Raw genomic sequence first — 57,671 nt, forward strand, 5'->3', positions numbered from 1 at the left:
TGCCACCCTGAACCGTCTCCATGTGACACTTCTCCTTGGAATAATGCTATTTAGGCAGACTGCCCAAACAAAGGTCTTCAACCACAGTAATTCCTACTGTTAAGACACTAATTTCTTATATTTAGGTGTGACCAGCACTTACTGGTCACATCGACGCAATCTCTAAAGCACAACAAATGCACTTCATTTTTTATAAATATTAACTACATTTAAAGTGCTCTCAACTGACTAGCCACTTGAGCTAAACGAGTAATTTCAGCCCAGTCTTGTGTAGCTACAACAGATTTAGGTGTTAACCATGACCCACCCACACAAACTACGTTTGGTTGTTTTAAGAAATCTGGCGCTGACTCCGCCGTAATTCCACCTGTAGGGCAAAAACGTAAGTTTGGAAATGGACCATAAAAGGCTTTTAGCATCTCAACTCCACCCGCTTGCTGAGCTGGAAAAAACTTTACAATCTCATAGCCTAATTCAATTGCCTGAATCAGATCACTTGGTGTCATCACACCCGGTAATAAAGGCAAGCCAGCATCTTGTGCAGCCAAATGCAGATCCTTAGTCAAACCCGGCGACACACCAAATTGAGCACCTGCTTTTTTAGCTTGAGCACAATGTTCTGGTTTGGTAATTGTTCCTACACCAACCACAATGTCATCAGCCAACTGGCTCGCACGCTCAATAGCAGCAAGACCTGCCGCAGTACGTAACGTAATTTCTAATACTTTCACACCACCTGCATGTAAAGCACGTGATACATGTTCACCTTGCTCGGCAGAATCAAATGCCAATACGGGAACAACTGGACCTAATTTGACGATATCTTCAATTTTAATCATTATTTTTTCAGTTCCTTTGATTCAAATCTGCTCTGGTGAAGTTTCACCAACTAATGCACCAAACACAGATGCTCCATGTTCAGCTGGCGCAGCAGCAGCACGGAAAACACCAAATAATTCACGGCCAAAGCCAACTTCGTTTTCTGCCTGATGTTCTGGCTGTGCAACAGGGCGTGACTGCCAAACAGCTTCATCTAGCTCGACATCAAGCACGCCAGCTTCAGCATCAATAACCAACATATCTCCTGTTTGAACTTTGCCAATCGGACCGCTCAATAATGCTTCTGGAGATAGATGAATCACCGCAGGAACTTTGCCTGAAGCACCAGACATACGGCCATCGGTCACTAAAGCAACATGAAAACCTTGGTCTTGTAAAACACCTAACACAGGAGTTAAACGATGTAGTTCTGGCATACCATTAGCGCGTGCGCCTTGGAAACGAACGACTGCAATAAAGTCTCGATGCAACTCACCACGATCAAACGCTGCTTGCACCGCTTCTTGAGAATCAAACACAATTGCTGGCGCTTTAACTTTACGATGTTCTGGCGCAACAGCAGAAATCTTGATTACACCACGGCCTAAACGTCCTTGCATTAAACGCAAGCCACCATCTGGTTGAAACGGCGCATCAATGCTACGCAATACTTTGTCATCAAGGCTTTGAACCACGCCATCGACCCAAGTAAGCTTGCCATCAATCAGTTTTGGTTCTTTGGTGTAATGTTGCAAACCTTTACCAGCCACTGTAGTTACATCGTTATGCAACAAGCCAGCTTCAAGCAAATTACGAATTAAGAAAGCAACCCCACCCGCAGCCTGAAAATGGTTTACATCGGCTTTACCATTTGGATAGATTTTTGCGAGCAATGGAACAACAGCCGACAATTCATCAAAGTCGTCCCAGTCAATTAATATTCCAGCAGCACGAGCAATCGCAATAAGATGCAAAGTATGGTTCGTTGAACCACCTGTTGCGAGCAATGCCACAATGCCGTTTATAATTGCTTTTTCATCAACAACATGACCAATTGGCGTGTAGTTTCCGCGCTCAACTGTTAAATCAAGTACACGAATCGCAGCTTCTGCGGTGAGTGCATCGCGTAATGGTGTGTGAGGATGAACAAATGCAGCACTTGGAAGGTGTAAACCCATCACTTCCATCAGCATCTGGTTACTGTTAGCCGTACCATAAAATGTACATGTACCTTGTCCATGATAGGCAGCTGACTCAGCCTCTAGCAGAGCATCTCGACCAACTTGACCAGTTGCAAATTGCTGACGAATTTTAGCTTTATCATCATTAGACAAACCACTAGTCATTGGGCCAGCCGGCACAAAAATAGTAGGTAAATAGCCGAACTGCAAAGCACCAATCAATAATCCCGGCACGATCTTATCGCAAACACCCAAACATAAAGCTGCGTCGAACATGTTATGAGATAATGCAATAGCCGTGCTCATTGCAATCGTTTCACGAGAGAACAATGATAGTTCCATGCCAGCATTACCTTGAGTAATACCATCACACATTGCAGGTACACCACCAGCAAACTGTGCTACCCCTCCATTTTCGCGAGCAGCTGTTTTAATTAGATCTGGAAATGTTTTATAGGGTGCATGAGCCGAAAGCATCTCGTTATATGAAGATACAATCCCAATATTTGGCTCACGACCTACTTTAATAATTAATTTTTCATTATCTTCCATGCTGGCAAAACCATGAGCCAGATTGGCACATGAAAGTGCGCCACGAGCAGGAAATTTGCCTTGTGCATGTTCAATACGTTGTAAATATGCAGAACGAGTTTTTTGACTACGTGCGATGACACGCTCGGTAACTTTTGCCAGTATAGAATTCGGCAAGTCCATGCAGGACGCTCCTGTACAACCGGATAAGCCGGGAAATAAAAATAAACCAAATGATATATTTTTATGATCATTTGAAAAAGGATGAACAATATTATTCAGGCAAAAAGCGACATGCAACCCCAGCCAATGCTGCTGTAATGACCTCAGCACAAAGCTTAACGGTAGAGCAAGCTTAGGTTTGAGACAGAAAGCCCATTTAAAATTTGGATATATTTATGCTGAAACCAAACTTCGGTAAATACGGGAAAATTATTGTAATATCAATACAATAAAATATATTTAACAATATATAAATGATGAGCTTTTCACTCTAGTTTTTAGTTTTAATAAGTCCACTTTTTATTCTTTTTAATTTCCATTAATACCCCTAAATCTGAATTTCAATTACGTATATTATTTGTAATATATTCTTAAAATTTAATTTAAGGAGTTTGCTCGTCCTTTTATTAAAGGATCGACCTCTGGCTCTTAAAATACATATTTGGTTCAGGTTTTATTTTTCATAAAAATATACAAAAAACTGATCAATTCCTGCATAAAAAATAAGCCACACAGAGATTAACATCTATACTGACTAAATATTAGTTATAAACAGCTTAAAAATCATAGTGCTTAAGTCTAATGGGCTAAAGTCTATCTTGGACAGAAAAACAACACATGTTAAAACATGACAACCCGTTCAAAATGTATTTAAAAATAATACATGTCGAACAGGAAGTTAGGAAAACTATTTTAAATCAGGACGTGAGTATTTCAACGTGGCTACATCAGTATTAGTTATCAATTGCGGCTCTTCATCTATTAAATACGCGCTGGTTTCAGAACGTCGTGAAGATCGTATTTACGGTTTAGCAGAAAACCTAGGGGCAGCCGATGCTCGGATTAAGGGAGTGACAGTTGGTGGTGAACCACTTGAACTTGCTATCCCTTATGCTGATCATGCCAAAGCTTTAGAAACTTTACTTGCGCGTCTAGCCAACTACAAACCGCAAGCAATCGGACATCGTGTTGTACACGGCGGTAGTTTAACCAAAGCAGAATTACTCACTCCTGAAATTATTGAACGTATTCGCGCTGCGACGCCTTTGGCTCCGCTTCACAACCCAGCACATTTAATTGGTATTGACGCAACCGTACGCCTATTCCCTGAATTACCTCAAGTTGCCGTATTTGACACAGCATTCCATCAAACCATGCCAGCGCATGCATACCGTTATGCAATTCCTAAGTTTTTATATACTGATCACAACGTCCGCCGTTATGGCTTCCATGGCACAAGTCATGCCTATGTGTCTGATAAAGCAAGTGAGCTTGCGGGCAACCTGAAAAAAGGTGGATGGTTAACAGCACATTTAGGAAATGGCAGTTCAACTTGTGCGGTATGGAACGGACAAAGTGTTGATACGTCTATGGGCCTTACTCCACTTGAAGGTGTGGTGATGGGAACTCGTAGTGGTGACGTTGATCCAAGCCTACATAGCTTCCTTGCGAAAAACCTCGGTTGGGATTTAGCAAAAATTGATAAAGTTTTAAATAACGAAAGTGGCTTACTTGGCTTATCACAACTGTCTAATGATATGCGTACGGTCATTGAAGCGGCAGAAAATGGCAATGAAGATGCCAGTCTTGCAATTGAAGTCTTTAGTTATCGCCTTGCAAAATCACTTGCAGCATTAAGCTGTGGTTTACCAACTTTAGACGGCCTCATTTTCACAGGCGGTATTGGCGAAAACTCAGCATATATTCGAGAAAAAACCTTAGCGTATTTACCTCATTTTGGTTTGCAGCTTGATAAAGATCAAAACAACAACTTAAAACGTGGTACTGAAGGCCGAATCGACAATGGAACAGGGCCTCAAATTTGGGTCATTCCTACAGACGAAGAAGGCCGTATTGCCAAAGAAACCCGTCAAGTTGTTGAAGCGGCAGGAACTACAGTATCTGTAGCGAGCCTTGCTTAATCAAATTTTAGCGAAAACCCGATATTCGTTTATTTATAGGTTTATATGAATACAATTTTATTGATTCCTACAGGCGAAGGGGTTGGTTTAACCTCTGCCTGCTTAGGCATGATTTACGCACTTGATTGTAACGGGATTAAAGCAGGCTTTTTAAAACCATTTTCTCAAGAAGACCAAGAACATCTTGACCGAACAACTTCATTATTTGGTCATTTATTTCAAAGTAAAACCGTTCAATCTATTTCGCATGAAAAATTAACTCAGCTTATTGCTGCTGGGGAAGTAGATGAATTACTTGAAGAAGCTGTTAGTCTTCACCGCAGTGTTGCAGCAGACCATGATGTCATTATTGTGGAAGGCTTATTGCCAAATGGACAAGACCACTTCGCCAGTGAACTCAACGCAAGTCTTGCACAAGCACTTGATGCGGAAGTCGTATTGGTCAGTACAGCAGATATTCAAAATCCGAAAAAAGCCGCAGAAAAAGTAGATGCTCATTTACGCCAGTTTGGTGGTGCGGCTTCAAATCGTACTGCGGGTGTGCTTTTCATGCGTACACGTGGATTAACTGAAGAAACAGCACAAATTCCTGTCGCATTTGATCCATCATTACGCCCAACTGAAGACATCGCAAAATTTACGACCGAACTGCAAAAATATAATCGTTATTTTGGCTCTAGCGATTTACCGATTATTGGTTTAGTTCCATTTAGTAACACGCTGAGCGTACCTAGAATATTAGATATTGCGAACGTCATTGATGGGCAATGGGTACATCAAGGTGAAGCTAAAACACGTCGTATTTTGCATTCGAGTTTAATTGCCTCAAGCATTGAATATGAACTGAATAAGTTTATTGCGGGTGAACTGATTATTAGTGCATCTGAACGTACAGATGTATTACTTGCAAGTAGTTTGGCAACCAGCAATGGTATTCCACTCGCAGGTTTGGTTCTTACTGAACGTGAAGCCCCAGCTCCTGAGCTTTTAGAGTTTTGCCAAAGTGCGATCAAGCAAGGCTTGCCAATTTTACATACACGTCTCAATACATTAGAAACTGCTCAGCGTTTATCTGACTTTGGTAATGAAATTCCTGTCGATGATACTGAGCGTGCGGAACAAGTGACTCGTTTTGTTTCAAGTCATATTGATGTCGAATGGCTTAAGCAGCACAGTAACAATGTAGCTACCCCTCGCCTATCTCCATCGGCTTTTCGTCATGAACTAGTGCAAAAATCGATTGCAGCGAAAAAACGAATTGTATTGCCTGAAGGCGATGAGCCACGCACCATTCAAGCAGCAGCAATTTGTCAGGCACGTGGCATTGCTGACTGTATTTTACTGGCAAAACCAGAGGCGGTTCAGGATGTTGCAAAAGCCCGTGGTATTGAATTACCAGCCGGATTAGCAATTGTTGATCCAGATAGCATTCGCGATCAATATGTAGCACCAATGGTCGAGCTGCGTAAAGGTAAACTCAACGAGCTTCAGGCCAAAGAACAACTTCAAGACACCGTAGTACTCGGTACAATGATGTTAGCCTTGAACGAAGTAGATGGCTTAGTTTCCGGTGCAGTACACACCACAGCAAATACGGTCCGCCCAGCTTTCCAGCTCATCAAAACAGCCCCAGAATATTCACTGGTTTCATCCATCTTCTTTATGCTGTTACCAGATGAAGTTTATGTGTACGGCGACTGTGCGATTAATCCAGATCCTACAGCAGAACAACTGGCTGAAATTGCAATTCAGTCTGCTGACTCAGCAAAAGCTTTTGGGATTGATCCACGTATTGCCATGATCAGTTATTCAACTGGAACATCTGGCACAGGTGCAGATGTTGAGAAGGTACAACAAGCCACTCAAATTGCTCAGCAACGTCGCCCTGATTTACTTATTGATGGACCACTTCAATACGATGCAGCTTCAGTTGAAAGCGTTGGTCGCCAAAAAGCACCAGAATCGCGAGTTGCAGGCCGTGCCAATGTATTTATTTTCCCTGATTTAAATACGGGCAACACGACTTATAAAGCAGTACAACGTGCTGCAAATGTTGTAAGCGTTGGACCAATGCTGCAAGGTCTAAACAAACCTGTAAATGATTTGTCTCGCGGAGCTTTGGTAGATGACATCGTGTTTACCATTGCATTAACAGCAATTCAGGCTGAACAGCAAGCTGCTGCTAAATAATTAATATAATTTTATCTGTTTCTACCTCTCGCCATTTGATGTCCGCTCAAATGGCTTTTTTTATTTTAATCGTTTCAAAATAAATAATTTTCCTATCTCTGACGTTTAAATGTCCCCTATATAGTCCTATGCGACTTTCGGTCAAAAGATCAACCAATCTCCCACAAAACGATCTTTTTGTCATATAATTTAGCCCGCTAGCTAACAGCCCGCTCAAGAGATTTTCTGGTATGACAACGATTATCAAACAAGATGACTTGATTACATCGATCAAGGACGCCCTACAGTTTATTTCGTACTATCACCCGCAAGACTTTATCCAAGCGATGAGCCGTGCTTATGATCGCGAAGAAAACCAAGCTGCAAAGGATGCAATTGCACAAATTTTAATTAACTCTCGCATGTGTGCGGAAGGTCATCGTCCAATTTGCCAAGATACTGGTATTGTTAACGTTTTCCTTGAAGTGGGCTTAGATGTTAAATTTGATTTAACAATGAGCTTAGATGATGCAGTAAATGAAGGTGTTCGCCAAGGTTACCTTGAAAATAGTAACGTTCTTCGTGCATCTGTACTTGCAGACCCAGCATTTGGTCGTAAAAATACAAAAGATAATACCCCTGCTGTAATTCACTACAAACTCGTTCCGGGTAACAAAGTAGATATTACTGTTGCTGCTAAAGGTGGCGGTTCAGAAAACAAATCTAAACTTGCGATGCTTAACCCATCTGACTCGATTGTTGATTGGGTACTTAAAACTGTACCAACAATGGGTGCAGGCTGGTGTCCTCCTGGCATGCTCGGTATTGGTATTGGTGGTACTGCTGAAAAAGCCATGATGCTTGCTAAAGAAGCACTCATGGAAGAAATCAACATGGACGAATTACTTCGTCGTGGCCCAGAAAGCAAAATCGAAGAACTTCGTATCGAAATCTTTGAAAAAGTAAACGCACTTGGTATTGGTGCTCAAGGTCTTGGCGGTTTAACAACTGTTCTTGATATTAAAATTAAAGATTACCCATGTCACGCTGCGGGCAAACCAGTAGGTATGATTCCTAACTGTGCTGCTACTCGTCACGCTCACTTCCAGCTTGATGGTTCAGGTGTAGCTCATATTCAGGCACCTAAACTTGAAGACTACCCATCTGTAACTTGGGATTCTTCAAAATCTAAACGTGTAAACCTTGATACCATTACTCAAGCAGAAATGGATTCTTGGAAACCAGGTGACACATTACTCCTTAGCGGAACAATGTACACAGGTCGTGATGCTGCGCACAAACGTATGGTTGAAATGATCGACAACGGTGAAGAATTACCAGTTGATCTTAAAGGTAAGTTTATTTACTACGTTGGTCCAGTTGATCCAGTGGGTGACGAAGTTGTTGGTCCTGCTGGCCCTACAACTGCAACACGTATGGATAAATTCACACGTAAAGTACTTGAGCATACTGGCTTGTTTGGCATGATTGGTAAGGCTGATCGTGGTCCTACAGCAATTGAAGCAATCAAAGACAACAAAGCAACTTACTTAATGGCAGTTGGTGGTGCAGCTTATCTTGTATCTAAAGCTGTTCGCGAAGCTGAAGTTGTTGCGTTTGCAGACTTAGGTATGGAAGCAATCTACAAATTCGTAGTTGAAGATATGCCTGTTTCTGTTGCAGTTGATGTAAACGGTACATCAATTCATGCAATTGCTCCAAAAATCTGGCAAGCAAAAATTGGAAAAATTCCAGTAGTCGACGCTGCGGCAGGCTAATCAAGAAAAGCACCGAATTCGGTGCTTTTTTTTTACCTTCTTTTTTATTTTAAACATTGAAAAGAATTGTAACAATTGCTTCGTTAATCTGTGCTATTAATAAATGCACTCTCTCACCATATATTGAATATAGGTCATTTCATGACTATTCGCCCTATTCTTAAAAATCTTTCAATCAGCCTCTGCTTAAGCTGCATTACTACAAGCTTATTTGCCTCTCCTGCCAAGTTAAGTTCAGTGAAAGAACTCATGCAAATTAGCCAAATTGATTACCTACTTAAAGAATCAATTAATGAATTAACGCCTTATTATGATCAACAGGCAGAACAGATCGTTAGTAATATTACAGGCATCAAAACCCTAGGCCCGAAAGAAAAAGAAGCTGCGAAAAAGCTCAGCTTACTATTGAAAGATTCAAGTAACCAACTCATCAGCAATCCTAAAACTGTGCAAGCTTTACAAGATATTTACTTAAAGACATATTCTGAAGAAGAGATCCAAGCGAATCTTAAATTTTTAAAAACCCCAGAAGGCCAATCGATTACGCGTAAAAACGTACAGATTATGGGGCAAATTTCAGAATATATGATGGAGTTAGGACAACAGACCTTTAATGACCCTAAAGCACGGGATCATATGCAAGAAGAGATGCTTAAAATTATTGCGCCACTCATGAAAGATAAAGAAAAGTCTTAACTTTTCTTTATCTTTTGCAGGTCGTTACCAAGTTAAAGGATTCCATAATTTAAAAGGCTTAATCAGATGCACATCTGATTTTTCATCATATTTGGCAGGTTTTAATTCTTGTGGCTTATGTCTAATCTTGCCTGATGCATCTTCTGCCACGAAATTGTAGCTTGAAGATTTCAATTCGGTAAAGGCAATTTCTCTACGGCCAATATTATCTTGCATTAACATAAATGGCCCAGTGTGTTCACCTCGATCCATTTTATTTTCTTCATCATATTTCAAATAATAAGACGTTCCAGCCTCCACTGTTATATCCATATATTTTGGTTCTTGAAAATGAATCCCCAATAAAGGGCGACTCGCAGAAAGACGATAAGTTCCTGCTGGCAATTCAATCCAGTAATAATGATTATGTAATAGGCTCGGAATCCGCTTACCATTTACAAACAGGTTAATCGCTGCGATTTCCTGACGATTCCATTTCGTATCTGGACGATAAAGATAAACGACAGCAGCTTGTTCATTTTGTGGTTTGACTGGAGCAAAGGTCTGACCCAATTTTTGATTAACCCAACCACCCATCGCAAAACCACCTACGTGATATTGGTCTAATAATCCGGGTTCTTTTTCAACATCGACTTTAGGTAAGGTTGCAGTCAATTCACCCGTATTTTTTTCTAAATGAGATGAACTTTGACAGCCCACAAACAGTCCGGCACAGCACAAAGATACGATTAAATAACGCATGGCATCCCTCAAAGCGTTTTGTTTTTGATTTATTTTTTACACCGCAAAACTATGCGCATTTTGTATTTTTAAGATTAACACCACCCACATAAATTGAAAACAAAAAAAGCACGAATCACCGGAGCGATTCATGCTTTTTAGATGAATGAAATCTATGCAGACTTCGAATCAATCACCTTTAAATCAGCCTTTGCAACACTTTCATGTGTTACAGCTTCTTTAGGCTGACGCTCAGACTGATAAACAGGCTCTGCTTCGCCATTAATTACCGCCTCATTAATAATGACTGTTCCAACATCATTACGGCTTGGTAAATCGTACATGGTTTCAAGCAGTACGTTTTCCATAATAGAACGTAGACCACGCGCGCCCGTATTACGTTCAAGTGCTTTCTTCGCAATCGCACGCAATGCAGAATCTTCAAAAATCAGATCAACATTTTCCATGGTGAAAAGATATTGATATTGACGAGTTAATGCATTTTTTGGCTCAGTCAAAATTTGCATTAATGCTTCTTCGTCCAACTCTTCAAGAGTCGCAATCACCGGTAAACGACCAATGAATTCTGGAATTAAACCAAATTTCACTAAGTCGGTTGGCTCAACCTGACGGAACAATTCAGCAAGTTTTTTGGTTTCATCTTTGTTTTTAACATCAGCTGTAAAACCAATACCGCCTTTCTCTTGACGCTGCTGTACAATTTTTTCCAAACCAGAAAAAGCACCACCACAAATAAACAAGATATTCGAAGTGTCAATTTGGATAAACTCTTGCTGCGGATGCTTACGTCCACCTTGCGGAGGAATAGAAGCCACTGTACCTTCAATCATTTTTAACAATGCTTGTTGTACACCTTCACCAGAAACATCACGTGTAATTGACGGGTTTTCAGATTTACGAGTAATCTTGTCAATTTCGTCAATATAGATAATGCCCTTCTGAGCTTTCTCTACATCGTAGTCTGCTTTTTGCAAAAGCTTTTGTACAATATTTTCAACATCTTCACCTACATAACCAGCTTCGGTTAATGTCGTTGCATCTGCCATTGCAAATGGAACATCTAAAAGGCGAGCCAATGTTTGCGCAAGTAAAGTTTTACCCGAACCTGTAGGTCCAATCAGTAGAATGTTACTTTTAGCAATTTCTACTTCTTTAGACACATGGCCATTATGACCAACTTTCAGGCGTTTATAATGGTTATAAACCGCAACAGATAATGTCTTTTTGGCAAGATCTTGACCAATCACATATTGATCAAGCGCAGCACGTATTTCATGTGGTTTTGGTAATGCCTTACTCGCCCAGTCCCCTGCTTCAACCTGTTGGCTGGTTTGTACAAGGTCTAAGCAGACATCCACACACTCATTACAAATATATGCGTCCTCACCTGCAATCAGTTTCCCGACTTCAGACTGCGTTTTACCGCAAAATGAACAATGTTTTTGTCCTTGAGGATGTTCGGACATATTCACTCCACAAATAGAATCTTAAATATTAGGGCAAGATGCACTGCATAAATAACTAAATGGAGATCTTTTTCAACATCTCAAGTTATTTATATTAAGAAGGTCCTTATGGACGCTTACTTAGCACCTGATCAACCAAACCATATTCTTTAGCAGACTGTGCTGTCATAAAGTTATCACGGTCAGTATCACGAGCAACTGTTTCGTAGTCTTGACCACTGTGCTCTGCCATTAAGCGGTTTAAACGTTCTTTAATAAATAGAATTTCACGCGCATGAATTTCAATATCCGATGCTTGACCACGGAAACCACCCAATGGTTGGTGAATCATTACACGGGCATTTTCTAAACAATAGCGTTTGCCTTTAGCACCAGCATTTAACAAGAATGCACCCATTGAAGCAGCTTGACCCATACAATATGTCACGACATCAGGTTTAATAAACTGCATCGTGTCATAAATAGCCATGCCCGCTGTCACAGAACCACCTGGAGAATTGATATAAAGGTGGATATCTTTATCAGGGTTTTCAGCTTCTAAAAACAACATTTGGGCAACAATTAGATTTGCCATGTTGTCTTCAACTTCACCTGTTAAAAAAATGACGCGCTCACGTAAAAGTCGTGAATAAATATCAAAAGAACGTTCGCCGCGAGAAGATTGTTCAACCACAACAGGAACTAAAGCATTTTCAATTGTTGGAACATACATACGTTATTTATTCCTAAATTTTTTGTGACTTAACCTATGGCAACAATATGCGGGATAATTTCTCAAATTGCAAAAGGTTCGCACTGAAATATTATATTATTTATACCTAAGTACTTAATGTCGCACTCAAATTAACCACATATTGAAAAACGAAAAAGGCGCTTAAAGCGCCTTTTTCTGACTTCTTAAAAGATTAGCCCATACGGCGAGCTTGTTGTTCTTTTAACAAATCATCATAAGATACTGGTTTGTCAGTCACTTTAGCAGCAGCTAAGATGTGGTCAACAACTTGATCTTCTAATACAACTGCTTCGATTTGAGCACGTTGTTGAGCATCATTTTTGAAGTATTCAATCACTTCAGTTGGATCTTCGTAAGAAGAAGCCATGTCGTCAATGTAAGCATCAACGCGTGATTGATCAACTTCAAGTTTAGCATCAGCTAAAACTTTGCTTACTAACACGCCAAGCTTAACAGAACGTTCTGCTTGTTCTTTGAACAATTCGTCAGGAAGCATGCTCTTGTCAAAAGATTGCGCGCCTGCACCACCGAACTGTTGAGTGAACTGTTGAACCATTTGTTGACGTTGACGGTCAATTTCTTGAGCAACCATAGCAGTTGGAACTTCAACTTCATTCGCAGCAACAAGTGCATCAAAAGCAGCTTGTTTAACTTGGTTACGTAAACCATTGCGAACTTCACGTTCCATATTCTTGCGAACGTCAGCTTTTAATTTCTCAACGCCTTCTTCTTCTGTTACACCAAAGATTTTCAAGAATTCAGCATCAATCTCTGGAAGTTTTGATTTTTCAACTTGCTTCACAGTGATTTTGAACTGAGCTGCTTTACCAGCTAAGTTTTCAGCTTGGTAGTCTTCAGGGAAAGTAACATCAATTACTTTCTCTTCACCAGCTTTCATGCCAACGATGCCGTCTTCAAAGCCAGGAATCATACGACCTGAACCTAACACAAGTTTAAAGTCTTCAGCAGAACCGCCTTCAAACTTTTCACCGTCGATAGTGCCTTCAAAGTCAAAAGTCACTTGCATGTCTTTTTTCGCCATACCCTTGGTAACAGCCCAAGTTTGACGTTGTTTTTGCAAGTTTTCGATCATAGCATCAACGTCAGCATCTTTAATTTCAGCTGTTTTACGTTCAACTTCTAAACCGTCGAATGCTTGTACTGCAACTTCTGGATAAACTTCTACAGTCGCTTCAAAAACTAAAGCATCTTCTTTATGTTCAACTTTATCAATGTTAGGCATACCTACCGCATTGATTTTTTCTTGTTGAATTGCTTCAAAAACGCTATCACGAATGATGTCATTTACAACTTCTTGATAAATGCCCGCACCATATTCGCGGCGAACAACGTTTTCAGGTACTTTACCTGGACGGAAGCCGTTGATCTTCACAGTTTTGGCAGTGCGCTTCAAACGAGCTTCAAATTGCTCGTTAATACGGCTCGTCGGTACAGAAACATTTAAACGACGGGCAACGCCCGAAACCGCTTCAGTCGTTACTTGCATGGCTTCCTCGATAAAAATTAGTGAGTAGGAACAGTTTTTTTAAAAGTGCTGTATTATATGACAACTTTCAAGATATACAAAATTAACCGACCACTTCATTTAAGTTAAGGTCATTATTCTCGTAAATTTCACAGTAATTTTATGATTCTTTAAATATTTTTCATAAAGCCTTAAGTAAAACTAATTTTTTAGTTATTCTTCACAAATCTAAAATTACAATCAAAATCTAAAGTTAATCGCTTTTACAAACAATTACTAAAAATCAGTAGATTAACCACATAAAAGCACAATTACCTATTCAGCCATTCACTCTATCTTCATAATTCAATTGGCAAATTCAATTAACATAAACTGTACATATAAATAAGAATTATTATTATTCGCATAACCTTTTAGTTTTAGAGTCCTGAAGTCATGTCTTTGATTAGAACACGTAAAAAAATTGTTTCTTCTGCGATAGCTTCATCACTATCAATGATTGCGACAACAGCCATGGCACAAGAAGCAATTTCACAATTACCCACAATTCATACTCAAGCGACTCAAGAGGAATCTTTAAAGGTAGATCAGTCAGCCAACTCAAAATTTGTGGCTCCTCTCAAAGATACGCCGAAATCGGTCTCTATCCTTTCTCAAAAACTAATTAAAGATACAAACTCTAACACCTTGCTCGAAGCTTTACGTTACGAACCAGGCATTACTCTAGGTGCGGGTGAAGGTGGTACCCCATTTACAGATATGCCTTACATTCGTGGTTATAGCGGACAGTCTTCTATTTATGTGGATGGTGTTCGCAATACAACGTCACAAAGCCGCGATATGTTTGCGATTGAACAAGTTGAGGTTATTAAGGGTTCTTCCTCTGCCCTTGGTGGTGGTGGTAGCATTGGTGGAAGTATTAACCTAATTCCTAAAGTTGCTCACGAAGGTGATGTCTACCAAGGCAGTGTTCAAGGGGGTACTGACAACTATCGTCATATTCAACTTGATGCCAACAAAGACTTTGGTAATGGCATTGCTGGTCGTGTTGTTATCATGGGTCATGAAAATGAAAAAGCTGGTCAGAGTAACGGAGCTGAATATGCTCGTGCCGGTATTGCATCAAGCCTTGCATTTGGCCTAGATACAGCAACTCGTGGAACACTTAGCTACTACTATTTACGTAGTAATGATGAACCAGATGCAGGTATTCCATTTAACAATGCAAATCCAGCGACTCCTCCTGCTGGAGTTACTGTGACTCCTGGTAATGGTAAACCTGTTGATGTAAAAGCGGGAACTTACTATGGCTGGAAAGCTCGTGATTTTGATAAACGTGAAAACCATATCGGTACGTTTAAATTAGAACATGACTTTAGTGAAAATCTTACCTTGTCGAATGTAGCGACTTACAACAAATCTAAATCTGATTATGTTTATACCAATGCTGATGACTCTAAGGGTAATATTTACAGAGGGACTATCGCTCGCCGTGCTTTAAGCCGTATCTTAGATACTGATGCGTATAGTGATCAACTTTCTTTGAGAGGTAAATTTAATACTGGTTCATTAAAGCATTCTTTTAATGTCGGTACAGAATGGAGTCTCCAAGAAACTGACCAAGGTATGTATACATTTACCAATGCTGCTGGACAAACAACTTCGACAATTTTACAAGATAATATTAATAACTGTACTTCAACTGCTGCCGCATCAAATGGTTGGTGTACTGGTTTAAATAATCCAAGAAATGGTGCTTTCACCGACAAACTTGGAACAATTAAAGGCCAATCTACAACGCGTAGCCACACTGTTTCTGTTTATGCTTTAGATAGCATCGAATTTAACCCTCAATGGCTTTTAAATGTAGGTGTCCGCTGGGATAAGTTTGAAACAGAGAAAAAATATAACAAAGATGTATATGCTACTGAAAAAGGGGCATATAACTACTCAAAAGTTGCCACTCCAGAAGGAACAAAATATGAAAGTGATTCAGATTTCTTCACTTATCAAGCGGGCTTAGTATATAAACCAACTGAGAACGGCAGTATCTATGCAAGCTTTGCAACTTCTGCTAACCCAGTAGGCGTTCTTGCTGAAGGCGACAGTAGTGACAATGCACTTGGTACTACCGATATTATTAATGAACTTAAACCAGAAGAGGCTCGTACTTTTGAAGTAGGAACGAAATGGGATCTGTTTAATAATCGTGCAAATTTAACTGCCGCAGTTTTCCGTACTGAAAAGCAAAATACTCGTATTCAAATCGATCCTACTACTTCCGCGAATGCGGGTAAAAGTAAAGTTGATGGATTTGAAATCAGCTTGAATGGGAAAATTACCGACAAATGGGATGTATCTACAGGTTATAGTTATTTAGATAGCGAAATCACAGAAGCTGCATACAATTCGATTGCTCAAGAAGGTAAACCTTTACCATTTGTAGCGAAAAACAGCGCTACCTTATGGTCTACTTATAGAGTGATGCCTCAATTGACTTTAGGCGCTGGTGTTGAATATCGTGATCAAGTGTTTGTAAACACGACTGCACCTAAATATTTGCCAACCTATACCATTTACAATGCGATGGCTAAATATGATGTTAACAAGAATGTAAATTTACAGCTTAATATCAACAATATCTCTGACAAACGTTATTTCACAAGTGCACATGCAGCTCACTACGCGTTTGAAGGTAATGGCCGTAACGCAGTATTAGCGATTAATTTTAAGTACTAAGGTTAAATTCCATAGTTTATTTATGGAGTTAATTAAAGTTCATATAAGATAGCCTCGTCACGAGGCTATTTTTACAAATGAAGTATCTATTAAAAAGGTGTTGGCTGTGATTCATCATATCCCTAATGTGTTAAGCAAAGAACAAGTTGCCGAGTTTCGGAAGCTTATGAAAGAGGCGAATTGGGTGGGTGGAAAAGTAACTGCTGGCACCCTATCAGCTTCAGTTAAAAGAAATCAGCAACTCTCTGAACAAGACCCGCTGACTCATCATTTAAGTGATATTGTCATTAAAGCAATTTGGCAAAACCCTGTTTTTCAGGCCGCTGCCCTTCCTCACAAAATTATTCCCCCACTTTTTAACCGTTATGATGAACACGAAAGCTTCGGTTTTCATGTTGATAACTCGATTCGTCTTATTCGGGGTACTTCAGAACAAATTCGTACTGATTTATCTTGTACTTTGTTTTTAAGTGAACCTGATGAGTACGAAGGTGGTGATCTGGTTATTGAAGACACCTATGGTTATCATGAAGTCAAATTACCAGCAGGTGATGTCGTACTCTATCCATCGACGAGCTTACATGAAGTCAGCAGTATCACCTCAGGTACACGATTCGCCTCTTTTTTCTGGGTACAAAGTTTGGTACGCGATGATAGTAAACGACATCTTTTATTTAACTTAGATGAAAGTATTCGGGAACTGCGTAAAGCACATGGCGATAGCTATTCTGAAGTGATGAAACTCACCAACATTTATCACAATTTAATTCGCATGTGGTCTGAGCTGTAACTATATTTATTTTTACCTTATTGAGGATATATAATTATTTTTATCTCAATATGGTGAAAATATGAAAATTATTTTCTATAAAACATAAAACAGCGCAAAATAAGAAAATTATTTTCTTATTACCAAGATTAAAATTACTATAAGAATTTTGCACAAGGTGTAATCATTGTTTAGATGTGATATATCTAAATGATAAACATACCAGCAAACCACCAAACTTATTATTTCATGGTCTAGAGATGAAAACGAATTACTTGTTTGCCCCGCCTCTTCAAGCAAGACATCATTTGCAACTCCTGATGCTGCGCCCAGCGCGCGTATAAATATTGTCTGCTTTTTAAAGCAGCACTTCGAAATTAGCTTTAATTTTTCTGAATTAGATACCATATATAACTGTAGAGACGTTGCCTTTTAAATTTATCCAGAGCAACCGCGCTACGAGACAAGGAGTTTTCTCATGATGTTGGCTGACCCAAGCAAAAAATACCGCCGTATGTACCAACGAGTGGATTTACCAGATCGCCAATGGCCGAATAACGAAATTACAAAAGCGCCAATCTGGATGAGTACCGATTTACGTGACGGTAACCAAGCAATTTTTGAACCAATGGACATGGAACAAAAATTCAAAATGTTCAAAATGCTTGTGAAAATCGGTTTTAAACATATTGAAATCGGCTTCCCTTCTGCATCTCAAATTGACTTCGATTTCACACGCATGTTGATCGAAGAAAATCATATTCCTGATGACGTATATATTGAAGTTTTGGTTCAAGCGCGTGACCATTTAATTGAACGTACCTTTGAATCTTTGGCAGGCGCTAAACGTGCAATTGTGCATATTTATAACTCTAATTCTCCTACCTTCCGTCAAAAGGTATTGAATGTAGATGCTAATGGCGCAAAACAATTAGCAATTAATGCTGCTCAAAAAGTTAAAGAGTATGCTGCGCAATATCCTCAAACTGACTGGATTTTCCAGTACAGCCCAGAGTGTTTCTCTGCAACAGAATTAGAAGTCGCTAAAGATGTCTGTGATGCCGTCACAGAAATTTGGGAAGCATCTCCAACCAATAAAGTTATTTTAAACTTACCAGCGACTGTAGAAGTTTCTACGCCAAATGTTTATGCAGACCAAATTGAATGGATGCACCGTAATTTAGCACGTCGTGATGGCGTGATCATTTCTGTTCACTGCCACAATGACCGTGGCTGTGGTATTGCAGCATCAGAACTTGCCATTATGGCGGGTGCTGACCGCGTTGAGGGCTGTGTGTTTGGTAATGGTGAACGTACTGGTAATGTTGACGTTGCTGCAATTGCTTTGAACATGTACACCCAAGGTGTAGCACCTGAGTTAGATTTCTCTAACATTAATGAAGTGATTGCAACGGTTGAAGAATGTACTGGTTTACCTGTACACCCTCGCCATCCATATGCAGGTGACTTAGTATTTACCGCATTCTCGGGTTCACATCAGGATGCGATCAAAAAAGGTTTCGAATTCCAGAAAAACGAAGAAATTTGGGATATGCCTTACTTACCAATCGACCCGAAAGATTTGGGTCGTGACTACGATGCAGTTATTCGCGTAAATAGTCAGTCTGGTAAAGGCGGTATCGCTTATTTATTGGAAGCAAATTACAACGTGGTGTTGCCTCGCCGTTTACAAATCGAATTCAGTCAGGTTGTTCAACAATATGCTGATGACAACGGTACAGAAATTAATGCCAAAGAAATTTGGACTTTATTTAAAGACACCTATGTCGATGTGAAAAACCATCATTACACAGTCAAAAACTACAGATTATCTGACATTAACGGTACTCAAATCATCGAACTTGATGTTGAAGTCGAAGGTGAAATACAACAACTTCGTGGTGAAGGTAACGGCCCGATCTCTGCATTCTTGAATGCGCTTCAATTACCAATTGACGTGTTGAACTATGAAGAACGTAGTATTAGTTCAGGGGCAAATGCAAAAGCATTAACCTTGATTGAGCTTCAAGTGAAAGGTACGGGTAAAGGCTCATTTGGTGCGGGTGTTCATGACAATACAGTCACCTCATCAATTGAAGCAATTATTGCATGTACCAACCGTTTGATTGATCAAGGGGTTTTAAGCACAGACCAGGTTGTTGCCGCTGCTGTTTAATTAAAAAAACTCTTTTGAAAGGATACCTAGCTTGGTATCCTTTCTTTTTATTCCTGAAAGATTTAAAAGGCGAAATGTTCCCGTGTCTTTTCCAGCTGATTCAGTGGGGTTAGTCACTCCGCAAAAGTTCCAATTTGAAGAACCATTACATCTTGAGTGTGACCGTGTTTTGCCACGTTTTGAATTAATGGTCGAAACTTACGGCACTTTAAATGCAGATAAATCAAATGCCATTTTAATCTGTCATGCTCTTTCCGGACATCATCATGCAGCGGGTTATCACCATGAAGATGATAAAAAAGCTGGATGGTGGGATAGCTGTATTGGCCCGGGTAAGGCAATCGATACCAATAAGTTTTTTGTAGTTTCAATCAATAACATTGGTGGATGTAACGGCTCAACTGGTCCAACGTCGCCAAATCCTGAAAATGATAATCGCCCTTACGGACCAGATTTCCCATTAGTTACAGTACGTGACTGGGTAAAAACTCAGGCCATGCTTTCTGACCGTTTGGGTGTAAATATTTGGTACGCTGTTGTTGGTGGTTCTTTAGGGGGCATGCAGGCACTTCAATGGTCGGTAGATTACCCTGACCGCTTAAAAAAATGCGTCATTATTGCTAGCGCGCCAAAGCTTTCAGCACAGAATATTGCCTTTAACGAAGTTGCACGCCAATCTATTTTATCTGATCCTGAATTTCATCATGGACGTTATCTAGAAAATGATAGCTATCCACGTCGTGGTCTGATTTTGGCCCGCATGGTAGGCCATATTACCTATCTTTCTGAAGAAGCCATGAAGCAAAAATTTGGTCGCGATTTAAAGTCCGGCAAATTTATGTATGGCTTTGATGTCGAATTTCAGGTTGAAAGTTATCTGCGTTATCAAGGTGAACAATTTAGCCGTAACTTTGATGCCAATACTTATCTCATCATGACCAAAGCTTTAGATTATTTTGACCCATCACGTGAGTATGGTCATTCGTTAACTGAAGCAATGGGTAAAACTAAATGCCAATTCCTGATTGTCTCGTTCACAACAGACTGGCGTTTTGCACCAAGTCGCTCTCAAGAGATTGTTGATGCGCTTATTACCAATCATAAACCTGTAAGTTATCTCGATATTGATGCTGAACAGGGCCATGACTCGTTCTTATTCCCGATTCCACTGTATGTCAAAACCATGCGCGCTTTCTTAGGCGGTGAAGAACACTTAAAATCGACATCACTGGAGGCAAGCTAATGCGTATTGATCAACAACTAGCAGAAAAGTGGATTAAACCGGGCTCAAGCGTACTCGATTTGGGATGTGGTGACGGTGAATTACTTGCTCATATGAGCCAAAAACATCAAATTCGTGCTTATGGTTTAGAAATTGATCAAGAAAAGATTGCAATTGCCGTCAGTCGCGGGTTAAATATTATTCAACAAGATTTGAATCTCGGTTTAAGCCGCTTTGCTGACCAGTCTTTTGACTATGTGGTCATGGCACAAGCTTTGCAAGCCGTAGATGCACCGGATGTTTTATTAAGAGACATGGTGCGTGTGGGTAAACAGGCAATTATTACTTTTCCGAACTTTGCACATTGGAAGACTCGCTCTTTTCTTGCATTAAAAGGTATGATGCCTGTATCGGATGCTCTACCATATATGTGGTATAACACCCCCAATATTCATTTATGTACATTTAAAGATTTCGAAGCACTGTGTGTGGAAAATCAGATACAAATTATTAATCGACTCGCCGTCAATGGAAACCAGCAGGGAAGCCTGTTAAGCAAACATATTCCTAATTTGTTTGGTGAAGTCGCTATTTATCGAGTGAGTGCACTATGAAAAAGACATTATTTAGCACACTATTTGCAGGACTGCTAAGTATGCAGGCTCATGCAGATTATATCGCCCAGCCACAATCGGTTGCGAGTCAGGCTGCACGTTTTTCAACAATGGGGGTTAATGACCTTCAGAAAGCTGCAAAAGCAGGCCAAGCAGGCGCACAATTTTATCTTGGTACACACTACCAATATGGTAAAGATGTAGCAAAAGATGAAAAACAGGCTTTTGCATGGTTTAAAGCAGCAGCTGATCAAGGTTTATCGCCAGCACAATTAAACGTAGGCCGTATGTACGCCGACGGTATTGGTATTAAGAAAGATGAGTCAATGGCTCGTAAATACTTTGAAAAAGCAGCAAGCAATGGTGATAACCGTGCAAGCTATAACCTTGCGATGATGGAAGAGCAAAAGAAAAACTACGTAGGTGCTTACCAGTGGTATGAGCTTTCAACTCGTGACGGCATGCTCGACAATAAAGTAATTAGCTTATCTGAAGGTAAGAAAACTGCTCTTGCGGCGAACTTGACTCAAGAACAAATTCGTACAGCACGTGACCGTGCAGATAAATGGATTCAAGCACAATAATAACGGTTCATCCGTAAAAAACCTTACTCGACTAAAACCACCTTGTATGCTCTACAAGATGGTTTTAGTTTAGATCATCCCATTTATATTCTATCTATTTCCCTCTATATCCCCTCTTAAAAAACACGTAACATAACTCACGTTCGATATTCGCTATAAAGTTTGGTTTTATTATGTCTACCCCACATTGGTTTGATCAGGGCAGTTTAGTTCTTGCCAGCAATAACAAAGGTAAAGTCGCAGAGTTTGAAAAACTTTTTGAACAGCTTAAGTTACCTGTAGAAATTATTCCTCAAGGTCGCCTTAATATTCCTGATGCAATTGAAGATGGTTTAAGCTTTATTGAAAATGCCATTATTAAAGCTCGTCATGCCTCTAAAATTTCAGGCAAACCAGCTATGGCTGATGACTCAGGCATTTGCATTCCTGTCTTAGGCGGTGCGCCTGGTATTTACTCAGCACGCTATGCTGGAGAACACGGTGATGATGCAGCAAATAATGCAAAATTATTAAATGATCTTTTACCGTATCGTAAAAATGGTGAAGTGATTGAAGGTATGTTTGTGTGTGTTTTAGCCTTGGTTACACATGCTGAAGATCCTTTACCACAAATTTTCCAAGGCATTTGGCACGGCGAAATTTTAGAAGCTGCACGTGGTGAAAATGGCTTTGGTTATGACCCACTTTTCTGGTTGCCTGAGCTACAAGTTTCTAGCGCTGAACTGTCTAAAGAAGACAAAAATAAGATTAGCCATCGTGGACAAGCGATGCAGTTATTTAGAGAAAGTTTGCAGAAGTAAATTTTTCATACTGCAACAATATACAACGTTACAACCTATTCAACTTTGTATAGGCAAACCTTACTTTTCAAAGATGAAAAGTAAGCAAAAATCTTTTGTTAGACTGATGGTACTTCCTTGTACCACAGTCTAACGGGCGGCAACCATGCCACCTTCGCACAAGCAAGTGTAGGGTTAGAATTAAATAATTAATTAGACGAACATGTGTAAAAACACTGCATAAATCGCAATACACACACAACTCACAATCGTCCCTGAAGCAATATAAGCCGCAGATCTTCCTGTTCCTTGGTAATGGGTTTCTAGCGCTACAATATTGGCCGCTGGTGGCAAACAGAACATTAAAAACATCACACCAATTTGCTGGCTCATATTTGGAATAGGTAAAAACCTATAAGTAAGCCCGCAAAGAATAATCCCACATACCACCTTAAAAGCTTGAGCTTTCGTACTGTAGATTAAGTCTTTTACATAAACTCGAGTACGGCGCAGCCACATTCCCAATACACACATCCCAGCAAAAGTCATTGCGAACTTGGCAACTTCATAGACCCAGTGTATGGCAGGATGTTCAATATGTTGAGCACCTAAAAGCCTGAGCACAAGCGCAACGAATATTGAAATACATGGTGGAGATGACAGAACTTTTTTTAATATATTTAATTTACTTTGCGGTGCAGTTGTTACGGCAGTCACAGCCCAGGCATTACCAAACAATGACATCCCAATATATAACGCGACAATAGGTGCAGTCGCTTCAGGACCAAATAAAGCCATGGCAAAAGGAAAACCTAGCCAGCCCATGTTGGTATAGCTCACACAAAGCGCTAATAATCTGTCTTTAAATAAAGCTAAATAAGCAAAGAAAATAAGAAATGCTGAACCGAAGCTGAACAGCATTAAACTCAAACTACCCGCTTGATAAAATACCATGTTGTAAATAATAACAACTGGAATGAGTAGACGTGCAAGCCAAGCTGAAAGGATGGGTTTTATCGTTTCTGAAATAGACGTTTGGGCAAGTAGAAGACCTGTAATAAATGCCAGTATTGGGAGTAATAACGCCACGTTTTCTCCTTTCCCCCATCAAAACCAGCCTGTAATGCTACACCTTTTCAAAGCGAAATGTACTCTCCATTTCAAGTAATTTATGTTTCTTATTTCAATCTCTATATTTAATAAAAAATAAGGAAAAAAGCTTATAAAAATCTCTTTTTTATGTTTTTTCTCAAGCTCTTTGTCTTAAAAATGACATATAAATGTCACATTCCTGTCATGGCAACCTGTTGATATAAAGCGAACTGAAAAGAGGTATAAGATCATGGCTGGTTTATCTATTTGGCATGTTGTTATTTTTGCAATTGTCGTTATTTTATTATTCGGTACATCTAAATTAAAAAATATCGGTAAAGACGTTGGTGGTGCAGTAAAAGACTTTAAAAAATCAGTTCGTGAAGAAGACGAAGCTGCTGCTCTTAATACTCCACGTACAATTGATGCCCAAGTCAAAACGCCTGACAGCACATCAATAAAAAGCTAAAGGTTTTCAACCATGCTTGATGTAGGAATGACAGAGCTACTCTGTTTTGCAATTATTGCAATTTTAGTTTTAGGCCCAGATAAACTTCCGGAAGCTGCACGCTTTGCTGGTCGCTGGTATGTTCGCCTAAAACGTTATATTACAAATTTGCAAAATGATATTGATCAAGAGTTGCGTCTTTCTGAATTTCGAAAAGAAATGCAGGATGAACTCAACCGCATTGAAGCACTGGAACGGAAAGTACAACAACAACTTGAAGAAATACAAAAACAGAATATTTCCGAAACTGTAGATAAAACTGAGGCTTCTAAAATATTGCCAAAGCCTATTCGGATATGTCTGCCTATCTCGGGTCAATATAAAGTGCCGTACATTGGAAAGTTTATTCCTTTGGTATCAACACCTGAAATTTCAGAGAAATCTCCCGTTAACTTGAAGATCGCCGTATGAACCAACTGCCTTCAACCACTGTAAATTCTCAGGAAAATCTAGACCAAATGCCCATCATGAGCCATTTGGTTATTTTAAGGCGTCATTTATTTAGAATTGTTGGGGTAACATTATTTTTATTCTTTTGTTTATTACCCTTTCGAAATAATACATACCAACTATTATCTGAACCTTTAAGGCTGCAACTTCCGGCATCATCTTCAATGATCGCTACAGATGTGACTGCAACCTTTATGGCTCCATTTAAATTAAATTTATTTGTCGCGCTCGTGTTAGCAATGCCATTTATTCTTTATGAAATATGGTCTTTTGTTCGCCCTGCGTTATATCAAAAAGAACGACATTTAGCGATTCCGTTACTCATTGGCAGTATTGTTTTGTTCTATGCTGGAGTTGCTTTTGCATATTACATTACCCTTCCTGCTATTTTACATTTCTTTATTAGTGTATCGCCTGAAACCGTCGCACCTATGACAGATATTAATAGCTATTTAAGCTTTTGCTTAAAGCTATTTTTAGTTTTTGGTCTCACTTTTGAAATTCCAATTGCAACCCTACTACTCATTTTAATAGGTGTAGTAGACACAAAAAGTCTTGCTGAAAAAAGACGCTTTATTATTGTGGGATGTTTTTTTGTGGCAATGTTCATTACACCGCCAGATGCAATTTCAATGGTGATGTTAGCTATTCCAATGTGGCTGCTTTTTGAACTAGGCCTACTCTTCGGTAAAATTCTTGAGAAAAGAAAAACTCATTCTGCTGAATAAAATGAATATATAAAAGCCTGAATATTAAAGTTCAGGCTTTTTTCTTTTAGAGCACTTTTCAATCTACAAAGCCATAAACTGTCTTCAAAGTGACTTAAAAATGTAAGAAAAGTGTCATTTTCAGACCATAGAATCAACTCAACAAATATACCCACAAAATTTACGGATTTCTTATGACAACTGCTTCTACTCAACCAACACGTCGCGAAATTTTAAAATGGTTCTCGGGGATTCCTTTTCTGCCATTAGGGGCGATGGCTACGGCAGCAACGTTAGCAGGTTGTAATGATAGTGATGACAGTTCTGTAGTCACTCCAACACCGCAACCAAGCAAATTAAAAAATGCAAAATTTACGGCAATGTCAGCTCCAACAGCAGCAGCAGACCGTGCAACAACTTTAGTAAATTCTAAATTAAAAATTGATTGGGAAAACTCAACTAGTACTGAATACCAACTTGCTTATAAATCATTCTTTAAAACTGGTGATAGCGTACCAAAACTTGGTGGTGGAACAATTATCGCTGGTGGTTATTTTGATGTTAACGGCAATCCAATTATGGATAAGTCTGTTGCGGGTAAAGAGCGTCAGTTCTTTTCAGACTGTCCAGATGGTTCATCATTAATTCAGTTAGAAGGTGCGAAAGTTGATGGCGTAGCAAATCCTGTATTTCATGTTGTTCAATTTGAGTACAGCTCAAAAGACCAAGCTGGTGGAGATACTTATGGACAACTGCCATCACCAATTGCAATTTTGACTTTAGATCAAGACCAAAAAACTGGTCATTTAGAACTTAAAAAATACTTCAATATTGATACCGCTCCGGTCCACGGTCTATGGATTACTTGCGGTGCTAGCCTATCGCCTTGGAATACTCACTTATCAAGTGAAGAGTATGAACCTGATGCATTTAATCAAGGTATTGGTGGTACAGATCCAAAATATCTTGGTAAATACTTCTTTGGTGATGAAACTAAAGCAAACCCATATAACTACGGTCATTTGCCAGAAGTTACTGTCAATGCAGATGGTACAGGTAGCATCAAGAAGCATTACTGCTTAGGCCGTATTTCTCATGAACTTATTCATGTGATGCCAGACAACCGCACAGCACTTATGGGAGATGACTACACAAATGGTGGTTTCTTTATGTTCATTGCTGACAAAGAAAAAGACTTATCGGCAGGTACGCTGTACGTCGCTAAATACATTAATACTTTAACTGAAACTTCAACTGCAAGTATTCAATGGATCAAACTTGGTCATGCGACAAGTAAAGAAATTGAAGATTTAGTTGCGGGTGGAATTAAGTCAACTGACATTATGGAAAGTTTAACAACGAACCCAAATGATGCCAGCTATACTGAAATTACTTTGGCAAAGAAAACGCTTTGGGTCAAACTTAAGCCAGGTATGGAAAAAGCAGCAGCTTTCTTGGAAACACATCGTTATGCAGCACTAAAAGGTGCAAGTATGGCGTTCACCAAGATGGAAGGAACAAACGTGAATATTAAAGATAAAGTGGCCTACTCTGCTTTAGCTAATATTCAAGATTCAATGGTCGTGGGCGGTAAGGGTTATGTTGCAGAACATAATGTAGGGTTCTCTAAAAAAATTACTGCTGGTGGGGTTCTTGCACATAAGTTAGGCAATAGCTTTACAGATAATCAAGGTAGCGCAATTAATAGTGAATGGGTCCCTCTTTACTCATATATGTTATTAATAGGCGAAGATCTTGCTGCGAAAGATAGCTTAGGTAATACAGCTCATCCAGACAAAATTGCCAGCCCAGACAATCTGAAGTTCTCTGAAACTTTACGTACATTATTCATTGGTGAAGACTCAGGCAATCATGTTAATAACTTCTTGTGGGCCTACAATGTAGATACCAAAGAGTTAATCCGATTACTTTCTACACCAGCTGGTGCTGAGTCAACTGGTTTGCATGCAGTAGATTCAATCAATGGTTGGACTTATATCATGAGTAACTTCCAGCACCCAGGCGATAGCAGCAGTGTCCCTGAAGACGTTAAGGCATTAATTAACCAAAATTATAACAATGGTTATAGCGCTAACGTGGGTTATATTACAGCAGACCCAATTGCACCATCGATCACAACAAAATAATTTTTAATATAATCTAAACATTAAAGCTGGCTAAAGCCAGCTTTAATGTTTTTTAGGTAAGCTCGCACTTTTTACAAAAATAAAATGAAAAGTTACTGAGTTTTTCATCAACTTATCATCAAAACGTCAACGTCACGTCACATTCACAAACTAAGCTCATGAGGACTTTTAGAACAATCTCTTTATATTTACTTAGGAATTTCCCATGACAGAGCTGACGCCATATCATGAAGACCAAGAACTGGATAACAATACTTCAGACAACATCCACTTCCGTGACATTTTAGAACAACATGTAAGCCGCCGTAGTTTAATCACCAAAGCAGCAAGCGGTGCTGTAGCATTAACTTTAGCTTCTACATTAACTGGCTGTAATGATAGCGATGATGACTCTGGCTCTAATAATGGTGGAACCACACCTGTAGACCCAAATAAAAGACCAGAAAAACTAACTTTTACAGCAGTTGCAAAAAACCACAACGATATTGTGACTGTACCTGAAGGTTATGAAGCGAATGTCATTTATGCTTTAGGGGACTCAATCAACCCAACCTTTGGAGAGTGGAATGATAATAATATCCCATCGGGTCCAAGTTTCCAGTTCCGCTCTGGCGACTGCCATGACGGTATGCATTTCTTTGGTTTAAATACTTCGAAAAATAACTTCGATGAAAGTGTTTCAGCTGAAGGTTTGTTAGTCATGAATCACGAATATATTAATCAGACTTTCCTTCATCCAAAAGGCGCAACAAAAGTTAATGGACGCCGCCCTGAAGATGAAGTAATTCGTGAAACCAATGCACACGGCGTATCTGTCGTTCACATTAAAAAAGATGCTGCAACTCAAAAAGTAGTAATTGATAAAAGTTCTGTTTTTAACCGCCGTATTACAGCATCAACAGAAATGGATTTTGCAGGTGCAGCAGCTGGTTCTGGCTTGCTTGCAACTCGCTTCTCGCCTGCTGGCCGTCAAACTCGCGGCACACATAATAACTGTGGTAATGGTCATACTCCTTGGGGCACGTATTTAACTACCGAAGAAAACTTTATTGGTTATTTCCAACGTTCAGGTAGCGATGAATATGCACGTACAGATGCAGAAAAAATTGCATTAAAACGTTACGGTTTAAGCGTTAAAAAAGATGAACCTTATCTTTACGAGAAAGATGAAAAAGGTGCCCCTAAAAAAGATAAAGATGGCAAGGTTATTTATTTAAAAGATAAAAATGGTGAGTTAATCCCTAACGTTGATGAACAAGGGCGACAAATTTATTTAGGCGCAAGTTCACGTTACGGTTGGGAAACGGTGATTGGTCAAGTAGAGTCACAAGATTTATATGACCGCTGGAATGCAGATGTAAAAGCTGCACAGGCAACACAAGACTACCGCAATGGACCGAATACATTCGGTTGGATGGTCGAGATTGATCCATTTGATAACCGCCAAAATCCTGTTAAACGTACTTCTTTAGGCCGTTTTGCACATGAAGATAGTGCTTGTCGCTCGGTCGTGGGGCAACCATTAGCATTTTATATGGGTGATGACTCTCGTGGTGAATACATCTATAAATTTGTCTCTACCGCAGTATGGGATGCTAAAGATGTAAACGGCGGCTATACGGCCGGCGATAAATATATGAATGCAGGCAAATTGTATGTTGCCAAGTTTAATAACGACGGTTCAGGCCAATGGATTGAGCTTGCTTATGGCAAAAATGGCCTAAATGAAAGCAACACCACTTACCCATTCAAATCTCAAGCGGACGTTGTCACATTTGCACGTTTGGCTGGCGACTCAGTCGGTGCTACCAAAATGGACCGTCCAGAATGGTGTACAGTCAACCCAGTGAATGGCGAAATTTATGTAACACTCACCAACAACTCAAATCGTGGTAAAGATTACGCAACTGATGCAGCTAACCCACGTAACTACACAGATTTATATAACGGCACCAAAGAGCAAAAAGGTAATGTGAACGGTCATATTATCCGTTTTAAAGAAACCAATGATAAAACCACTGCTGAAACGTTCAAGTGGGATATCTACTTGTTCGGTGCAGAAGCATCTATGGCTTCAAACATTAACTTATCTGGTTTAACTGATAATAACGACTTATCTTCACCAGATGGCATGTGGTTTGACCCACGTGGTGTGCTTTGGATTCAAACAGACGATGGTGCCTACACCGATGTTACCAACTGTATGATGCTTGCGGCACTACCAGGCCAAATTGGCGATGGTGCTGCTGCAACTACTTCAAATGGCCAACAAACGCTAGTCGGCGCTAAAGTTACTGACTCAACATTACGCCGTTTCTTGGTTGGACCAAAGCAGTGTGAAATTACAGGCATCGCCATGACACCTGATCACAAAGCAATCTTTATTAATGTTCAGCATCCAGGTGAAGATTCTGCTAGCTATGCAACGCCAGAGAGTAGTTGGCCTGCAACCCAAAAAGACCCAAGCAATAAAACGGCTCGTCCGCGTTCAGCAACTGTTGTAATCACCCGTAAAGATGGCGGCGTAATTGCTGGATAATTGTTATATTCATTAAGAATAAATGCCGGTCAATTGATCGGCATTTTTATTTCTATCTATTTAAAGGAATCTGCTGCTGCACAATTTGACCGCTGTGTTCACCTTGTTGAGTCTTTTCCAACCAAAGCCATTCATTATTGGTCATTCTTAGAAAGTTCGAACAGCGTGTTCCATACACGGGACTTTGAATAAAGGTCGAAGATAATAACTCTTCCATTTCTGGCTGAATGCCCGTGTTCGGTAATAATGCCGTTGTGACTTTACGCTCATCCTCTAAAATATCCCACGCAACGTCTTGTAAAACCAACTCTTCTGTTTCATGTTGAATCATGGGTAAAAACTCTTGCGTAAACCGTGTTCGCAAATGTCTGGTTTTTTCCCAATGTTCAGACATCAGTCCATTCGAGACGACATAGACGCCATTGGCTAAAACTTGCGGTGCCTCACCTCGGTTACTCATATAGACAGCTTGATCAGCGTTTCCCATAAATAAGTTAAAGCCAGCAAAATTTTGTTGTTGCTGCTCTAATTGCTGTGCAAAACGAATAGGTAATAAATCAGACTCTAAAAAAGCCTGAACTAAATGCCCCCGAGAAGTCTCATAAGTTTTTTGGTCTCGCCCATCACGGAAATTGGTCAAAACAGCCCATCGGCCTTGAGATGTTACCCCCATCCAAGTACCACCGGACTGTAAGTCCTGCCCTGCAACAATTGGTGTGTTTTCCCAAGCATGCAACAACGCCGTTGGTCGATGATAGAACTCATCTCGATTTGACATAAGACACAAGGGCATATTATCCAGAACATGCCATGCTAAAGCCACAATACACATCTTTTCTTGTTCCCTATCTTTACACATTGAATGTACAACATTTTTCACATCATTCCGCTACAATCTGTCAAAACGTAAGATCAAGGAGCAGCAATGCTGACCTATCCTAATATCGATCCGGTCGCAATACATCTAGGACCTCTTCAAGTCCATTGGTATGGACTCATGTATTTATTGGCATTTTTATGTGCTTGGGGGCTTGCATCCTACCGTGCCAAACAACGTGATGGCTGGACATCAGAAATGGTTTCCGACCTAATATTCTATGGTGCCCTAGGTGTTGTTCTGGGCGGTCGTGTCGGCTATGTCTTTTTCTATGAGTTTGATAAATTCCTCGAAAACCCAATCTGGCTATTTCAAGTCTGGACAGGTGGCATGAGTTTTCACGGTGGCTTTTTAGGCGTCATGATTGCAATGTTATTTTGGTGTAAAAAATACCAAAAAACATGGTTCCAGACACTCGATTTTATTGCTCCATGTGTACCAACAGGTTTAATGTTTGGACGCTTCGGTAACTTTATTGGTGGCGAGTTATATGGTCGTGCGGTAACAAACCCGAATTACCCATTCGGTATGATCTTCCCAACCGATCCTCTACAGCTGGTTCGCCATCCATCACAAATCTATCAAGCCATTTGTGAAGGTTTAATCCTATTTATTGCCTTGTGGTGGTTTAGTTCAAAACCACGTCCACGTATGGCCGTCTCTGCTCTATTCTTAATGGGCTATGGGGTTGCCCGTTTTGTGATGGAGTTTTTCCGTCAGCCCGATGCAGACCAAGGCTTTATTCTGTTTGGCTGGATGACGAAAGGTCAGATCCTAACCGTTCCAATGTTGCTCATTGGTCTTTGGATGATGTGGTACGCCTACCAAAAGAAAATTTACGACTGGGGTCCACAAAAAAATAGTTAACATGATAAATCAGAGGAGTTTCGACTCCTCTTTTTTATGCTACAGTTTTTATTCTCCCAAAGATGAAGATATACCATGCTGGAATTCTGGTTTAACACTCAAGTCCCGACATTTAAAAAATTAGTGATTTTAATTATTACTTTGGCCATTTGTATTGCGCTCTATCAATACCAGCCTTTGCCTTTAGATACGATTTTAATGTTCACCGGAACTGGGGTTATTTTTTTAATTTGTCGCTATTTCAAATTACATTTTGCTCAAAAAAATCCGACTGGTTTACTTTACCGCCTGCTAACTTGGGTGCCTATTGCACTGTTATTTGCCCTTATTTTTGTGAAAGCTATGCCTAATTTACTCATCTGGGGCATACAAGGAATTGCTTTTATGGCGCTGGCTGTTTTTATTTTTTCACCTCAATCGCTTTTTAATAAACAGGTTTAGTTTTCATGTTGGCTTATTGGTACAACGCTCCACGCCATATCAAACTCATCTGTATTGTTGCCGTTTGTGTGGCAGTTTATTTAGCTAATCAAGTTCAGCCGTTGCCCCCTGTTTATACCGTGCTGAGTCTCGTGTTCGGATTAGGTCTGCATTTTGGGCAATATCTACAAACAAAAATTCCAGATGGCAACTCATACAAATCTAGCTTCCAGTTTTTGCTGAGAATTTACCCTATTTTCATCGTTATTATTTTGATGTACCTGCTTCCTGCTCAGCATAAATGGATTCTTGTGCTACAAGCTTTAGGCTTTGTACTGGTTGGCTTTTTTCTTGTTTCGATTTACCAAAATCGTGCTAAACGATTTGACTAATTATGTTCATCGGAAGGCCATAGAACCATTTTTAGATTTTCATCTTGAGCTACAACAGGTATCATCTTCTGTGGTTCATGATGAAGCAGCTCTATTGCGTAATTATTTATCGTTGAGCTATCTCCCCCTTTATTTTATGGAATTAATCCGAACTCGAGAGTGTTATGCGTGCATATTTAGACCTTCTACAACATATCCTTGATAATGGCGGTGACAAAGGCGACCGTACAGGCACAGGAACCCGTTCTGTATTTGGTCATCAAATGCGTTTTGATCTCTCTAAAGGTTTTCCTTTACTCACCACAAAAAAAGTTCATTTCCGTTCTATTGTGATTGAGTTACTTTGGTTTTTAAAAGGCGATACCAACGTCCAATATCTAAAAGACAATAAAGTATCGATTTGGGACGAATGGGCAACAGCAGAACAAACTGCCCGTTTTGGCCGTCCAGAGCATGAACTTGGACCTGTCTATGGTCATCAATGGCGTAATTTCGGCGCAACTAAAAATGCTGATGGCACTTATAACCAAGATGGTTTTGACCAAATTAAATGGTTAATTAATGAAATCAAAACCAATCCGAATTCACGTCGTTTAATTATTTCTGGTTGGAACCCGAACGAAGCTGGACAAGTAGCCTTACCGCCTTGTCATACGCTTTTTCAATTTTTCGTACAAGATAACAAGTTGTCATGCCAGCTTTATCAACGTAGTGCAGACGTGTTTTTAGGGGTTCCTTTTAATATTGCCAGTTATGCTCTACTCACTCATATGATTGCTCAAGTGTGCGGCTTAGGAGTCGGTGACTTTGTTTGGACAGGCGGTGATACGCATCTTTATGTCAATCATTTTGAACAAGCACAACTTCAATTGACACGTGAACCTTTACCACTATGCCAATTGAAACTGAATCCAGAAGTAAAAGACTTATTTGATTTCAAATTTGAAGATGTTGAAATTGTAGGTTATGAGTCACACCCTGCAATTAAAGCACCCGTTGCAGTATAACGAAGGCTCAATTTTTATTAGATTTACGGTTTAGAGAATAAGATTATGGCATGGCAAAATGTAGAAGTTGTTCACGTTGTGGCAATGGACAAAAACCACTGTATTGGTAAAGGCAATGCGTTGCCATGGCATATTTCTGCCGACTTAAAGCATTTTAAAGAAATCACACAAGGTGGTGTGGTCGTGATGGGCCGTAAAACGCTTGAGTCGATGGGTCGAGCTCTACCGAACCGTGTGAACTGGGTGATTACCCGTGACATTAACTGGCAATTTGACGGTGTTAAAGTTGCCCATTCAATTGAAGATGCTTTAAACGCAGCATTAGAAGATGTAAAAAATACCGAGAAGCAGGCGCTTTTCGTTATTGGTGGCGGTGAAATATTTACGCAAACTTTGTCAATTGCAGACCGTCTTGAACTCACTCATGTTGACTTAGATGTGCAAGGTGATGCACATTATCCAACAATCCCGAGTGAATTTCATAAAACTGCGAGTGAACAGCAAATAGATGAAAAATCAGGAACTTCATTCGAATTTGCAACTTATAAAAAATAATTCTATGGACATCTATGCACAATATTGGATCGCGTGAATTTATTACTGCCCTACTTTTCGGGTTTTTACATAGTCTATTCACGCTGTTTATTGTGCTCTCTAGCATTTGGGTATGTGTAGCGCTCTGGGTTCAACACCCTTTTGGCTGGTTAGGTAGCCGCATACTCATTGGTATCTGGATCGCTTTTGCACTCAGTATGGCTGGCTTATATGTTGAAGGCCATATTATTAGCCGCCGTACTGATATCCTGATTTACCTTTTGGCATTTGCCTGTTCACTTGTTTGGTATTTTTCGATTACTGCACGTCAGGACCGCGACTGGAACCCTGAAGTTGCCAATATGCTGAGCTACGAAAAGCACGGCGATGTAGTTACTCTGCATAATGTGCGTAACTTCAACTGGCATCCTGATGGTACTTATGATGTGCGGTGGGAAACTCGAACTTTTGATCTTAACCAGTTGAATGGTATAAATATCATTGCTTCTTATTGGATGGGACCGCAAATTGCTCATACACTTGTGAGCTTTGAATTTAACAACCAACAACCTTTAGTGTTTTCAATCGAAATTCGTAAAGAAAAAAGCGAAGAGTTTTCGGCAATTGGTGGATTTTTTAGGAAATATGAACTTAGTCTAATTGCTTCTGATGAAAAAGATATTGTCTACACCCGCAGTAACATTCGCAAAGAGCAAGTTTATAATTTTCCAGTCAACATGCCACGTCGCGAGCAGAAGGCCTTATTTTTAGAATATCTAAAGAAATCGGATGAACTTCGTGCAGAACCGAAGTGGTACAACACCCTAACCAGTAATTGTACCACCTTAATTTTTGATATGGTTCAAGCGATTAACCCCTATCAACTTCCTAAAGATTATCGTCTAATCGCTTCAGGTTACTTACCTAATTATTTATATGATCTTAAAGCGCTTAATCAAAATATTAGTTTAAAACAGTGGTATGAAATTGCACATATCAATCCACGTACTGAAAATTTTGAGCGTCTTTCAGATCAAAGTAGTGAACATTTCTCTCAAATCGTTCGCCAAGGTTTACCAAAACCGAAATAAGTAAGGCACTTTTCTTTACTTTTTTATACATGCTTTACTTTGTAATCTAAATATATAAACCCTATTGTAATAGGCAGGAAATAGAGGAAAAAACAATGCAACAGGCATTATTTGGCGGCGGCTGCTTTTGGTGCGTCGAAGCCGTATTTTTACAAATTCGTGGCGTAGAAAAAGTGACAAGTGGCTATGCGGGTGGGCATACAACTGATCCCACTTATGAGCAAGTTTGTCAGGGCGACACTCAGCATGCTGAAGTTATCTTGGTAGATTTTGATGAAGAGCAAGTAACCTACTCCCAGTTACTTGATGTGTTCTTTGCGACTCACGACCCAACGACTTTAAACCGTCAAGGTAATGATATGGGCACTCAATACCGCTCTGTTATTTACTATTTTAATGAAGAGCAAAAGCAAGCAGCAGAACACACGATTCAAACTCTAAAAAATGACGATCTTGATATTGTGACTGAGCTTTCTCCTGTCCCGACGTTCTATCCAGCAGAAGAATACCATCAGAACTACTATGCAAAGAATCCTTCACAAGGTTATTGCAACTTTGCGATTCCACCTAAGTTGCTCAAGCTATATAGTAAATTCCAGCATCTTATGAAAGATCAATAAATTAAAGCAATAAAAAAGCAACCGATGAGGTTGCTTTTTTATTGAGTAAACTAAATTTTAGTTTTCACTTACAAAGGCAATATCGCTCAGTCCGGCTTCACTGGCGCGAGACATTACCTGTGCAACAGTATCGTACTTCGACTCTTTATCAGCGCGAAGTTGAACTGTTGGTTTAACATCACCTTGACCGGCTTCTTGAAAACGTTTTTGAAGCTCATCAAGGCTAATTACTTGAGTATCCCAAGCCACTTCACCATTTGCATTAATACTAATCGTAATAGCTTTTGGTGGTGGATCAATAATTTCAGCAGTTGTTTTAGGAAGCGTTAATGGAATCGATGGGTTGGCAACTGTTGCTGTGACCAAAAAGATGATCATTAACACCAACATAATGTCGATTAGCGGAATGAGGTTCATCTCATTTATGCCACTATCGTGGTCTTCACCCAATTGAAAAGCCATTAAGCTTGACCTCCAACATAACTTTGCTGCGCAGTTTTAACATCAGATTTTACAGTTGAGTCTTGCTGCAACATCGTGTCAATTAACAAGCTGTGCGCTTGATCTTGTAAATCATGAGCAAGACCACGGTTAGCACGTACACAGATGTTGTAAGCCAATACCGCAGGAATCGCAACTGCAAGACCAAGACCCGTCATAATAAGCGCTTCACCTACTGGTGTAGCCACTTGAGCCAATCCTGCCTGTCCGCTCTTACCTACTGCAACAAGTGCATGGAAAATACCCCATACCGTACCAAACAAACCAACGAATGGTGCAATTGAAGCAATTGTTCCTAAAACAGAAATACCTTTTTCAGCATTGACTTTTTCAGCAGAAATTTGACGAAGTAGAGCCTGTTCTGCAACCGCTTTACGCTGTTCAAAAGTCAAAGGTTGTAACTTTGCTTTTAGCGAAGTGATAGCCTGAGAAAGTTGAGCATAAGCTTGTTGCTTTAATTGGCGAGTCCCCATCAAACGTAAGATGAAAACTGTCCAGGTAGCAATCGACATTGCCAATAAGATGAAATACAGGGTTTTACTCACTGCATCTGCATGTTGCCAATAGATTGAAAAGTTCATATTGAACTCCTGATTAAGGTTAGCCGTTGGGACTCAAATTCATTTAAGGGGTTAAATCAAAGGGTTGCTCTGCTTTAATTGGGTAAGCAATCCCATTTTCCATATAAGGTTTAAATTTCGCACCGCGAACAGCACGGACAACTTTGTCATCTAGACTTGAAATACCACTACTTCTGGTCACTCGCACATTAATAATCTTGCCTTTTTCATCGGCTTCAATCAGTACCATGACAGAGCGTGCTTCGCCTTGTAAATCTTTTGAAGAAACTGTTAATCGTGGTGAACGACTCCACTGTACACCCGAACCACCAATTGAAACTCGTTTCGGTGATAGATCAGGAGCAGATTGAGCTTTAGGAGCTTCTTGTACAACTGGCTTTGGTTTCTCAACTACTTTTTCAGTGACTGTCGTCGTCGTTGTCACCACTTTGGTTTCAACTTTAGGTTCTGTCTTTACTGTTTCTTTTGGAGTTTCAGCCTTTTTCACCTGTTGAATCTTTTCCACTTTTTTCGGTGGCGTTACAGGTTTTTCAACAACTTTAACTTCCTTCACTTCTTTCTTAGGTTCCGTTTTTTTTGGCGGTTCCTTTGGCTTAGGAGGTAGTGGTTTTGGTTGCTCTTGAATTTTTACGAAACGTACCTGTAAAGGTTTCTTCTCGATTGGCTTTAATTCAGCAGGCTTAATATGGTTGACTGCCCATAAAACCCCGATATGACCAATTGCAACCGCAATTAGTGCTGTGATGACTTTCTTTTTCATCGGATTGGGAGAATTTAAGGCTGCGGAAGATTGACTCATAAGAATCTAATTACCTAATGGATGATGATTTCCGATTTCTATTTATAGAAACGATTTCAAACATCGGATAGAACAATAAAGTGCCACAATAATAAATGAGAAGTGTTTTCATTTGCAACTATTTTTTGAGAAAATCATCTGCGCTATGTCACCCATTTGTAACTATTGAGTGTCTTTACTTTAGTTTTCTCATAGTTACATCAGTGTTGATCACTTGCTCATCATTCACTTAATCAAATTTGTATTGCTTGAATAATTTCATATTGAACAAAACCAATATTACCACAGACCTATCCAATCACTGATACGTTATATCATTCCAAATGTATTTTGAATATAAAAAAACACGCAAGAAGCGTGCTTTTTTAGAATAAGCGTTATTTAAAAAACAACGGTCTTATTACCATCTACAATAATACGGTCTTCTAAATGCCACTTTACGGCACGAGCCAATACATTACGTTCTACATCTTCACCTAGCTCACGTAATTGCTCAACATTATAGTTATGGCTCACACGCTCAACGTCTTGCTCAATAATTGGGCCTTGATCAAGGTCAGCAGTCACATAGTGAGCTGTCGCACCAATCAACTTCACACCTTTCTCATAAGCTTGCTTATATGGATTTGCACCCACAAATGCTGGCAAGAAAGAATGGTGAATATTGATGATTTTCATTTCCCATTTCGCAACAAAATCTTCATTTAGAATCTGCATGTAACGAGCAAGAACTAATAAATCATTGCCTTGCATCATTTCATCAATTTGCGCATAAGCTTCAGCTTTATTGTCTTTGGTGACTTTAATTACCGTAAATGGAATACCGAAGTTTTCAACAGATTCACGTAAATCTTCATGATTTGAAATGACATGAGTAATTTCACAAGGTAATGAACCACGTGCATGACGCCATAACAACTCAAGCAATGCATGGTCAACTTTAGAAACTAAAATACCAATTTTTTTAACATCGTTTACGAAAGCAAGGCGCCATTGCATGCCATAACGCTCAGCAACGTTCGCAGCAAAAGTTTGAATTAATGCATCTTTACGCGACTGTAAATGATCAAGTTCAAATTCAACACGCATGAAATAACGTCCGCCCTGAGCTTCCGTCGCGTACTGATCAAGCGCGGTAATGTTTGCACCTTGGTGATACAAAAAGCTCGATACCGCTTGTACGATCCCTGGCTTGTCTTCACAAGTAATCAGTAAACGGGCTGTATTGGCAGTGGTCATATTCATTTGGTTAATATCACTTAATTGAGATAAATTTTTTAATAGGCCGAGTATTCTAGCGCCCTAAATAAACAAGTACAACTATTCGTCTTTTAAGGACGATAAGCTGGCAAATAGATCTGAAGGGCCAAGAGATTCAAGCAACTGCTCATAAGTTGCTCGGCTTTCACCCATCAAATAAGGCCCTTCAAGGAAAACCATTTGGCGTAATGCTTGCCAAACCCATTTTTCTTCTAAATGGTTATTGTCACTAATATGACCAGACATATATAAAAAGTTTGTCCAGTTTGTTAATACAATCCAGAGGTTAATAATGAGCGCTTCAATTTCCGATGCCGTCATTTTCATAAGTCCTGCATCTACAAAGGCTTGATAAATCTTTTGTCCCTGTTGCATGACCTGCCCCGCAAAACGCGGATAAATCTTTTTAAAGTCTTCGTTACTTTCAACTAAATGATAAACATCACGATGAATAAAACGGTAGCTCCATAACTGGCCACTGAGCACTTGAAAATAGTTGATTTTATCATTGGTCGTTAATGGTCTATCGTCAGGTAAAGAAAGTACTTCCAACGTCTCGGCCTGATATAGATACATTAATTCCTTAATGATTTCATGCTTGTTCCGAAAATGATAATACAAGTTCCCGGGACTGATACCTAACTCCGCAGCAATATGATTGGTTGTAACCGACCGTTCACCTCGCTCGTTAAAAAGCTGCAAACTGATTTGTAAAATCCGGTCTTTTGTCTTCAGAGCTTTAGGTTGAGACATTTTAATAACCTTTAATAATTCAAATGGTTAAGACTTAAACACATAAACTGACTTGACTATTTAGAGTATTTACTCTAAAAAATAAACATATCAATATATTTGGTAAGTACCGATGAACAGTCAAACAAAAACAAATCCAGAGACTCAGCTTCCTTATGATGTTAAGCATTTACATGATTTGCTTGAACAACAAAAGCTTGCTTATTTACGTCATCCGGTACCCACTGCTAAAGAGCGTATTGATCGTTTAGCTCGTCTTAAAAGAGTCTTGGTAAAATATCAAGATCAGATTGCCGACGCAATTAACCTTGATTATGGCAATCGTGCAGTTATGGAAACAAAAATTGGTGAGTTACTCACCAGTTTGGAACAAATCAAATATTATAGTAAACATCTGACAGCGTGGATGAAACCTTCAAAACGCCATATCAGTGTATTACATCAACCCGCAAAAGGTTGGGTACAATATCAACCTATGGGTGTAATTGGTATTATTACACCATGGAATTATCCATTGCTGCTCTCAGTTGGGCCATTAATTTGTGCGCTGGCAGCGGGCAACCATGCAATGATCAAAATTTCTAGTGCCTCTCCAAACTTTGGACGAGTTCTTGAAAGTGCATTAGCAGAGGCATTCCCACAAGAACTAGTTGCTGTGGTGAATGGTGGTGGTGTTATTTCAGATGCTTTTAGTCATTTGCCTTTTGATAAAATGATTTTCACAGGCTCAACTTCTGTTGGTAAAACAGTCATGGCAGCCGCAGCTCAAAATCTAGTTCCTGTTATTCTTGAATTAGGCGGAAAATCTCCTGCACTTGTGCATGCATCAATGGATATGAAAGATGTGGCCCAACGTATTGCTGTAGGGAAATTATGGAATGCAGGACAAACTTGTGTTGCACCTGACCATATTTTCTTACCGCGCGGAAAAACTGCTGAGTTCATCGAAAACTTTAAATTGATTGTGGCTGGTATGTATCCACACTTCCGCAATAATCAAGATTACACTTCTATTATTAATGACAAGCAATACAACCGTATTCAGGGCTACCTTGAAAATGCCCGCGATCAAGGTGCTCGTATTGTTGAAATTAACCCACAAAATGAAATTTTAGATGATGTCCGTAAAATTGCGCCGACTTTAGTTACAGGCGTAACAACTGCAATGGACATTATGCAAAATGAAATTTTTGGTCCTATCCTGCCAATTTTAGAATATGACCAGCTAGAAGAAGTCGTCGAATTCATTAATAGTCGTCCACGTCCTCTAGCGATGTATTATTTCGACTATGATCAGGCGCGTGCTGATTATGTTGCACAGCACACCCACTCAGGACATTTCGGAATCAACATGGTTATTACCCATGTGGCTCAGGATGATTTACCGTTTGGAGGAATTGGGGCATCAGGTATGGGTAAATATCACGGACCAGAGGGCTTTTTTAGCCTTTCTCATGAACGTTCGGTAATGTCAAATCCAAAACTTTATAGCCTTAAATACATTCTTCCACCGTTCAATAAGCCCATTCATCGTTTCATTTCGAAAACCTTGTTGCGCTAACTGATCAAGGCATGATCTGTTATACTAAATCATGCCTCGTTTTTACCAATTCCGCTTGTCTTTTAATCGTATTTTTGGTATAAAACGCCCCTTGAATGAATTCATCCGTTTACATTTAGTATGACTGGCCACAGATTTGCTGTTGGCTGAATCAATGGAGTTACACCATGTCTAAGGTTTGCCAAGTTACCGGCAAGCGTCCAGTCGTTGGTAACAACGTCTCACACGCCAACAACAAAACCAAGCGCCGGTTCGAGCCGAACCTGCACCACCACCGTTTCTGGTTAGAAAGCGAAAAACGTTTTGTACGTCTTCGTTTAACCACTAAAGGTATGCGTATTATTGACAAATTGGGTATCGAAAAGGTTGTTGCAGACCTTCGTGCTCAAGGTCAAAAGATCTAAGGAGTCTGAACAATGCGTGATAAGATTCGTCTCGTTTCTACAGCTGGTACAGGTTATTTCTATACCACGACTAAAAACAAACGTACTATGCCGGAAAAAATGGAAATCAAAAAATTTGATCCAAAAATCCGTCAACACGTGATTTTCAAAGAAGCTAAAATCAAATAATTTTAGCCTCGCAAAAAAACGACTTCACAATGAAGTCGTTTTTTTTTGCATTTTTTTTATACGTAACTTTTTTTTGTTAAACTTTCCATATATTTCGCCTTGGCATTTTTTATGCTTGTCTTTAGCCTAACTCACGTAAAAGGAGTTTTTAGTGCCGCATGACGTAGATTTAATTATTTTACTTGCTGTTGGTTTCGGCGTTGCCCTCATTTTTGGCTATATTGCAGCCCGATTAAGACTTCCCCCTCTTATCGGCTATTTAATTGCCGGAATTATTATTAGCCCGAATACCCCGGGTATAGAAGCAGATATTCATCTTGCGAACCAACTTGCAGAACTCGGTGTCATGTTTCTGATGTTTGGTGTAGGAATGCACTTTTCATTAAATGACCTATTGCTTGTTCGCCGTATTGCCCTACCAGGCGCGATTTTACAAATTGCGGTCGCTACCCTGTTGGGAGTTGGCGTATCCATGCTATGGGGATGGAGCTTTGGCTCTGCACTCGTTTTTGGCTTAAGTCTGTCGTGTGCGAGTACGGTCGTATTATTAAAAGCTTTAGGGGACAGAGGCCTTTTAGATTCAGTCAACGGCAAAATTGCTGTGGGGTGGCTGCTGGTCGAAGATCTAGTGATGGTACTGGTTTTAGTCCTACTTCCAGCCACCGCTGTTTTATTAGGTGGCAAAGCCCCTGAAGGTGCTGATAGCAACATCTGGTTAACGCTTGGGATAACTTTATTAAAAGTAATTGGCTTCATTGCCTTTATGCTTATTGTGGGTAAACGTGTTGTTCCTATCATCATGCAGTTTGTTGCGCGTTTAGGTTCAAGAGAGTTATTTACCCTCACTGTTGTTGCAGCTGCTGTTTCAATCGCCTACGGATCTTATGCCATTTTTGGGGTTTCCATGGCACTAGGCGCATTCTTTGCTGGGATGGTTGTTAAAGAATCGGACTTTAGTCATCGTGCAGAAGAGGAAACGCTTCCACTACGTGAAATTTTCTCAATTCTGTTTTTTGTTTCTGTGGGAATGCTGTTTGACCCAAATATTCTTGTAGAACGTCCACTACATATTTTGGCTGTTATCGCAATTATCATGGTGGGGAAAACACTTGCGGCAATGGCTTTGGTTTTATTCTTTCGTTATCCCATCAATACAGCCCTTACAGTGGGGGCGAGTTTGGCCCAAATTGGTGAGTTCTCGTTTATTTTAGCAACTCTCGGTGTCTCATTAGGTTTATTAACTTTAGAAGCACAAAATCTGATTCTGGCAGGTGCTTTATTTTCAATTACGCTCAACTCTTTTATATTCTCAGCCATTGAACCTGTACAACGCTGGATTCGAGAGCGCTCTCACTTAGCCCGACTTCTTGAACGTAGTGGCGACCCATTAGCAATGTTACCCGATGAAGTTGATCAAGCTTACTTACGCGATCAGGTCGTTATTGTCGGATATGGTGGTGTTGGACGACGTATTACTGAAAATTTAATTAATGAAAATATTAAAGTCGTTATTGCCGAAGAGAATCGTGAAATCGTAGAAAAGCTACGTCATTCGAACATTGCTGCTGTGAGTGGTGTGGCAACTGAACCAAGTGTTTTAATTCAAGCACACATTATGCATGCAAGACTCTTGGTGATCTCACCTATGGATATTTTGGACATTCACCGTATTGTGGCTATTGCCAAGCAATTAAACCCTCAAATTCAGGTGTTAATTTGCGCGGAAAGTAAAGAAGAAGCTGCGGTGATCAGAGATGAAAATATTGGTGAAGTGTTCTATGCCAAAGAGGAAATGGCAAAGAATATGAGCCATCATATATTAAATCAGATCGAGCTTGCCCATCAGTCAACTATTCATTAACCCAATAAAAAAAGCGTACTCAAGAGTACGCTTTTTTTAACTCAAGAATTTAGGCTGTTCGTCTAATACCTCAGCCTGCCACTCGTTTACCTGCTTTTCAAGCAGCCCAAACAATGCAGCCTGAATCATATGCTGAGCAACAACTGGAGTTTGCTCACCCAAGATTGCTTTTACTTCATCGCTAAATTGAATTTTAACCAAGGGTTCATTCTCAGAACCTGCATTACGCAAGGCGAGTTCGCCACCTTCGAGTTGGACTAATTCCAAAACGGCTTCTTGATTCCCAAATAACTCTTTCAATTGCTGTATAGACATATACTTCCTCCATGTTTCAACATGGTGGCAAAGCACCCTTGCACTTTGCATCTCTTGTCTTATTTATATAGGCACACCTGGAGTAAATTTCAAGCACTCAGGCAGTTTAATTTTAGAACTCGACCATTTCATTACGAAAACCATCAATTAAATGACTTAATTCGCGATGCCATTCACGCAAAATCTTAACATCTGGTAACCAAGATTGTGGACCTTGAGTGACTTTAATAATCAGGTTAGAAGATGTTTCTTCTTCAGGGGTCGGCTCTTTAGGTTCTGGCGCATATTGGCACATACGATAAGCTCGTTTTAATTCAGCAACGAAGCCATCTTTTGCCAATTGTTGCAAAACGGACACTTCAGGAGAAACTTGCCCTTTTGCCGCCATATGTTCCTCAATAGATTTTAAGGTAGGTTGCAAATCATTTAAACGGTAATAACGTACCAATTCTTGTAAGAAAGCTAACATTGCGCCATGTAAGTGGAATACAGCTGCTTCACGATAAGCTTGTATCTGTTGCACATGATCGGTCTGTTCTGCCTGTTGACACGCTAAGCGCGCAAAATAGAGCTTCTGATTGGTACGATCGGCATGATAACGAGCAACACGTGACATAACTAAACTTTCCTGTTCTAAAATCGCTATTGCAACAGCTATTCTTTAGCTTAACGACTCCATTAATAAAATCAACGTTATTTATGGTAAATCCAGCTCAACCTGATAAATTTTACGTTTAGCTAAAGTTTTTAATGGCTGCCTTATAGGACGGACATTACTTAGAACCCAAGCAAAATACCCTTCGTCCCAAGCAGTTGCACACACAGACTCAATTTCATTATTTCGCCAAGCATGAATAGAGTCGACATCAACCAAAGCGACAGCAATTCCCTCTTCTTCATCAGTATCTTTGACCAGATAATTCTGATTTTCGACAATTAATAGATCTTTCACTGGTAACTGTGCAAGCGCCCATGAACGCACTTCAAGTGTTTTTATACCTTCAGCTATGCGAATACCATTTGGCGCGACAATCGAAAGAGCTAAAAACTGTCTTTTCGCAATAAAGACTTACTCTTCCGCTGCTTTAACGCGAATTCCATTGCCTTTAACTTTAAGCAAGTTTAAGCCTTTAATTGCCTTAATTGCTTCACGTGGGTTAGGCATTTCAACAAAACCAAAACCTTTCGATTTACCTGTGTCTTTATCAGTAACAAGAACACACGTTTCAACTTTACCAAATGCTTTGAATAACTCTAAAATTTCAGTTTCACTCACAGCACGATCTAAATTACGAACTAATATCTTCATTTTCTAACCTTAATTGGCAATAAAAGGGAGCAGCCAATATATATTTAAGTAATCACAGTGTCTTATACAGTAGTTTAATCCAGATCGATACCAAAACCTAAATTTACTGTAGGTGAACGGTTCCATTGCTTTTTGGCAAACGGCTGAGGTACTTGCCTATGAATCTTTGCCTGAACCAAATGTGTTGGAAGGTTATTTAGGAAATAACTTTCGATTTTACGGCCTTGCTCGTCATAATTGTCTTCTGACCATGTATTGAGGTTTTGCTTGGTCAAAATTAATTCATTTTCTGCACGTGTTAATGCAACATACAATACGCGGCGCTCTTCCTCGACATCGTCAAAATCGCCCTGTGCTCTTGCATAAGGATATTGATTTGGCGATACATGAGGTACATAACAGACTTTCTGCTCCGCACCTTTAGCTGAATGAATCGTAATTAAAGTGACTAAATCCTGATCAGCTGCTTTTTCAATTTCAGAAACTGAAATAGGTTCAAGCACATATTCTTCAAGAAATTCGCCCAAAGATGCATGTTTGCGTGCAAGTTGTTTGACCAAATCAAAGTCTTTTAACCGACGTGACCAATCTTTAGTTTTATAATTTTGTTCTAGCTGTTCACCTAAAGCATCAAGTGCTAAGCCAATACTTGCTTCAACATGCTGCTGTAATACATCTAGCTGTTTTAAAATTAAAATCGCTTGTAAGGGAACTTTTCCATGGCGCTCTAGACGCTTGCAGCGCTCCTCAACATCAGTAATTCCCATTAGCTCTTGAGCGAGCTTACTCGCTCCAACATCGCCAATACCGTCCCACAAGGTTAAAAAACGCATCCAAGCTAAATCATCGTGAGGGTTACTCACAATCCTTAGTAGGCTAAGCACATCCTTCACATGTGCCGACTCAAGAAGTTTTACACCACCAATAAAACGATAAGGAATTTCAGCAGCAATAAAAGCCCCTTCCAAATAACGAGCGCTATAACCAGAACGGACTAAAACCATATGGTCATACCAGCCCGCACCTTGCTGATGCCGTGTAATTAAGTCTTGCGCAATCCAATTCGCCTCTTCGAACTCGTTACCAAACAAATGTAGCTGTGGCTTTTGGCCTTGACCACGATGTGCTTGTAACTGTTTTTGATAATCAATTGGGCTATTTGCTAATAACCAGTTTGATAAATCTAAAATTTCTTGAGTCGAGCGGTAATTTAAATCCAGTGTATGAATGACTGCGTCAGGTATCCGCTCTTTAAAAGAATGGATATTTTCAAAGTCTGCACCACGAAAGCCATAAATTGACTGCGCATCATCACCAACACAAAACAGCTTCACTTTACCAATTAACGGCTGCAATAAAGCCCATTGCAAAGGGTTGGTATCTTGCATTTCATCAACCAGCAGTGCCTGACAAAAACCTGCAACCCAGTTGGTGAGTGCTTCCGAGTTTTGTAAATGTACAGCCACAATCGACAAGATATCGTCGTAATCTAAAAAATTACGTTCTCTTTTTCGCTGCTCATAGGTTTTCATCAAATCTGCGATTTGAGTTTTATGCTCATATGCATCTGGAAGCTGTTTGATTAATGCTTCCGAAAGCTTTGTTTGAGTATTTCGAGCATAAGAATATAAATCACACAGCTCTGCGGCTTTAGGCAAAACATTATCTTTATCTTTGCCTCTTAATAAACGAAACATGAGCAACTGATCATCGCGATCAATAATACTAAATTGATTTAACCCAAAAGCTTGTGGGTTACGGCGTAGTAAATACATACAAAAAGTATGAAAAGTTGAAGCTCGCAAACCTTTTGCTTGTGCTCCTACATGTTGCTCTACTCTTGCAACAATCTCACTCGCAGCACGTCGCGTAAAAGTTAAAATCTGAATTTGATTTGCTGGTAAGCCTTGATCAATTAAATAGGCTGCACGCGCAACAATCGTTTTAGTCTTGCCACAACCAGCACCCGCCAAAACTAAACAGTTCTGTGCGGAGGTAGTCGCTGCTTTTTTTTGCTGAGCATTTAGTTCATTAATTAATTTTGCAAGACTCATAACACATATCGCTAACACACCAAGGCATAGTTTAGCAGACCCAGAACAGAGATGGACCTTAGGCTTTTAAAAACAAAAAGAGCACTTAAAGTGCTCTTTGATTCGATATTGTTTTTTAAGATACTGTTTTTGAACTGGATGGAAGATGTTTGATAGCAGAAGCTAGACCAAGGAAATTAATTCCCTGAAATAAGATATCAACAGCAAGGAACATTCCCAGCACCCAAAAAGGTGAATCTTTAGAAACTAAAATTAAAATACCTGTAAATAGGGTGAGCAATCCTGAAAACAGGGTCCAGCCCCATCCGGTAATCGGCTTAAGTAAAATTGCATTTATAGTACGTATAGCCCCAGCAATAATCAGCGCTATCGATAATAGGCTTGTCAGCACCACTGCTGTGGTGACTGGGGTGGAAAATGCATAGTAACCAGCCATTAAATAGAGCACACCAAAAATTGCCCATAACCATCGGCTTGCACCTTTAAAAACACTCATAGCCGCGACGAGATGTAACACACCTCCGACCATCATGAGTATTCCAAATAAAAAAACGACAGAAAAAGTCGCAAATGGCAATGAACTAAATAAAATCAGACCAAAACCAATAAGCACAAAACCTAATATCAAATACCATTTACGGTCAGCATGTAACTGATTACGTACCAAATCATTACCTACAGTTTTCATCATGGCTACTCTTATTATCAGGTATTAGAATTTCATCTACCCAACAATAGTGATGTACTTCACACTTTTTGTCTGTATAAAATCTGCATCGTTTCTTAACAATTGATGTGGATAAAGCAGTATTTATCCACAGTTTTATTTCACCCAGCCAATTTCTCGGGCAGTAGGTAAACCTATGATCGTTTCTTGTAAATTATTGGGCATTTTACTACTCTGCTCAGATAAGGCAGTGCGACCTCCCATAATTTCAGCTTGAGTTTGCGGATAAAGAGGAATTTTTTCTGGTTGAGCATAGCCTAGAGGATAAACCGGCTGTCCTGTTTTTAAATCATATTTGTCCTGTGCTCCAAAGCCATGTAATAACTCATGAACAATCACGACCTGATTTTGTAAAGCTTGTGTTTTGGTCGCAAATAAATTAACACTACCAATACGACCTTTTTCTAAAGCAGTCGAATGGATCAAGACTTTCTGATAATTTGGATCATAATAATTTAAGTAAAGTTTGAGTGAGGCTCCACTATCCTCGGGTTGTTGTTGTCGCCATGCATAAAAACGAAACTTTAGGCTCCACCACATAACATGCAAGATATTGGCATTTTGAGGAACCTCAGGTGGTCGTTGCTGCAACTGTTGTCCTAAGCGAATTTCAAAGTTCCCTGATTGCCCGCGATAATGCTGTGCCCACTCATTTAAATAGTTTCTGATTGCCCAAAAATTTTCGTTTTTTAACTGATGAATATAGCTCTGTGTTGATTGTAAACCATCAGCATTCACTGGATGTAAAACGACTACAACTGTCTGATTCCAGTCTTGATTTTGATCTCGCCATGCCTGAACTGCCACAATCATTAAAATAATGAATAAGCATAAGACTCGAATGTTTTTCCACATTCTTGTTCCCCATAAAATTAAATTTTTCTTTTATTGTTTTAGACATAAAAAATGCTAGCTGAGCTAGCATTTTTTATTGTGGACTTGTTTAGCCCTCAACCCATTTACCATCTTGATAAATCAGGCTCCATTTGGTTTGTTTACCTTCTGGTGTTTCTGAACCTACATATTGTGATTGATTCTTACGGCTGAATTTCACAACTGTTGGATTCCCTTCAGGATCTACATCTGGGGCTTGCAAAATAAATTGATATTTTGGATCAAGCTGAGCTGCAACGCTTCGTAGCTCTGCAACTTTTGGTGCACGTGTTTCACGAATTTTCGGGAATTTACTTGCTGCCAAAAATAGACCAGCCGCGCCATCACGTAACACAAAAAAGTCATCATGCTTCGCTGAGCGTAAATGCTCCATCTTGATTGGTTCTACACGCGGTGGTGCAGGTTGACCACTTTTCAAGACTTTACGGGTATTATCACAGCTCGTACAAGCGAAATATGGACCAAAACGTCCCGTCTTAAGTTGCATTTCGCCATCACATTTGTCACATGGAATGGTTGGGCCATCATAACCCTTAATCTTAAACTCACCTTCTTCAAGCTCAAAGCCATCACAGTCTGGGTTGTTACCACATACATGCAACTTACGGCCACCATCAATCACATAGCTGTCCATGGCAGTGCCACATTTCTCACAGCGATGCTTTGACATCAAGTCTGCTGTTTCAGCACCATCATCATCAGATAGCGCAGCCAAAGACTCAACAGGTGTTAAGTTCAGTGTACCTTTACAACGTTCTTTAGGTGGCAAGTTATAGCCAGAACACCCTAGGAATACACCAGTTGTACCCGTACGAATCTGCATTGGACGTGAGCATTCAGGGCAATGTACTGCTGGTACTTCAACCGGTTGGTTACGGCGCATTCCCTGCTCACCCTGAGCATTGGTTAGGCGTTTCTTAAAGTCGCCATAGAAAGTGTCTAGCAACTCTTTCCAGTTACGCTCACCTGTTGCGACCTTATCAAGCTGTCCTTCAAGATCTGCCGTAAAGGCATAGTTCATCAGGTTATTAAAACTTTCATCCAGACGATCCGTCACAATCTCGCCCATTTTTTCGGCAAAAAGACGACGGTTTTCTAACTTAACGTAACCACGTTCTTGAATGGTAGAAATAATAGCTGCATAGGTCGAAGGACGGCCAATACTACGTTTTTCAAGCTCTTTAACTAAAGATGCTTCAGTAAAACGTGCAGGTGGTTTAGTAAAGTGCTGACTTGGATCGAGCTTTTCTAACTTTAAGATTTCACCTACTTTAATTGCAGGTAAAATAATATCGTCATCTGACTTATTCGCTCCGCGTACTTTAGTGAAGCCTTCAAATACAAGCGTACGGCCTTTCGCCTTTAACTCAACATTCGCTGCTTCAACAATCAAAGTAGAAGATAAATATTCTGCTGGTGTCATTTGACACGCAACAAACTGACGCCAGATCAAATCATATAGACGTTGAGCATCACGCTCTACACCCGCAAGTTGATCACCAGTAAGCGCAACATTTGACGGACGAATCGCTTCATGGGCTTCTTGAGCACCCGCTTTGTTACCGTAGCGGTTTGGCTTTGCCGGTATATATTTTTCACCATATTGGCTTTCAATATGTGCACGGACCATACTTACTGCATCATCACTCAAGAAAGTTGAGTCAGTACGCATATAGGTAATGAAACCCGCTTCATACAAACGCTGCGCCAACATCATGGTTTTCTTCACAGAAAAACCTAAACGTGTACTTGCAGCTTGTTGCAAAGTTGAAGTGATATAAGGCGCGCTTGGATTAACCTTAGTCGGTTTATCTTCACGTTGTGCAACTTTATATTCAGCACCTTTTAAAACATCTAATAAAGCATCAGTTTCAGCTTTATTTTTTAGCTTTAATGTTTTTCCAGCCTGTTTAACCGCTTCAAGACGAATATCATCTTTTTTAGAAACCGTATCTGCAAAAACTTGCCAATATTCTTCAGGAATAAATGCGCGAATTTCACGTTCACGTTCAACAACCAGTTTCACTGCAACAGACTGTACACGTCCAGCAGATAAACCACGGGCAATTTTTTCCCAAAGTAATGGCGAAACCATAAAGCCCACGACTCGGTCTAAGAAACGGCGTGCTTGCTGAGCATTTACGCGATTTAGATCTAGACGTGTTGGCTGTTTAAATGCTTCTTGAATGGCATTTTTAGTAATTTCGTTGAACACTACGCGGTGATAACGACTGTCATCACCACCGATAACTTCTCTTAGGTGCCAAGCAATGGCTTCCCCTTCTCTATCCAAATCCGTTGCGAGATAGATCGCATCTGCATCTTTGGCAAGTTTCTTTAGTTCAGCAACGACATTTTCTTTACCTGGCAGAACTTCATAATGAGCTTCCCAGCCATGCTCTGGATCAACTCCCATACGGTTAACTAAAGCTTGACTAGCTTTTTGTTCTTTTTCGGCTTCAGAGAGTTTGGTCCGAGCAGCCGGCTTTTTCTCTGTTGATTTACTGCCGCCCGTTGGCAAGTCACGTACATGACCTACAGAAGACTTTACAATGAACTGCGAACCCAAATATTTATTGATGGTTTTCGCTTTGGCAGGCGACTCCACAATCACTAAGGCACGTTTAGGTGCAGCAGGTGCAGTAGATGCTGTGCTTTGAGATGCAGAGCGCGAGGTATTCGCCATATAAAATGTTATTCCTATACCAATAAATTTAAAAATCAGGCTGTAGCCAAGGCCAACAGATAAGCCTTCATCTCATCTAATTGTGTTGCTCTTAGGTCTGATTCCTCATCCCAATAAAGTCCTACACAGTTTGCCTGCATATCAATAGCATAAATCCCTTTTAATGCAATGGGAGAATCATTAAATTTCTCATCACCCTGAATTACTTTTAACTTGCCGTCTATAACGCGAGCACGCATTAAAGATAAACGGGCATCAGGAATCAATACACTATAATAAGCAACCATGCTGGCACGTTTTTCAGTCGCCATTGGAACATGTGTCCATTCAGGTGCAACAATTACGCGTGGATGTAGCCCTATTTTGCGAGCTTTGTCACGCATAATACCAAGTGCCTTTTCACGAGGGCTCACTCTTAAACCAAAAATGGAGCCTAGTACGAAAAGAACAATGATAACGGTAACCCAAATTCCCATATTGTCCATAGCAAAACCTATTAATCTCTTTTATTAGAGTTGCATAAGCTGACCAGAAAACGCAAGTTACATGATAAAAATAATGCCCAATAAGATAGCAAGGCCCAAAATATCGGCATTTCACAGTGCAAATTGTGTGAGTTTACTCAGATATATTTAAGGATTCTGATTGCGATCAACAAGTGCCAATTTACCAAACTGATCAAGATGGGCATCTCCCCATGTTTTTAAAGCAAGAAGAATCTGCTCCAAACCCTGCCCTAAATCAGTTAAAGAATACTCAACCTTAGGTGGAACCTGAGGATAAACTTCTCGATGAATAATCCCGTCTTGTTCTAACTCACGTAGCTGATTAGTTAACATTCTTTGGGTAATGCTCGGAACGCGCTTTCGAATTTCATTGAATCGTAAAGTGCCTTCATTAAACAAATGCCAAAGAATGACGCATTTCCACTTTCCATCAATCAAACTAATGGCTGCCTCAACAGAACAACCTGGAAAGCAATCAAAACTAGAATGCCGTGCTTTTGCCATTTTACAGTATCCTTTTTGACACTATGAGCGTTATTTGTCTGTAGTCACCAAATTTAAGCTTACGTTATGATCAAACTCTCAACAAGAGGAATCATAATTATGAAAGCTGTGGCATATCAAAAAGCGGGTTCTATTACATCGCCAGAGGCACTTATTGACGTCGAACTAGAGACACCTGTTACAGAGGGCTATGATCTACTGGTTCGCATACAAGCAATTTCAGTTAATCCAGTCGACACTAAAATTCGTAAGAATGTCAGTGCAGAGAATAATCAATGGAAAGTTCTTGGCTGGGATGCAGCAGGAGTGGTTGAAGCAATTGGAGATCAAGTTTCTCAATTTAAAGTTGGTGATTTAGTTTGGTATGCAGGTGCACTCAATCGTCAAGGGAGCAATAGTGAATTACAGTTGGTTGATGAACGCATCGTTGGTCATAAACCGAAGTCTTTAGAACCTACCGAAGCGGCAGCTCTCCCTTTAACCGCAATTACGGCGTGGGAAATGTTATTTGATCGATTACAGGTCCCAAAGGCTGCCCCAAAAAATACTTCAATTTTAGTCATTGGCGGTGCTGGCGGAGTAGGTTCAATTACGATTCAACTTCTTAAACAATTGACTAATCTAACGATTATTACAACGGCTTCACGATCAGAAACACAAGAATGGGTTAAGCAACTCGGTGCTGATTATGTGTTAGATCATCTTCAACCTTTAGCACCTCAAATAAAGCAACTTGGTTTAAATGCACCTTTATACGTTTTTTCAACCACGCAAACAGATCAACATTTATCAGATATCGTAGAGTTGATTGCACCACAAGGCCATTTTGGACTGATTGATGATCCGGCACAGTTAGACATTAAACCTTTTAAATCTAAGTCCGTATCAGTTCACTGGGAGTTTATGTTTACTCGTTCTATGTATCAAACCCAAGACATGACTAAACAAAGTGAATTACTCAATGAGGTTGCAGAGCTTGTTGACGCAGGTAAAATCAAAACCACAGTTACGCAAACTTTAACCCCGATTAATGCACAAAACTTAAAGTTAGCTCACCAGCAAATTGAAAGTGGCACAACAAAAGGGAAGATCGTATTACATAGCTTTTAAGCTCAACTTACGACTAAACTCTAATAAAATGGCAAGTATTGAACTTGCCATTTTATTAATAATGGGGCGGTTTATTGGTTGATGGATCAAAAGGAGCAATACCTTCGGATAAATCTGAAGATTCCACCCGTTGATAAAGAAATTGCATTTGTTTTTTTAAATCAGCTATTTCTTGGGTCTGAATAGCGAGTTGTTGATTTAATTCTTCAACTAAATCATCCAAAAATGTAATTCGCACTTGCAAATCTTCAATGGGTGCGGACAATGACGCTTGATCATCATGATATGGTGGTTTAGTCATTTAAATCCTCATTTGAGATTCTGGAAAACATTATGGCCTATATTACCCTAAGGGATGTCCAACTTGCTTTTGGCGGACCTGCCTTGCTCGATGGCGCGAACTTTAATCTAGAACGTGGCGAACGAGTCTGTTTAATTGGGCGTAATGGTGAAGGTAAGTCTACTTTACTTAAACTCATCGAGGGAAGCCTATTACCAGATTCTGGTGAAGTTTCCATTCAAAATGGTTTAACTGTCTCAATGTTAGCCCAAGACGTTCCAATGGACTCAGGCAAAGTAGCCGACATTGTGGCAGATGGTGCCGGAGAAGCGGCAGAAGTACTCAGGGCTTATCATGAAGCGACCGACGCTTGTATGCTAGGAGATATGGAAGCCTGTGACCGTATGGGTAACCTTCAGCATAAACTAGACCAGTTAGACGGCTGGGCACTAGAGAACAAGGTAAATGCTCTTTTAAGTAAAATGGGGCTTGATCCAAATGCAGACTTAGCAGACTTATCTGGTGGACGTAAACGCCGTGTTTTATTAGCGCGCGCTCTTTTGACACAACCAGACGTATTACTGCTCGACGAACCGACGAACCATTTAGATGTTGAAAGTATTGAATGGCTAGAAAAATTCTTACTCGATCAAAATAATTTAACGCTTCTGTTTATTTCACATGACCGTTCTTTTGTAGATAGTATTGCAACTCGAATTGTTGAACTCGATCGTGGCGTTTTACGCACGTATGAAGGCAACTATTCACGTTATTTAGAGCTTAAAGCTCAGCAAATGGAAGCAGAAGAAAAACAGAATGCTTTATTTGATAAAAAATTAGCAGAAGAAGAGGCTTGGATTCGTCAAGGTATTAAGGCTCGTCGTACCCGTAATGAAGGCCGCGTTCGTGCTTTAAAAGCTTTGCGTGACGAATCAAAAGCACGTCGCTCACAACAAGGCAAAGTGAGTATGGCGACTCAAGACGCCAATCGTTCGGGTAAATTAGTCTTTGATATCGAAAACTTAAGCGTATCTTATGGTGACAATCTACTGATCAAAGATTTTTCTGCTCTTGTCATGCGTGGTGACCGTATTGGTTTAGTCGGTGATAACGGTGTTGGTAAAACGACATTAATTAAAGCCATTTTAGGTACAATCGAACATGGTGGTTCAGTTAAAACAGGCACCCAGTTGGAAGTTGCTTATTTTGACCAATTGCGTAATGCCTTAGACCTTGAAAAAACAGTCATGGCCAACGTTTCAGAAGGCTCTGATTTTGTTGATGTGAATGGTAACCGTCGTCATATTTACAGCTACCTTCAAGACTTCCTATTTTCACCTGAACGTGCCCGTACTCCAGTAAAAGCACTTTCTGGTGGTGAACGAAATCGTATCTTACTGGCTAAATTGTTGCTCAAACCGTCCAATCTGATTGTAATGGATGAGCCAACCAATGATTTAGACATGGTTACACTCGAGCTTCTCGAAGAAATGTTATCCGATTACAAAGGAACCTTGCTTCTCATTAGCCATGACCGTGCCTTTATGGACAACGTGGTAACGTCGACGTGGGTATTTGATGGTAAAGGTAACATTGCAGAGTACATCGGTGGCTATCAAGATTATTTACAACAGCGTCCAGATGATAAAGTTGTAGATCAGAAATCTGATGTAAAAAAAGCTCAGGCAAAAGCTGAAGCTGAAAAAGCCGCAGCTCAGAACAGTGTTAAAAAAGTCAAACTTAGTTATAAAGATCAGCGTGAACTTGAACAATTACCCGCTGAAATTGAAAAGCTGGAAACTGAACAAGCTGAACTTTCAAATAAATTAGCTGATGGTTCATGGTTTGTGAGTAATGCTGATGCAGCAACAAAAGCAAGCCAACGTCTTACGGAAATTGACGAGTTATTACTTGAAAAATTGGAACGCTGGGACGTACTTGAACAAATGAGTAAAGGAAACTAATCAGCTTTACTTTCCTAAAAAGAACGTAAAAAGAGCCTCCTTAAATTTAGGGGGCTTTTTTATATTGCGAATATAAGCTTTTTAAAAATCAAATCCTATACATCACATAATGGTAATCGATTATATCTTTTCTATTTTCAGTATTTTAAAAATAGCCTTAGACTTGAATATAAGATTTATAAAAATAATTATGCTATACCTAACAACATAATAATATTGGAGTGTTTTCGCATGCTGGAGCTTTCTCAAATTTTGGCATTTGGACTAATTTGTTTGGCGATGGTACTCACTCCTGGCCCCAATATGATTTACCTGATTTCCCGCTCAATTTGCCAAGGGAAAACAGCAGGATTTATCTCTTTAGGCGGCGTAGCTGTAGGTTTTATCTTTTATATGCTTTGCGCATCTTTTGGTATTACGGCGTTAATTGTCGCTGTTCCCTACGCTTATGACACCATTCGGATTGCTGGTGCAATTTATTTACTTTGGCTTGCATGGAAAGCACTACGACCAAATGCCGCCCCTATTTTTAATCTAAAAGATTTATCAGTAGATTCCCCAGCTAAACTTTTTTTAATGGGTTTTGCGACCAACTTGCTTAATCCTAAAATTGCCATTATGTATTTATCTTTACTGCCACAGTTTATTCACCCCCAACAAGGCAGTATTTTATGGCAATCAATTCAACTTGGTACAATTCAAATTTTTGTAAGCGTTTCAGTAAATGCTCTTATTGTACTTTCTGCAGGTAGCATTGCACTTTTTCTACAACAAAAGCCTCTTTGGGCAAATATACAACGCTGGCTCATGGGAACTGTATTGGCCGGCCTCGCTGTTAAAATTCTTTTAGAAAATCGCCGATAACCCAGCCTTCTTATTTCATCCTCTCTTAACACTCAATTGAACAGTGTATTACGACGATAAATTCAGTTCGTGATACACTTTTGCCAGTTTTAACTTTTTGAAATCTTTTTATCGTTATGAGCCAAAAGCAGCCTTATACGCCCGGTGAGTTTCAATGGTCCTTTTTATTGCCTAAATATTGGGGTGTTTGGATTGCTATTGTTTTTTTAATGCTTTTGGCTATTTTACCGTGGGCCATACAATGGCGTCTGGCGCATGGTGTAGCGAATCTGGCTTGGAAATATTTAAAATCACGCCGTAAAACAACTATTCGTAATTTAGAAGTCTGCTTTCCTGAATGGTCTGCCGATAAAGTTCAGCAACAAGCGCAACAAGTTTTTGTCGACATGATGCTAGGCGTGTTTGAAACATTAAATGCTTGGTATAAACCTGATTGGTTCAAAAACCGAGTTACTATTGAAGGTTTAGAACATATTACAAATGCTCAAGCTCAGGGTAAAGGTGTTTTATTACTAGGCACTCATAGCACGCTTCTTGATGCAGGCGGCTATCTTTGTGCTCAATATTTTGAACCTGATGTTGTCTATCGCCCTCAAAACAACCCCTTACTCGACATGCTGATTTATCGTTGCCGTGGCACAATTTATAAAGCACAAATCGATCATGACGATATGCGTGGTTTAATTCGTCAC

The 57,671-nt window shown here is 39.8% G+C and carries 58 protein-coding genes (2 of these 58 cut by a window edge); 33 read left to right on the forward strand and 25 right to left on the reverse strand.

The window, feature by feature from the left end; genetic code table 11:
- The 3 genes from AC2117_RS16295 to edd all read right to left on the reverse strand — a co-directional run.
- Nucleotides 1–22, reverse strand: partial view of a gluconate:H+ symporter gene (locus tag AC2117_RS16295; protein WP_042894797.1) — the beginning only. 1,337 nt of this gene lie to the left of the window's left edge; the window shows 22 of its 1,359 coding nt (coding positions 1–22); it begins with the start codon at nt 20–22; its stop codon lies off the left edge, out of view.
- 187 nt (nt 23–209) lie between these two features.
- Complete coding sequence (eda, locus tag AC2117_RS16300; RefSeq protein ID WP_133975470.1) at nt 210–839, reverse strand: bifunctional 4-hydroxy-2-oxoglutarate aldolase/2-dehydro-3-deoxy-phosphogluconate aldolase; 630 nt, start codon at nt 837–839, stop codon at nt 210–212.
- A gap of 21 nt (nt 840–860) precedes the next feature.
- Nucleotides 861–2,714 (reverse strand): phosphogluconate dehydratase, encoded by a 1,854-nt coding sequence (gene edd / locus AC2117_RS16305; RefSeq protein ID WP_133975472.1) that lies wholly within the window; start codon nt 2,712–2,714, stop codon nt 861–863.
- A 50-nt stretch (nt 2,715–2,764) separates the two neighbouring features.
- On the opposite strand from edd, the gene AC2117_RS19160 reads away from it, so the two are divergent.
- From AC2117_RS19160 to AC2117_RS16330, 6 genes are all read left to right on the forward strand, one after another.
- The gene (locus tag AC2117_RS19160) at nt 2,765–2,890 is read left to right on the forward strand and encodes a hypothetical protein (RefSeq protein WP_262473208.1); all 126 of its coding nucleotides are present in this window, start codon (nt 2,765–2,767) and stop codon (nt 2,888–2,890) included.
- A gap of 481 nt (nt 2,891–3,371) precedes the next feature.
- A complete protein-coding gene (locus AC2117_RS16310; RefSeq protein ID WP_133975474.1) occupies nt 3,372–3,491 on the forward strand; it encodes a hypothetical protein in 120 nt (39 codons plus the stop codon).
- Nucleotides 3,473–4,675 (forward strand): acetate/propionate family kinase, encoded by a 1,203-nt coding sequence (locus AC2117_RS16315; protein WP_133975476.1) that lies wholly within the window; start codon nt 3,473–3,475, stop codon nt 4,673–4,675. Before AC2117_RS16310 ends, AC2117_RS16315 begins: the two co-directional genes overlap by 19 nt.
- Nucleotides 4,676–4,720: 45 nt before the next feature.
- On the forward strand, nt 4,721–6,865 hold the full coding sequence (gene pta / locus AC2117_RS16320; RefSeq protein WP_133975478.1) for a phosphate acetyltransferase: 2,145 nt from the start codon (nt 4,721–4,723) through the stop codon (nt 6,863–6,865).
- A gap of 230 nt (nt 6,866–7,095) precedes the next feature.
- Nucleotides 7,096–8,622, forward strand: a complete 1,527-nt coding sequence (locus AC2117_RS16325) for a fumarate hydratase (RefSeq protein ID WP_133975480.1) — start codon at nt 7,096–7,098, stop codon at nt 8,620–8,622.
- Nucleotides 8,623–8,763: 141 nt separating this feature from the next.
- Nucleotides 8,764–9,318 carry a DUF2059 domain-containing protein gene (locus tag AC2117_RS16330; protein WP_133975482.1) on the forward strand — a complete coding sequence of 185 codons (555 nt, stop codon included), beginning with the start codon at nt 8,764–8,766 and terminating at the stop codon, nt 9,316–9,318.
- A gap of 24 nt (nt 9,319–9,342) precedes the next feature.
- Here the strand turns inward: AC2117_RS16330 and AC2117_RS16335 are convergent, their stop codons facing one another.
- The 4 genes from AC2117_RS16335 to tig all read right to left on the reverse strand — a co-directional run bounded on the left by AC2117_RS16335 (nt 9,343) and on the right by tig (nt 13,765).
- Nucleotides 9,343–10,059: a DUF2846 domain-containing protein gene (locus tag AC2117_RS16335; protein ID WP_133975484.1), complete on the reverse strand. Its 717-nt coding sequence runs from the start codon at nt 10,057–10,059 to the stop codon at nt 9,343–9,345.
- A gap of 152 nt (nt 10,060–10,211) precedes the next feature.
- Nucleotides 10,212–11,525 (reverse strand): ATP-dependent Clp protease ATP-binding subunit ClpX, encoded by a 1,314-nt coding sequence (gene clpX / locus AC2117_RS16340; protein ID WP_133975486.1) that lies wholly within the window; start codon nt 11,523–11,525, stop codon nt 10,212–10,214.
- Between the two features lie 106 nt (nt 11,526–11,631).
- A complete protein-coding gene (gene clpP, locus AC2117_RS16345) occupies nt 11,632–12,237 on the reverse strand; it encodes an ATP-dependent Clp endopeptidase proteolytic subunit ClpP (RefSeq protein WP_003654845.1) in 606 nt (201 codons plus the stop codon).
- 193 nt (nt 12,238–12,430) lie between these two features.
- Nucleotides 12,431–13,765, reverse strand: a complete 1,335-nt coding sequence (tig, locus tag AC2117_RS16350; protein WP_042894770.1) for a trigger factor — start codon at nt 13,763–13,765, stop codon at nt 12,431–12,433.
- Between the two features lie 414 nt (nt 13,766–14,179).
- On the opposite strand from tig, the gene AC2117_RS16355 reads away from it, so the two are divergent.
- From AC2117_RS16355 to rdgB, 7 genes are all read left to right on the forward strand, one after another.
- The gene (locus tag AC2117_RS16355; RefSeq protein ID WP_133975488.1) at nt 14,180–16,483 is read left to right on the forward strand and encodes a TonB-dependent receptor; all 2,304 of its coding nucleotides are present in this window, start codon (nt 14,180–14,182) and stop codon (nt 16,481–16,483) included.
- 106 nt (nt 16,484–16,589) lie between these two features.
- Nucleotides 16,590–17,273 (forward strand): Fe2+-dependent dioxygenase, encoded by a 684-nt coding sequence (locus tag AC2117_RS16360; protein WP_042894764.1) that lies wholly within the window; start codon nt 16,590–16,592, stop codon nt 17,271–17,273.
- A 457-nt stretch (nt 17,274–17,730) separates the two neighbouring features.
- The gene (leuA, locus tag AC2117_RS16365; RefSeq protein ID WP_042894762.1) at nt 17,731–19,428 is read left to right on the forward strand and encodes a 2-isopropylmalate synthase; all 1,698 of its coding nucleotides are present in this window, start codon (nt 17,731–17,733) and stop codon (nt 19,426–19,428) included.
- 82 nt (nt 19,429–19,510) lie between these two features.
- Entirely contained in the window at nt 19,511–20,671 is a 1,161-nt protein-coding gene (metX, locus tag AC2117_RS16370; RefSeq protein WP_133975490.1) for a homoserine O-succinyltransferase MetX, read from the forward strand.
- Nucleotides 20,671–21,264 carry a methionine biosynthesis protein MetW gene (metW, locus tag AC2117_RS16375; protein WP_042894757.1) on the forward strand — a complete coding sequence of 198 codons (594 nt, stop codon included), beginning with the start codon at nt 20,671–20,673 and terminating at the stop codon, nt 21,262–21,264. Before metX ends, metW begins: the two co-directional genes overlap by 1 nt.
- A complete protein-coding gene (locus AC2117_RS16380) occupies nt 21,261–21,848 on the forward strand; it encodes a tetratricopeptide repeat protein (RefSeq protein WP_042894755.1) in 588 nt (195 codons plus the stop codon). The genes metW and AC2117_RS16380 overlap by 4 nt, the downstream gene beginning before the upstream one ends.
- Before the next feature lie 173 nt (nt 21,849–22,021).
- Nucleotides 22,022–22,648, forward strand: coding sequence for an RdgB/HAM1 family non-canonical purine NTP pyrophosphatase (gene rdgB / locus AC2117_RS16385; protein WP_133975492.1), 627 nt, complete (start codon nt 22,022–22,024; stop codon nt 22,646–22,648).
- 192 nt (nt 22,649–22,840) lie between these two features.
- Here rdgB and AC2117_RS16390 read toward each other — a convergent pair whose 3' ends face one another.
- Nucleotides 22,841–23,716, reverse strand: a complete 876-nt coding sequence (locus tag AC2117_RS16390) for an AEC family transporter (RefSeq protein WP_133975494.1) — start codon at nt 23,714–23,716, stop codon at nt 22,841–22,843.
- A 253-nt stretch (nt 23,717–23,969) separates the two neighbouring features.
- Between AC2117_RS16390 and AC2117_RS16395 the strand changes: the two genes are divergently transcribed.
- The 5 genes from AC2117_RS16395 (at nt 23,970) to AC2117_RS16415 (ending at nt 30,070) form a co-directional block, all read left to right on the forward strand.
- The gene (locus tag AC2117_RS16395; protein ID WP_133975496.1) at nt 23,970–24,188 is read left to right on the forward strand and encodes a Sec-independent protein translocase subunit TatA; all 219 of its coding nucleotides are present in this window, start codon (nt 23,970–23,972) and stop codon (nt 24,186–24,188) included.
- A 12-nt stretch (nt 24,189–24,200) separates the two neighbouring features.
- Entirely contained in the window at nt 24,201–24,638 is a 438-nt protein-coding gene (gene tatB, locus AC2117_RS16400; RefSeq protein WP_133975498.1) for a Sec-independent protein translocase protein TatB, read from the forward strand.
- Nucleotides 24,635–25,405, forward strand: coding sequence for a twin-arginine translocase subunit TatC (gene tatC / locus AC2117_RS16405; RefSeq protein WP_003654824.1), 771 nt, complete (start codon nt 24,635–24,637; stop codon nt 25,403–25,405). The genes tatB and tatC overlap by 4 nt, the downstream gene beginning before the upstream one ends.
- Nucleotides 25,406–25,578: 173 nt before the next feature.
- On the forward strand, nt 25,579–27,531 hold the full coding sequence (locus AC2117_RS16410) for a PhoX family protein (protein WP_133975499.1): 1,953 nt from the start codon (nt 25,579–25,581) through the stop codon (nt 27,529–27,531).
- 205 nt (nt 27,532–27,736) lie between these two features.
- On the forward strand, nt 27,737–30,070 hold the full coding sequence (locus AC2117_RS16415; protein ID WP_133975501.1) for a PhoX family protein: 2,334 nt from the start codon (nt 27,737–27,739) through the stop codon (nt 30,068–30,070).
- A gap of 52 nt (nt 30,071–30,122) precedes the next feature.
- Here the strand turns inward: AC2117_RS16415 and AC2117_RS16420 are convergent, their stop codons facing one another.
- A complete protein-coding gene (locus AC2117_RS16420; protein WP_227549259.1) occupies nt 30,123–30,902 on the reverse strand; it encodes an NRDE family protein in 780 nt (259 codons plus the stop codon).
- A 93-nt stretch (nt 30,903–30,995) separates the two neighbouring features.
- Between AC2117_RS16420 and lgt the strand changes: the two genes are divergently transcribed.
- From lgt to msrA, 7 genes are all read left to right on the forward strand, one after another.
- Nucleotides 30,996–31,814 (forward strand): prolipoprotein diacylglyceryl transferase, encoded by an 819-nt coding sequence (lgt, locus tag AC2117_RS16425; protein WP_133975503.1) that lies wholly within the window; start codon nt 30,996–30,998, stop codon nt 31,812–31,814.
- A gap of 75 nt (nt 31,815–31,889) precedes the next feature.
- A complete protein-coding gene (locus tag AC2117_RS16430; RefSeq protein WP_042894734.1) occupies nt 31,890–32,255 on the forward strand; it encodes a hypothetical protein in 366 nt (121 codons plus the stop codon).
- Nucleotides 32,256–32,260: 5 nt separating this feature from the next.
- Nucleotides 32,261–32,626: a hypothetical protein gene (locus AC2117_RS16435; protein ID WP_042894733.1), complete on the forward strand. Its 366-nt coding sequence runs from the start codon at nt 32,261–32,263 to the stop codon at nt 32,624–32,626.
- 164 nt (nt 32,627–32,790) lie between these two features.
- On the forward strand, nt 32,791–33,633 hold the full coding sequence (thyA, locus tag AC2117_RS16440) for a thymidylate synthase (RefSeq protein ID WP_003654809.1): 843 nt from the start codon (nt 32,791–32,793) through the stop codon (nt 33,631–33,633).
- A gap of 45 nt (nt 33,634–33,678) precedes the next feature.
- Entirely contained in the window at nt 33,679–34,188 is a 510-nt protein-coding gene (locus AC2117_RS16445) for a dihydrofolate reductase (RefSeq protein ID WP_133975505.1), read from the forward strand.
- A 14-nt stretch (nt 34,189–34,202) separates the two neighbouring features.
- Entirely contained in the window at nt 34,203–35,258 is a 1,056-nt protein-coding gene (locus tag AC2117_RS16450) for a DUF4105 domain-containing protein (RefSeq protein WP_133975507.1), read from the forward strand.
- Nucleotides 35,259–35,353: 95 nt separating this feature from the next.
- Nucleotides 35,354–35,878, forward strand: coding sequence for a peptide-methionine (S)-S-oxide reductase MsrA (msrA, locus tag AC2117_RS16455; RefSeq protein WP_133975509.1), 525 nt, complete (start codon nt 35,354–35,356; stop codon nt 35,876–35,878).
- Between the two features lie 57 nt (nt 35,879–35,935).
- Here the strand turns inward: msrA and AC2117_RS16460 are convergent, their stop codons facing one another.
- The 5 genes from AC2117_RS16460 to AC2117_RS16480 form a co-directional block, all read right to left on the reverse strand.
- On the reverse strand, nt 35,936–36,340 hold the full coding sequence (locus AC2117_RS16460) for an ExbD/TolR family protein (protein WP_003654800.1): 405 nt from the start codon (nt 36,338–36,340) through the stop codon (nt 35,936–35,938).
- Nucleotides 36,340–36,960: a MotA/TolQ/ExbB proton channel family protein gene (locus tag AC2117_RS16465; protein ID WP_042894723.1), complete on the reverse strand. Its 621-nt coding sequence runs from the start codon at nt 36,958–36,960 to the stop codon at nt 36,340–36,342. Before AC2117_RS16465 ends, AC2117_RS16460 begins: the two co-directional genes overlap by 1 nt.
- 43 nt (nt 36,961–37,003) lie before the next feature.
- Nucleotides 37,004–37,759: an energy transducer TonB gene (locus AC2117_RS16470; protein WP_197730943.1), complete on the reverse strand. Its 756-nt coding sequence runs from the start codon at nt 37,757–37,759 to the stop codon at nt 37,004–37,006.
- A 381-nt stretch (nt 37,760–38,140) separates the two neighbouring features.
- Entirely contained in the window at nt 38,141–39,004 is an 864-nt protein-coding gene (gene purU / locus AC2117_RS16475) for a formyltetrahydrofolate deformylase (protein WP_133975511.1), read from the reverse strand.
- Between the two features lie 75 nt (nt 39,005–39,079).
- Complete coding sequence (locus tag AC2117_RS16480; protein WP_042894718.1) at nt 39,080–39,772, reverse strand: TetR/AcrR family transcriptional regulator; 693 nt, start codon at nt 39,770–39,772, stop codon at nt 39,080–39,082.
- Nucleotides 39,773–39,884: 112 nt separating this feature from the next.
- Between AC2117_RS16480 and AC2117_RS16485 the strand changes: the two genes are divergently transcribed.
- From AC2117_RS16485 to AC2117_RS16500, 4 genes are all read left to right on the forward strand, one after another.
- Nucleotides 39,885–41,333 (forward strand): coniferyl aldehyde dehydrogenase, encoded by a 1,449-nt coding sequence (locus AC2117_RS16485; RefSeq protein WP_042894716.1) that lies wholly within the window; start codon nt 39,885–39,887, stop codon nt 41,331–41,333.
- A gap of 167 nt (nt 41,334–41,500) precedes the next feature.
- Nucleotides 41,501–41,737: a 50S ribosomal protein L28 gene (rpmB, locus tag AC2117_RS16490; RefSeq protein ID WP_000048256.1), complete on the forward strand. Its 237-nt coding sequence runs from the start codon at nt 41,501–41,503 to the stop codon at nt 41,735–41,737.
- A gap of 12 nt (nt 41,738–41,749) precedes the next feature.
- On the forward strand, nt 41,750–41,905 hold the full coding sequence (gene rpmG / locus AC2117_RS16495) for a 50S ribosomal protein L33 (protein WP_003654787.1): 156 nt from the start codon (nt 41,750–41,752) through the stop codon (nt 41,903–41,905).
- A gap of 151 nt (nt 41,906–42,056) precedes the next feature.
- Nucleotides 42,057–43,766: a cation:proton antiporter gene (locus AC2117_RS16500; RefSeq protein ID WP_133975513.1), complete on the forward strand. Its 1,710-nt coding sequence runs from the start codon at nt 42,057–42,059 to the stop codon at nt 43,764–43,766.
- A 36-nt stretch (nt 43,767–43,802) separates the two neighbouring features.
- On the opposite strand, the gene AC2117_RS16505 is transcribed toward AC2117_RS16500, so the two are convergent.
- The 10 genes from AC2117_RS16505 to AC2117_RS16550 form a co-directional block, all read right to left on the reverse strand.
- Nucleotides 43,803–44,081 carry a hypothetical protein gene (locus AC2117_RS16505; protein WP_002114792.1) on the reverse strand — a complete coding sequence of 93 codons (279 nt, stop codon included), beginning with the start codon at nt 44,079–44,081 and terminating at the stop codon, nt 43,803–43,805.
- A gap of 112 nt (nt 44,082–44,193) precedes the next feature.
- Nucleotides 44,194–44,697 carry a DUF6586 family protein gene (locus AC2117_RS16510; protein WP_042894711.1) on the reverse strand — a complete coding sequence of 168 codons (504 nt, stop codon included), beginning with the start codon at nt 44,695–44,697 and terminating at the stop codon, nt 44,194–44,196.
- An 81-nt stretch (nt 44,698–44,778) separates the two neighbouring features.
- On the reverse strand, nt 44,779–45,144 hold the full coding sequence (locus AC2117_RS16515) for an ASCH domain-containing protein (protein ID WP_133975515.1): 366 nt from the start codon (nt 45,142–45,144) through the stop codon (nt 44,779–44,781).
- Nucleotides 45,145–45,150: 6 nt separating this feature from the next.
- A complete protein-coding gene (locus AC2117_RS16520; RefSeq protein WP_003654760.1) occupies nt 45,151–45,390 on the reverse strand; it encodes an RNA recognition motif domain-containing protein in 240 nt (79 codons plus the stop codon).
- 74 nt (nt 45,391–45,464) lie between these two features.
- Nucleotides 45,465–47,444, reverse strand: coding sequence for an ATP-dependent helicase (locus AC2117_RS16525; protein ID WP_133975517.1), 1,980 nt, complete (start codon nt 47,442–47,444; stop codon nt 45,465–45,467).
- Between the two features lie 115 nt (nt 47,445–47,559).
- Complete coding sequence (locus AC2117_RS16530) at nt 47,560–48,132, reverse strand: HdeD family acid-resistance protein (RefSeq protein WP_133976417.1); 573 nt, start codon at nt 48,130–48,132, stop codon at nt 47,560–47,562.
- A gap of 135 nt (nt 48,133–48,267) precedes the next feature.
- Nucleotides 48,268–49,026 carry a hypothetical protein gene (locus AC2117_RS16535; RefSeq protein ID WP_133975519.1) on the reverse strand — a complete coding sequence of 253 codons (759 nt, stop codon included), beginning with the start codon at nt 49,024–49,026 and terminating at the stop codon, nt 48,268–48,270.
- Nucleotides 49,027–49,114: 88 nt separating this feature from the next.
- On the reverse strand, nt 49,115–51,751 hold the full coding sequence (topA, locus tag AC2117_RS16540) for a type I DNA topoisomerase (RefSeq protein WP_042894703.1): 2,637 nt from the start codon (nt 51,749–51,751) through the stop codon (nt 49,115–49,117).
- 35 nt (nt 51,752–51,786) lie between these two features.
- Nucleotides 51,787–52,236 (reverse strand): hypothetical protein, encoded by a 450-nt coding sequence (locus tag AC2117_RS16545; protein ID WP_042894701.1) that lies wholly within the window; start codon nt 52,234–52,236, stop codon nt 51,787–51,789.
- Between the two features lie 147 nt (nt 52,237–52,383).
- Nucleotides 52,384–52,761 carry a winged helix-turn-helix transcriptional regulator gene (locus AC2117_RS16550; protein WP_133975521.1) on the reverse strand — a complete coding sequence of 126 codons (378 nt, stop codon included), beginning with the start codon at nt 52,759–52,761 and terminating at the stop codon, nt 52,384–52,386.
- A gap of 99 nt (nt 52,762–52,860) precedes the next feature.
- Between AC2117_RS16550 and AC2117_RS16555 the strand changes: the two genes are divergently transcribed.
- The gene (locus tag AC2117_RS16555) at nt 52,861–53,871 is read left to right on the forward strand and encodes a zinc-binding alcohol dehydrogenase family protein (protein WP_133975523.1); all 1,011 of its coding nucleotides are present in this window, start codon (nt 52,861–52,863) and stop codon (nt 53,869–53,871) included.
- 55 nt (nt 53,872–53,926) lie between these two features.
- Here the strand turns inward: AC2117_RS16555 and AC2117_RS16560 are convergent, their stop codons facing one another.
- Nucleotides 53,927–54,172 carry a SlyX family protein gene (locus AC2117_RS16560; RefSeq protein WP_133975525.1) on the reverse strand — a complete coding sequence of 82 codons (246 nt, stop codon included), beginning with the start codon at nt 54,170–54,172 and terminating at the stop codon, nt 53,927–53,929.
- Between the two features lie 32 nt (nt 54,173–54,204).
- Between AC2117_RS16560 and AC2117_RS16565 the strand changes: the two genes are divergently transcribed.
- The 3 genes from AC2117_RS16565 to lpxL all read left to right on the forward strand — a co-directional run.
- Nucleotides 54,205–56,115, forward strand: a complete 1,911-nt coding sequence (locus AC2117_RS16565) for an ATP-binding cassette domain-containing protein (RefSeq protein ID WP_133975526.1) — start codon at nt 54,205–54,207, stop codon at nt 56,113–56,115.
- A 231-nt stretch (nt 56,116–56,346) separates the two neighbouring features.
- A complete protein-coding gene (locus AC2117_RS16570; protein WP_133975528.1) occupies nt 56,347–56,979 on the forward strand; it encodes a LysE family translocator in 633 nt (210 codons plus the stop codon).
- 116 nt (nt 56,980–57,095) lie between these two features.
- Nucleotides 57,096–57,671, forward strand: the 5' portion of a protein-coding gene (lpxL, locus tag AC2117_RS16575; protein ID WP_133975530.1) for an LpxL/LpxP family Kdo(2)-lipid IV(A) lauroyl/palmitoleoyl acyltransferase. Its footprint extends 360 nt past the window's final position; only the first 576 of its 936 coding nucleotides appear in the window; the start codon lies at nt 57,096–57,098; the stop codon falls past the right edge of the window.

It is taken from the genome of Acinetobacter calcoaceticus, assembly GCF_900520355.1.
Lineage (GTDB): Bacteria > Pseudomonadota > Gammaproteobacteria > Pseudomonadales > Moraxellaceae > Acinetobacter > Acinetobacter calcoaceticus_C.

Coding starts and splice junctions, on each gene's coding strand:
- eda (WP_133975470.1), bottom strand. CDS start 839: ATGATTAAAATTGAAGATATCGTCAAATTAGGTCCAGTTGTTCCCGTA.
- edd (WP_133975472.1), bottom strand. CDS start 2,714: ATGGACTTGCCGAATTCTATACTGGCAAAAGTTACCGAGCGTGTCATC.
- AC2117_RS19160 (WP_262473208.1), top strand. CDS start 2,765: ATGATATATTTTTATGATCATTTGAAAAAGGATGAACAATATTATTCA.
- AC2117_RS16310 (WP_133975474.1), top strand. CDS start 3,372: ATGTTAAAACATGACAACCCGTTCAAAATGTATTTAAAAATAATACAT.
- pta (WP_133975478.1), top strand. CDS start 4,721: ATGAATACAATTTTATTGATTCCTACAGGCGAAGGGGTTGGTTTAACC.
- AC2117_RS16325 (WP_133975480.1), top strand. CDS start 7,096: ATGACAACGATTATCAAACAAGATGACTTGATTACATCGATCAAGGAC.
- AC2117_RS16330 (WP_133975482.1), top strand. CDS start 8,764: ATGACTATTCGCCCTATTCTTAAAAATCTTTCAATCAGCCTCTGCTTA.
- AC2117_RS16335 (WP_133975484.1), bottom strand. CDS start 10,059: ATGCGTTATTTAATCGTATCTTTGTGCTGTGCCGGACTGTTTGTGGGC.
- clpX (WP_133975486.1), bottom strand. CDS start 11,525: ATGTCCGAACATCCTCAAGGACAAAAACATTGTTCATTTTGCGGTAAA.
- clpP (WP_003654845.1), bottom strand. CDS start 12,237: ATGTATGTTCCAACAATTGAAAATGCTTTAGTTCCTGTTGTGGTTGAA.
- tig (WP_042894770.1), bottom strand. CDS start 13,765: ATGCAAGTAACGACTGAAGCGGTTTCGGGCGTTGCCCGTCGTTTAAAT.
- AC2117_RS16355 (WP_133975488.1), top strand. CDS start 14,180: ATGTCTTTGATTAGAACACGTAAAAAAATTGTTTCTTCTGCGATAGCT.
- leuA (WP_042894762.1), top strand. CDS start 17,731: ATGATGTTGGCTGACCCAAGCAAAAAATACCGCCGTATGTACCAACGA.
- metW (WP_042894757.1), top strand. CDS start 20,671: ATGCGTATTGATCAACAACTAGCAGAAAAGTGGATTAAACCGGGCTCA.
- AC2117_RS16380 (WP_042894755.1), top strand. CDS start 21,261: ATGAAAAAGACATTATTTAGCACACTATTTGCAGGACTGCTAAGTATG.
- rdgB (WP_133975492.1), top strand. CDS start 22,022: ATGTCTACCCCACATTGGTTTGATCAGGGCAGTTTAGTTCTTGCCAGC.
- AC2117_RS16395 (WP_133975496.1), top strand. CDS start 23,970: ATGGCTGGTTTATCTATTTGGCATGTTGTTATTTTTGCAATTGTCGTT.
- tatB (WP_133975498.1), top strand. CDS start 24,201: ATGCTTGATGTAGGAATGACAGAGCTACTCTGTTTTGCAATTATTGCA.
- tatC (WP_003654824.1), top strand. CDS start 24,635: ATGAACCAACTGCCTTCAACCACTGTAAATTCTCAGGAAAATCTAGAC.
- AC2117_RS16410 (WP_133975499.1), top strand. CDS start 25,579: ATGACAACTGCTTCTACTCAACCAACACGTCGCGAAATTTTAAAATGG.
- AC2117_RS16415 (WP_133975501.1), top strand. CDS start 27,737: ATGACAGAGCTGACGCCATATCATGAAGACCAAGAACTGGATAACAAT.
- AC2117_RS16420 (WP_227549259.1), bottom strand. CDS start 30,902: ATGTGTATTGTGGCTTTAGCATGGCATGTTCTGGATAATATGCCCTTG.
- lgt (WP_133975503.1), top strand. CDS start 30,996: ATGCTGACCTATCCTAATATCGATCCGGTCGCAATACATCTAGGACCT.
- AC2117_RS16430 (WP_042894734.1), top strand. CDS start 31,890: ATGCTGGAATTCTGGTTTAACACTCAAGTCCCGACATTTAAAAAATTA.
- AC2117_RS16435 (WP_042894733.1), top strand. CDS start 32,261: ATGTTGGCTTATTGGTACAACGCTCCACGCCATATCAAACTCATCTGT.
- thyA (WP_003654809.1), top strand. CDS start 32,791: ATGCGTGCATATTTAGACCTTCTACAACATATCCTTGATAATGGCGGT.
- AC2117_RS16445 (WP_133975505.1), top strand. CDS start 33,679: ATGGCATGGCAAAATGTAGAAGTTGTTCACGTTGTGGCAATGGACAAA.
- AC2117_RS16450 (WP_133975507.1), top strand. CDS start 34,203: ATGCACAATATTGGATCGCGTGAATTTATTACTGCCCTACTTTTCGGG.
- msrA (WP_133975509.1), top strand. CDS start 35,354: ATGCAACAGGCATTATTTGGCGGCGGCTGCTTTTGGTGCGTCGAAGCC.
- AC2117_RS16460 (WP_003654800.1), bottom strand. CDS start 36,340: ATGGCTTTTCAATTGGGTGAAGACCACGATAGTGGCATAAATGAGATG.
- AC2117_RS16465 (WP_042894723.1), bottom strand. CDS start 36,960: ATGAACTTTTCAATCTATTGGCAACATGCAGATGCAGTGAGTAAAACC.
- AC2117_RS16470 (WP_197730943.1), bottom strand. CDS start 37,759: ATGAGTCAATCTTCCGCAGCCTTAAATTCTCCCAATCCGATGAAAAAG.
- purU (WP_133975511.1), bottom strand. CDS start 39,004: ATGAATATGACCACTGCCAATACAGCCCGTTTACTGATTACTTGTGAA.
- AC2117_RS16480 (WP_042894718.1), bottom strand. CDS start 39,772: ATGTCTCAACCTAAAGCTCTGAAGACAAAAGACCGGATTTTACAAATC.
- AC2117_RS16485 (WP_042894716.1), top strand. CDS start 39,885: ATGAACAGTCAAACAAAAACAAATCCAGAGACTCAGCTTCCTTATGAT.
- rpmB (WP_000048256.1), top strand. CDS start 41,501: ATGTCTAAGGTTTGCCAAGTTACCGGCAAGCGTCCAGTCGTTGGTAAC.
- rpmG (WP_003654787.1), top strand. CDS start 41,750: ATGCGTGATAAGATTCGTCTCGTTTCTACAGCTGGTACAGGTTATTTC.
- AC2117_RS16505 (WP_002114792.1), bottom strand. CDS start 44,081: ATGTCTATACAGCAATTGAAAGAGTTATTTGGGAATCAAGAAGCCGTT.
- AC2117_RS16510 (WP_042894711.1), bottom strand. CDS start 44,697: ATGTCACGTGTTGCTCGTTATCATGCCGATCGTACCAATCAGAAGCTC.
- AC2117_RS16520 (WP_003654760.1), bottom strand. CDS start 45,390: ATGAAGATATTAGTTCGTAATTTAGATCGTGCTGTGAGTGAAACTGAA.
- AC2117_RS16525 (WP_133975517.1), bottom strand. CDS start 47,444: ATGAGTCTTGCAAAATTAATTAATGAACTAAATGCTCAGCAAAAAAAA.
- AC2117_RS16530 (WP_133976417.1), bottom strand. CDS start 48,132: ATGAAAACTGTAGGTAATGATTTGGTACGTAATCAGTTACATGCTGAC.
- AC2117_RS16535 (WP_133975519.1), bottom strand. CDS start 49,026: ATGTGGAAAAACATTCGAGTCTTATGCTTATTCATTATTTTAATGATT.
- topA (WP_042894703.1), bottom strand. CDS start 51,751: ATGGCGAATACCTCGCGCTCTGCATCTCAAAGCACAGCATCTACTGCA.
- AC2117_RS16545 (WP_042894701.1), bottom strand. CDS start 52,236: ATGGACAATATGGGAATTTGGGTTACCGTTATCATTGTTCTTTTCGTA.
- AC2117_RS16550 (WP_133975521.1), bottom strand. CDS start 52,761: ATGGCAAAAGCACGGCATTCTAGTTTTGATTGCTTTCCAGGTTGTTCT.
- AC2117_RS16555 (WP_133975523.1), top strand. CDS start 52,861: ATGAAAGCTGTGGCATATCAAAAAGCGGGTTCTATTACATCGCCAGAG.
- AC2117_RS16560 (WP_133975525.1), bottom strand. CDS start 54,172: ATGACTAAACCACCATATCATGATGATCAAGCGTCATTGTCCGCACCC.
- AC2117_RS16565 (WP_133975526.1), top strand. CDS start 54,205: ATGGCCTATATTACCCTAAGGGATGTCCAACTTGCTTTTGGCGGACCT.
- AC2117_RS16570 (WP_133975528.1), top strand. CDS start 56,347: ATGCTGGAGCTTTCTCAAATTTTGGCATTTGGACTAATTTGTTTGGCG.